This is a genomic window from Pseudomonas sp. NFPP02, assembly GCF_900119355.1.
GTDB lineage: Bacteria > Pseudomonadota > Gammaproteobacteria > Pseudomonadales > Pseudomonadaceae > Aquipseudomonas > Aquipseudomonas paracarnis.
Map to the genome: position 1 here is coordinate 1 of NZ_FPJI01000015.1, position 57,245 is coordinate 57,245.

The window sequence follows — 57,245 nt, forward strand, 5'->3', positions numbered from 1 at the left end:
CCAATGTGGGAGCTGGCTTGCCTGCGAAGACGGCCTGACAGTCAACACAGTTGGACCGTGTACATATCCATTCCTGCGGTAGCGGCCACTTAGGGTTCCGCTTTTACAGCGGCTCACTTTTGAAAAGCGCAAAAGTAAGCAAAACGCTCTTGCCCCACCACTCGGCACCTCGCTTAGGCTCGGTGTGCCCGTAATCCGCCAGTGATTTGGGGGGCCGCCGCCACGCGCCATCCATGGCGCGGGGCGGCTAAACCGGCATCCCTGCCGGTTTACCCCCCAAATCCCTGTCGAATTCCGGCCAGCGTGGTTTAACGGGGCGCCTAAGATCAAGATCAAGAGCGGCTCGCTTCGCATCGTAGTTACCGTCGTCGGCTACAACCTACAGAGTTATGTAGATACCTATGCCTTCATGTGGGAGCGGGCTTGCTCGCGAAAGCGGTGGGTCAGTTTTCACATGTGCTAGCGGATACATCGCCTTCGCGAGCAAGCCCGCTCCCACAAGTAGGTGGCAACTAGCAGACTGACGGTTATTGTCAGAAATTTCCCACAGGAGTACAAATGTACTCCATGACAAACCTGACTCCCCGCCGCACCGCCATCCTGACCTTCATTCGCGAGCGCATCGCGCAACAAGGCCAGCCTCCCAGCCTCGCCGAGATCGCCGAGGCGTTCGGCTTCGCCTCGCGCAGCGTCGCCCGCAAGCATGTGGTGGCGCTGACCGAAGCTGGGTTTATCGAGGTCAACCCCAACCAGGCCCGTGGCATTCGCTTGCTCAATCAACCTGCGCGTCCCGAGTGGCTGGATGTACCGGTGCTCGGCCGTGTGGCGGCCGGTCGGCCGATTGGCGCCGATGCCGAGGTGCACAGCCGCTTGCAACTGGACCCCGCCACTTTCGCCAAAACCCCCGATTACCTGCTGCGGGTGCAGGGCGATTCGATGATTGAAGATGGCATTCTCGATGGCGACCTGGTGGGCGTGCGCCGCAGTGCCGAAGCCTTGAACGGGCAGATTGTGGTGGCGCGCCTGGACGGCGACGTCACTATCAAGCGTTTCGAGCGCAACGGCGACAGGGTTCGCTTGTTGCCGCGCAACCCGGCCTATCAACCCATCGTGGTCGGGCCCGAGCAGGACCTGGCCATCGAAGGCGTGTTCTGCGGCCTGGTGAGGCAAGGCTGATGGGCGCCGTGGTTGCCCTGGACTCGCTGTTCCATGGCGGGCGAGTCTGGAAGGGCCGGCCCGCCGCACCCCCGGCCAGCGTGCACCCCACGGGGCTGGCGGCGCTGGATGCGGTGCTGCCCAGTGGCGGCTGGCCGGAATCGGCCTTGAGTGAAATCCTGATGGCCCAGGACGGGGTGGGCGAGTTGCAACTGGTGCTGCCTACCCTGGCGCGCCTGTCGGCCTTGGGCGAGCGCATTGTGCTGGTGGCGCCGCCCTATACCCCCTATCCCCATGCGTGGCAGAACGCCGGGGTGGATGTGCGCCAGCTGTCCATCATCCGGGCCGAGGAGCGTGACGCGTTGTGGGCGGTGGAGCAATGCCTGCGTTCTGGCAGTTGCGGGGCGGTGTTGTGTTGGCCGCGCAAGGCCGATGATCGTGCCTTGCGGCGTTTGCAGGTGGCGGCCGAAACCGGGCAGACCCTGGCGTTTGCCTGGCGCTCCCTGAGCGAGGCGATCAATGCCTCGCCTGCCGCCCTGCGCCTGGCGGTCGAGGCCAGGCCCGCGCAAGTGCGGGTGCTCAAGTGCCGTGGCGGGCTGGCCCATCCGGCGCCAATTGCCCTGGCGGGGCATTGAGGTTGCCATGCGTTGGGTGTGTATTGTCTTCCCGCAATTGGCGCTGGACGGGGCACAGCGTGTGCACCCCGAACCCGAGCAGCCGCTGGCGCTGCTGGCCGGCACGCCGCAGCGGCGTGTACTGCAAACCGTCAACGCCGCCGCCCGCGCCTTGGGCCTGCGCCCCGGGCAATCGTTGACGGCGGCCCATGCCCTGGTCAAGCACTTTGCCTGTGTGGAATACGACCCGTTGGAGATCGAGCGCCTGCAGCAGTTTCTGGCCGCCTGGGCCTACCGGTTCAGCTCCCAGGTCAGCCTGTATTACCCACGGGCCTTGTTGTTCGAGATCGAATCGAGCCTGGGCCTGTTCGGCCCCTGGCCGCAACTTGAGGCGCGTTTGCGCAAAGAGCTGACCGAACTTGGCTTTCGTCATCGCATCGTCGCTGCGCCCAACCCGGCGGCGGCGCGGATATTGGCAAACGGCTACGACGGCCTGGCCGTGGCCGATGACAGCGCCCTGATGCAGGCCCTGGCGTCGCTGCCTGTCGACCGTGCAGGCCTTGAACCCCAGGCCGCCACCGCCTTGTCGCGCATGGGCCTGCGCAGCCTGGCCCAGGTGCAGGCCTTGCCCCGGCATACCCTGGCGCGACGTTTTGACGCCAGCCTGCTCAAGCACCTCGACGCCCTGAGCGGGCAGCGGCCATTGGCCCTGGATTTTTATCAACCGCCCGACCAGTTCGATGCACGCATCGAGTTGAATTTCGATGTGCAATCCCACCAGGCGCTGTTGTTCCCCTTGCGGCGTTTGACCGGCGACCTGTCCGCTTTCCTGTGCGGCCGCGACAGTGGCGTGCAGCGCTTTGACCTGCACCTGGAACACGCCCAGGCACAAGACAGCGTGATCAAGGTGGGCCTGCTCAGTGCCGAGCGCGAGCCTTCGATGTTGTTCGAACTGGCCCGTGGGCGCCTGGAGCAGGTACAGGTCACCGCGCCGGTGCGAGGGGTGCGCCTGGTGGCCGAGGACTTGCCGGTGTTCGTGCCGCAACGCCAGGACCTGTTCGACGACCGCCCGCAACAAACCCTGCCGTGGGAACAGTTGCGCGAACGCCTGCGTGCACGCCTGGGGGATGAGGCGGTGCAGGGCCTGCGTTTTCAGGCCGACCATCGCCCCGAATGCGCCTGGCAGGCTGCGACCGACCACCAGGCGTGCCCGAGCTTGAACAAGGTCCGCCGCCCAGGCTGGTTATTGCCGCAACCGACCTTGCTGGCCGAACACGGCGTACAGATCCTGATGGGTCCGGAGCGCATTGAATCGGGCTGGTGGGATGGCGCCGATGTCCGCCGCGACTATTACCTGGTCCAGACCCGCGCCGGCCAGCAGGGTTGGGCCTATCGCACGGTGGGGCAAGGCGATGGGCTGTGGTTGCAAGGGTGGTTTGCATGAGCATCCCCTCAGCTGGAGCGCACTTACTGTGGCGAGCAAGCTTGCTTGCGCTGGGGTGCGTAGCGCCCCCAATAAAAGCCGGAGACTGCTGCGCAGTCAGCGGGAGCAAGCTCCCTCGCCACAGCAAGCTCGCTCCTACAACAGGGGGTGGGGGCGCATGAATTATGCCGAGCTGCACTGCCTGTCCAATTTCAGCTTCCAGCGTGGTGCCTCCAGTGCGCTGGAGCTTTTCGAGCGCGCCAAGCGCCAAGGCTACAGCGCCCTGGCGATTACCGATGAATGCACGCTGTCAGGCATCGTGCGTGCCTGGCAAGCCGCCAAAGCCGTGGACTTGCCGTTGATTATCGGCAGCGAAATGCACATCGAAAATGGCCCGAAACTGGTGCTGCTGGTGGAGAACCTGAGCGGTTACCAGCACCTGTGCCGGCTGATCACCCTGGCCCGGCGTCGGGCTGAAAAGGGCAGTTATCGCCTGCTACAGGAAGATTTCGAGCAACCGTTGCCCGGCCTGTTGGCGTTGTGGGTGGCGCAAGACCGCGACACCCAGGCCAGCCTCGACTGGCTGCGCCGCACCTTCGACCAGCGCCTGTGGCTGGCGGTACACCTGCACTGTGGGCAGGACGATGCGCGCCATCTGCAACAGCGCTTGCAACTGGCCCACAGCCTGCAAATCCCTGCCGTGGCCTGCGGCGATGTGCATATGCATGCGCGAGGCCGCCGTGCCCTGCAAGACACCATGACCGCCATCCGTCACCACGTGCCGGTGGCCGAAGCTGGCACGCGCCTGCACCCCAATGGCGAACGCCACCTGCGCAGCCTCGACGCGCTGGCGGCGCTGTACCCCCAGGCCTTGCTGGATGAAACCCTCGCCCTCGCGCGGCGCTGCACCTTCGACCTCGGCCAGTTGCGCTATCACTATCCACGCGAGCTGGTACCCGCGGGGCATGACGCCCAATCCTGGCTGCGCACCCTCACCGAAGAAGGCATCGCCCAGCGCTGGCCCGAAGGCATCGACGACAAGACCTTGCAGCAAATCCATCGTGAACTGCAGCTGATCAGCGAGCTGGGTTACGAAAGCTATTTCCTTACGGTGCATGACATCGTGCGTTTCGCCCGCAGCCGTTCGATCCTGTGCCAGGGCCGTGGTTCGGCGGCTAACTCGGCGGTGTGTTTTGCCCTGGGCATCACCGAAATCAACCCGAGCCTTACCAACCTGCTGTTCGAGCGCTTCCTGTCCAAAGAGCGCAACGAGCCGCCGGACATCGACGTGGATTTTGAGCACGAGCGCCGCGAAGAGGTGCTGCAATACGTGTTCCAGCGCTATGGCCGCACCCGTGCAGCCTTGACGGCGGTAGTCAGCAGTTACCACGCCACGGGCGCGGTACGTGATGTGGCCAAGGCCCTCGGGCTGCCGGCGGACCAGATCAACGCCTTGGCCGATTGCTGCGGGCGCTGGAGCGATGAGGCGCCGCCGTTGGAGCGCCTGCGTGAAAGCGGCTTCGACCCGGACAGCCCACTGCTGCGGCGTGTCTTGACGTTGACCCAGCAACTGATCGGTTTTCCGCGGCACCTGTCCCAGCACCCTGGCGGCTTTGTGATCAGCGAATACCCGCTGGACACCCTGGTGCCGGTGGAAAATGCGGCCATGGCCGAGCGCACCATTATCCAGTGGGACAAAGACGACCTCGACGCCGTCGGTTTGCTCAAGGTGGACATCCTTGCCCTGGGCATGCTCAGCGCGATCCGCCGCTGCTTCGATTTGCTGCGCCGACATCGCCACCGGGACTTGAGCCTGGCCACGATTCCCAAGGAAGACCCGGCCACCTACGCCATGATCAGCAAGGCCGACACCATCGGTGTGTTCCAGATCGAGTCGCGGGCGCAGATGTCGATGTTGCCCCGGCTCAAGCCGCAGACGTTTTATGACCTGGTGATCGAGGTTGCCATTGTGCGGCCTGGGCCGATCCAGGGCGGCATGGTGCATCCGTACTTGCGTCGGCGGAACAATGAAGAGCCCACAACCTATCCCTCGCCCGCACTGGAGGCCGTATTGAAACGCACCCTGGGCATCCCGCTGTTCCAGGAACAGGTGATGCAAATCGCCATGGTCGCCGCCGACTACAGCCCCGGCGAGGCCGACCAGTTGCGCCGCTCCATGGCCGCCTGGAAACGCCACGGCGGCCTAGAGCCCCATCAGCAGCGCCTGCGCACCGGCATGCTGAAGAATGGCTACACCGAAGCCTTTGCCGCGCAGATTTTCGAGCAGATCAAGGGCTTTGGCAGCTATGGTTTCCCGGAGTCCCACGCCGCCAGTTTCGCCTTGCTGACCTATGCCAGTTGCTGGCTCAAATGCCATGAGCCGGCGGCCTTCGCCTGCGCCCTGATCAACAGCTGGCCCATGGGCTTCTACAGCCCGGACCAGATCCTGCAGGACGCCCGGCGCCATCGCTTGCAGATCCGCCCGGTGGATGTGCAGGCCAGCGACTGGGAATGCAGCCTGGAGCCCATCGACGGCCAGCAACCGGCGATTCGCCTGGGCTTGCGCATGATCTCGGGGTTTCGCGAGGACGACGGGCGGCGTATCGAAGCGGCGAGGCAGCAGCGGCGGTTCAACGACATCGCTGACCTGGACGCGCGCGCCGGGCTGGATACGCGTGCCCAGGCGCTGTTGGCGGATGCCGGGGCCTTGCGCGCCCTGGCCGGCAACCGCCATCAGGCGCGCTGGGACGTGGCCGGTGTGCATCAGCAACTGGGCTTGTTTGCCGGCCTGCCGAGCCCCGATGAAACGCGGGTGGCATTACCCGAGCCCACGGTAGGCGAAGATTTGCACGCCGATTACGCCACCCTCGGTACGACCCTGGGGCCCCATCCCCTGGCACTATTGCGCGCCGAGTTACGCCGGCGCCGCTGCCGCAGTTCCCAGGAGTTGCTGACGGTGGAACATGGGCGCAACGTGAGCATCGCCGGGCTGGTCACTGGCCGCCAGCGCCCAGGCACGGCGAGCGGCGTGACCTTTGTCACCCTGGAAGATGAGTTCGGCAACCTCAATGTGGTGGTCTGGCGCGACCTGGCCGAGCGTCAGCGCCAGGCGCTGGTGGGCTCGCGTTTGCTCAAGGTGGACGGCCGTTGGGAGGCGGTAGGTGAGGTGCGGCATTTGATCGCGGGGCGCCTCACCGATTTGACGCCGTTGCTGGATGGAATGGTGGTGCGCAGCCGGGATTTTCATTGAGTTCCAGGGGTTTGTGCATTCCTCTGTGTTCAGGATGAAACCATCCACCGCTGGCGCGCTCCAAAACTTGCGACTGTCTTGTCCCTGCACAGAGCCCAATCATGCAATTTTTATCCAACCCCCATGGCTGTGAAGGCTGGGCCGGCGAAATGGCCCAGCGGATTCGCACGTTCGACTGGTCAAGTACCGACCTTGGCCCCTTGGATCAGTGGTCCACGAGCCTGGCTTGCACCGTGCAAATGATGCTCGCCTCACCCGTGCCGATGGTGATGCTGTGGGGGCGGGCGGGGTACATGATCTACAACGACAGCTATTCGGTATTTGCCGGCGGGCGCCATCCCTACCTCTTGGGCACTCCGGTAGAACTGGGCTGGCCGGAAGTGGCCGAGTTCAATCGGCATGTGGTGGATACGTGCCTGGCGGGCGGTACCTTGTCGTTCAATAACAAGGAGCTGGTGTTATCGCGTCACGGCCAACCGGAAAGCGTATGGCTGGACCTCTATTACAGCCCCGTGGCCGGGGACAACCAACAGCCGGCCGGGGTGCTGGCGATTGTGGTGGAAACCACTGAACTGGTGAAGTCCGAGCGGGTGCGCCAGGAGCTCACCCATAATCTGGAGCAACGCGTAGCCGCTGAAGTGCAGGCGCGGTCTGCCGCAGAAGACCAGTTGCGCCAGTCACAGAAGCTGGAAGCGATTGGCGGCCTGACCGGTGGCGTGGCCCATGACTTCAATAACCTGCTGCAAGTGATCGCCGGCAACCTGCATTTGCTCGCCCGGCATGAGCCGGACAATTGTCAGGTGCAACGTCGCGTCACCGCGGCCATCGCCGCCGTGGAGCGAGGGGCCAAGCTGTCGTCGCAACTGCTGGCCTTTGCCCGTCGCCAGCCCTTGTCTCCGGCGGTGTACAACCCGCAGCGCATCTACGCCGGCCTGGGCGAGCTGTTGCAACGGGCGTTGGGGGAAACCATCCATATCGACGTGCAACTGCCCCAGGACTCCTGGTGCATCAATGTCGACCGCAACCAGCTGGAAAACGCGCTGCTCAACCTGGCGATCAACGCCCGCGATGCCATGCAAGGCGAGGGTGTGATTCGTATCACCGGGGAAAACGTCATCCTCAACCCGGACGATTGCATCGGTAAAAGCATCAAGCCCGGCGAATACGTGCGCCTGGCAGTGGCCGACACCGGCGTGGGCATGTCCGAGGCGACCCTCAAGCGCGCATTCGAACCCTTCTTTACCACCAAGCGCGAAGGCCACGGCACCGGCCTGGGGTTGAGCATGGTGTTCGGTTTTGTGCGCCAAAGTGGCGGGCACGTGGACATGTGGAGCGAGGAGGGCAAGGGCTCGGTGGTGCAGATGTATTTCCCCCACTGCCTGGAGCCTGAATGCCTCGACGACTACAGTGATGCGGACCTGCAAGGCGGCGGCCAGGAAACCATCCTGGTGGTCGAGGACAACGAAGGCGTGCGCCTGACGGTGGTCGAGTTGCTGCAGCAGTCGGGTTATACCGTACTGACCGCCGAGGATGGCGACCGCGCGATGCAAGTGTTGCAGCGCGGCGTGTCGCCGGACCTGATCTTCACCGATGTGGTGATGCCGGGTCGGGTCAAGAGCACCGACCTGGCCACCTGGGCCCGCGCGCAGAACCCGCCGGTGCCGGTGCTGTTTACCTCTGGCCACACCCGCGACATTCTGTCTTCCAATCATCTGCTCAGCGCCGATATCCACCTGCTGAGCAAACCCTACAGTCCCGATGCCCTGACCCAACGCGTGCGCAGGGTGCTAAGCGCAAGACAAGGTTGCCCATGACTTCACAGCGCAACATCCCACCGCTCACCGCCCGGCAAACCGGCTTTGTCAGGGTGCGTGGCGCCCGTGAACATAATTTGCGCAATGTCGATGTGGATATTCCCCGGGACGCCCTGGTGGTGTTTACCGGCGTGTCTGGCTCCGGCAAATCGTCCCTGGCGTTTTCCACGGTGTACGCGGAGGCCCAGCGCCGCTATTTCGAATCGGTGGCGCCCTATGCGCGGCGCTTGATCGACCAGGTCGGCGTGCCGGACGTAGACAGCATCGAAGGCTTGCCGCCTGCCGTGGCCCTGCAACAGCAACGGGGTACACCCAGTGCGCGCTCGTCGGTGGGCAGTGTCACCACCTTGTCGAGCTTGATCCGCATGCTCTATTCCCGCGCCGGCCGCTATCCGAAAGGGCAGGCCATGTTGTATGCCGAGGACTTCTCGCCGAACCTGCCCCAGGGCGCGTGCCCGCAATGCCACGGCCTGGGCCGCGTGTATGAAGTGACCGAAGCGCTGATGGTGCCCGATCCGTCCTTGACCATCCGCCAGCGTGCAGTGGCGTCCTGGCCGTTGGCGTGGCAGGGCCAGAACCTGCGCGACATCCTCGTGACCCTGGGTTATGACGTGGACATCCCGTGGCGCGAGCTGCCGAAAAAGCAGCGCGACTGGATCCTGTTCACCGAAGAAACCCCCACCGTACCGGTGTACGCCGGCTTCACCCCGCAGCAGACCCGCGAGGCGTTGAAACGCAAGTTGGAGCCCAGTTACCAAGGCACCTTCAGCGGCGCTCGGCGCTATATCCTGCACACCTTCGCCAACACCCAAAGCGCGCTGATGAAAAAGCGTGTATCGCAGTTCATGCAAGGCAGTGCCTGCCCATTGTGCGAGGGCAAACGCCTGAACCAGGCGGCGTTGTCGGTGAAGTTTGCCGGGGTGGATATCGGTGAGCTGTCGCAATTGTCCCTGGCGCAATTGGCCGAGTTGCTGCAGCCGGTGGCCGCGGGGCACGACACGATGAAGCTGTCGGTGGAAAAACGCCTGGCGGCCCAGCGCATCGCCCAGGACCTGCTCGAACGGGTCAACACCTTGATCGAACTGGGCCTGGGCTATCTGTCCCTGGAGCGCAGCACGCCGACCCTGTCGTCCGGGGAACTGCAGCGTCTGCGCTTGGCTACCCAATTGGGCTCGCAGTTGTTCGGTGTTATTTATGTGCTCGATGAGCCTTCGGCGGGCCTGCACCCGGCGGATGGCGAAGCATTGTTCACCGCGCTTGATCGTTTGAAGGCCGCGGGCAATTCGCTGTTTGTGGTGGAACATGACCTGGAAACCATGCGCCGCGCCGACTGGCTGATCGACGTGGGCCCGGCTGCCGGCGAACATGGCGGGCAAGTGCTGTACAGCGGGCCGCCCGCAGGGTTGGCGGATGTCGAGGCCTCGCAGACCCGCGAATACCTGTTTGCCTCACCTCGCCCGGCCAATGTGCCAAGCCGCGAGCCGGCCGGTTGGCTGAAGCTCAAAGGCGTGACGCGAAATAACCTGAAAGATTTGAACGTGGATTTCCCGCTGGGCTGTTTCACCGCGGTGACGGGGATTTCCGGCTCGGGCAAATCCAGCCTGGTCAGCCAGGCGCTGCTGGAATTGGTGGGCACGGGCCTGGGGCGTGTGCTGGAAAGCGACGATGAACCGAGCCTGGAAGATGCTGCACCGCAAGCCAGTGGCGGGCGCATCAGCGCCGGGCTCGAGCACATTCAGCGCCTGGTGCAGGTGGACCAGAAGCCCATCGGCCGCACGCCGCGTTCCAACCTGGCGACCTACACCGGGCTGTTCGACAACGTGCGCAAACTGTTTGCCGCCACGCCAGCGGCCAAGAAACGCAATTACGATGCCGGGCAGTTCTCCTTCAACGTCGCCAAGGGCCGTTGCCCGAACTGTGAGGGTGAAGGTTTTGTCAGCGTTGAATTGCTGTTCATGCCCAGCGTGTACGCGCCATGCCCGACCTGTCACGGCGCGCGCTATAACCCCGACACCCTGGCGATCAAATGGCAGGGCTTGAACATCGCCCAGGTGCTGGGGCTGACGGTGGAGCAAGCGGTGCAGGTGTTTGCCGAGCAGCCGGGCATCCTGCGTTCGTTAGTCGTGTTGCGCGATATCGGCCTGGGTTATCTGCGCCTCGGGCAGCCGGCCACCGAGTTGTCTGGCGGTGAGGCACAGCGCATCAAGCTCGCTACCGAGTTGCAACGCAATGCCCGGGGCGCCACCTTGTATGTGCTGGACGAGCCGACCACCGGGTTGCACCCCAGGGACGTCGATCGTTTGCTCAGCCAACTGAACCAGTTGGTGGATGCGGGGCATACGGTGGTTGTGGTGGAGCATGAAATGCGCGTGGTGGCCCAAAGTGACTGGGTGATTGATATCGGGCCGGGAGCAGGGGACTTGGGCGGGAGAGTCGTGGCGTGTGGGGCGCCGCAGAAGGTGGCCAAGAGCAAGACCAGCCGGACTGCGCCGTTTCTTGCTCGGGAGCTGGTCTGACTGGAGGCTGGCCTTTTGTGGGAGCTGGCTTGCCTGCGATGATGGCCCCCAGCCGACCCCTATCTGCCTGATCCAACACGATCCATTTGCATTGTCTGTGGAAGCAGTGTTTGGCTCAGCGGATCGAGTCCAGCATGCGCCCCAACATGGCATCACATCCCGCCAATTGCGCTACGCTCACAAACTCATCCGGCTTATGCCCCTGCTCCATGCTCCCGGGCCCGCATACCACGGTGGGAATGCCTGCCGCATCAAACAGCCCGCCTTCGGTGCCAAACGCTACGGTGCCGAACGCTTGCGAGCCGCAAAACGCCGCAATCAGCTGCGCCGCCTGGCTGTGCTCATCCGTGACCAGCCCCGGGTAGGCCGACAGCTCTGTGAACCGAATGGAGCTCTGCTTGCTGACCGCCTGCATACGCGGCAGTACCTGCTGCATGGCGTACGCTTGCAGTTCTTGAGCGACTTCAGCGGGGTCCGAGGCGGGCAGGGCGCGTACTTCAAAGTCAAAGCGACAATCGGCCGGGACGATGTTCAATGCCTTGCCACCACTGATCAGGCCGGTCTGTACCGTGCTGAAAGGTGGGTTGAAACGTGGGTCCTGGTGCGAACGCAAGCGCTGGCCGATGCGCCCGAGTTCGCAGATCAGATCGGCGGCATGTTCGATCGCATTCACCCCCGAGGGCGCATACGCCGAATGACATGCTTGACCCTGTATGTCGCAGCGCATCGCCAACTTGCCCTTATGACCCAACACCGGTTTGAGTTCGGTCGGTTCGCCGATGATGCACAGCATGGGTTTCACCGGGCGCTGTTCCAGAACAGCGAGCAATGAGCGTACGCCCAGGCATCCGACTTCTTCATCGTAGGACAGGGCGATATGCACCGGCAGGCGCAACGGTGTTTTGACCAGTGCGGGTACCAACGCCAGTACGCACGCGATATACCCCTTCATGTCGGCGGTGCCGCGCCCGAACAGCTTGCCGTCACGCTCGGTCAACGTGAACGGCGGCAGGGTCCAGGGTTGCCCATCCACTGGCACCACGTCGGTATGCCCCGACAGCACGATACCTGGCAGCTCAACCGGGCCGACGCTGGCAAACAGGTTGGCCTTGGTGCGTTGCGCGTTGTAGACCAACTCGCTGGCGATACCAAACCCGGCCAGGTAATCGCGCACAAACTCGATCAACTGAAGGTTGGACTCACGGCTGGTGGTGTCGAAGCCCACCAGCGTTTCCAGCAGGTCGCGGCTGCGGCTCATCGCTCGTCTCCGGCCACGCCGTAGCCGGGGGAGCGGTCGGGGGCGAGGGCGCGATCGATATAGTCCTGTACCTGTGGGCGGTAGGCGTCCCAGAGTTTTTGCAATTCGCCAATCGGCGCTTCGTCGGCCCAATCCACGCGCAAGTTGATGATCGGCCAAGTCAACTCGCCCACCACCACCAGCGCGGCGGAATGCACCGGGCCGGCTTCGCCACCGGCGGCGATGGCGGCATGCATCGCTGCCAGCAACCGGTCTGCGAGCTGGCCTTCGCCCTGTTCAAAGGCCGAGACCATCGCGGTGATGACTTCACGGTCGGCGAGCATATTGCCCGCCGCCACGCATTGCTCGCCCGATACCGCGTGATGGGTACCCAGGGTCTGGCTGCCGCTGAAATGCACGCTACGGCCCAGGTGGTCTATCGCCGTCAGTTGTCGATACTGGCTGTAGCCGTTGCGGGTGAGTGCTTTGTCGACGGCATCGTCTGGGGCCAGGCCCTGTTCCAGCCCGTCGAGCACGTCTGGGCCGAGGGCCGGCAAGGTGATGTTCTGGGTCGATACCGCGCCCACGCCGGGCCGCAGCCATGGGCAGCGAGCGCCTACGGCGATACTTGATGAGCTGATGGCAACGCCCAACTGGCCGGTTTCCGCGCAGCGGCCAACGATTGAAAAGGTCATGGCTAGCCTCCTTACTCTGGGATAACCGCGATCACATCGATTTCCATCAGCCACTGCGGCTGGCCCAGGGCCGAGACCACCAGCCCGGTGGAAATCGGGAATACGCCCTTGAGCCACTTGCCCACTTCCTGATACACCGGCTCGCGGTAGCGTGGGTCGATCAAGTAGGTGGTGGTTTTGACGATGTGGCTGAGGTCGCTGCCGGCTTCTTCGAGCAGTTGCTTGACGTTTTTCATCGCCTGTTCGGCCTGGGCCCGAGGGTCGCCGAGGCCCACCAGGTTGCCATCGAAATCAGTGCCCACCTGGCCGCGTACATACACGGTGTTGCCGGCGCGCACGGCCTGGCACAGGTCGTTATCCAGGCTCTGGTTGGGATAGGTTTCTTTGGTGTTGAACATGCGGATGCGAGTGTGAGTAGGCATCAAAAAACTCCAGGAAAAAGTGATCAGGCGCTGACAGGGGTCTGGCGGGCAACCGGCGCAGCTTCGCGGTACTCGAGGTACTGACGCTGGATAGCGATATGGTCGGCTACGTATTTGGCGTCGTGCCACACCCCCCAGATAAACGACGAGCCACGCCGCGATTGCCATGGCAAACCGAGGAAGTAGATGCCGGCTTCGCTGGATACACCACGTTGGTGTTGCGGCTTGCCGGCGGCGTCGAAAGCGTCCACCTGTAGCCAGCTGTAGTCCACGACAAACCCGGTGGCCCAGATGATCGAGGTGATGCCCGCTTGGGCCAGGTCCAGCGTCAGGATTGGCTGCTTGATGCATTCAGCGTCGGGAAACACGCGACGTGCTTCGGGCTCCAGGGGCAGGTCGAGACCATTGCGTTCGATATACGCGTCGGCCGCGTCCAGCAGGGCCCGGTAGTTCTCATCCCCGCGTGCCAGGTTTTCCACCAGGTTGGGTTGGAACGTCGCCACCGTACCGTCGAAGGCTTGGGTCAGGCCAACCAGGGTCATGCCTTGCTGGGCCAGTTCACGGAAGTCGATGGTCTTGCCGCCGTGGGCGCCGCTCACAGCAATGGTCACGTGTTCACGGCCAGGTTTCATCGCCGCCTGGTCCCACTCGCCCAGAACCCCCAGCCACCAGCAGAAATCCCGGTTGCGATAGGCGCGGGGCGGGCGGTCATGGGCGCCTACCGACAGGTAGACCTGGCGACCGGCGCGCTGCAGTTCATCGGCGATTTGTACGCCGGAAGAACCGGCGCCCACCACTAATACGGCGCCTGCCGGCAGTTGCCCTGGGTTGCGATAGTCGGCGGAATGGATCTGGTGCAGTGCCGTGCCTGTAGGCGCTATGCCTGGAATCACGGGCTTCTGGAATGGCCCGGTGGCGGCGACCACGCGGTTGGCTTCGATCACACCTTCACTGGTGTGCACGGTGAAGCCGGGGCGGCCGATGTTACGTACCACTGACGTCACGTCCACGCCAGTGCGGATCGGCGCATTGAATTTGCGTGCATAGGCTTCAAAGTAATCGGCGACCCGCTCTTTTGGCGCGAAGCCATCGGCAGGGACGTCGTCGAATTCCAGACCGGGGAAGCGGTCATGCCAGGCCGGGCCGTTGGCGACCAACGAGTCCCAGCGCCCGGTGCGCCAGCGTTCGGCGATACGGCTGCGCTCCAGCACCAGGTGCGGCACGCCTTGCTTGCTCAAATGCTCGCTCATGGCCACGCCAGCCTGACCTGCGCCCACCACCAGCGTGTCTATTTTTGTTATTGCTTGAGTCATGTGTCTGTCCTTGCGTAATGCAGTTGGATTCAGCTTGGGCATGACGTCAAGTTAGGGGGCGGGCGGTGATTAATAAAATATTATTAAGTTGGGAATTGAGCATAAATATCGGATGCAGAGGGGGCTGTAGGAGCTAGCTTGCTCGCGAAAAACGTCAACGCTAACGCGTGTTTTCTGAGTCAACGCGGCGCCTGTGGTTTTCTCGCGAGTAAGCTCGCTCCTACAAACAGCTTAGAGCTCTCCGGAGTACTTCACCGCCGCCGCCGCCCGCGACGGTACCTTCAGACTGCGCAGCAGGGACGACACATGAATGCGCACGGTAAACGGCGAGATATCCAGGGCCTTGGCGATTTCCTTGTTGGTCTTGCCCTGGGCAATCAGGCGCAACACTTCCTGCTGGCGGGTGGTAAGGGTATGAGTGTCCAGCGGCAGCAGGCCCGACGGCGCGAACTTGACCAGCACTTCGCCGGCGCGTATCGCCAGCAGCGCCTGGCCGATCTCATCCGGGGCGATGTTCTTGCCGATAAAACCGTCGACGCCCAAGGCCATGACTTGTTCGATCAGCGCAGGGTCGTCGACCATCGACACCACCACCAAGGTGGTGCGTCGCAGTTGCTGGCGCATTTCGGCCAGTTGGCTGATGCAGGTCAGGCCGGGAAAGCGCAAATCGAGGATCAGGGTATCGACCTCGCCCGCCTCGCGCAGCAACGTATTCACCGTGGCCAGGTCGCCGGCCTCTTGCACCTGGGCGTCGGGCAGCAAGCGTTGCACGGTGCGCGCCATGCCTTCGCGAAACATGGGGTGGTCGTCGGCGATGATGATCCGGCCGGTCATGGTGAGCTCCTTCCTGGGGCCAGGTTGTGTCGAGGCATGCTACTTTATTTACCCTCGGTGTAGGAGCGAGCTTGCTCGCGAAGCACGCACCGGCACCGCGTATTCCCAGGTCAACGCGTTATCGTTGACGTTTTTCGCGAGCAAGCTCGCTCCTACAGATGATAGGTCAAGGATATGACGATGAGCCCCGAGACCAACTCCGAACTCGATCAGGCTAATCTGCGCATCGTGGTGGCCAGCATCGCTATCGTTTACATCGGCGTGCTGGGCTTTTTGCCTGGGCAGTCGTTGGACACCTATCTGCCGGTGATCCTGTATATCTTGCTGTTCCTGCTGGCATCCATCGTGTTGCGCCAGGTGATCGCACGCTGGCCTGGGCATTATCCGGCGCGGCGGATCTTCGGCATGATCCACGACTACACGGGCACTTCGTTCGGCCTGGTGATGGGCGGTGAGGCGGCATTGCCGCTGTATGCGGTGATGGTCTGGGTGAACCTGGGCAACGGCATGCGCTACGGTTCGCGCTACCTGGCAATTGCGACGGGGCTGGCGTTGCTGGCGCTGTTGATCGTGTACCAACTCACGCCGCTGTGGCAGGCGCAACCCTTCATGATGCTGATGCTGATGATCACCAGCACAGTGATCCCGGTGTACGCCCATATCCTGTTGGAGCGCACACGCAAGGCTTCCGAGCAAGCCATCGCCGCCAACCTGGAAAAGTCGCGCTTTCTTGCCCAGGCCAGCCATGACCTGCGCCAGCCGATCCACTCCATCGGCCTGTTCACCGCCTGCTTGCGCGAAGCCCGCTTGGGGGAGGACGAACAGCGCCTGGTGGACAATATCGACCGCTCTTTGCTTAACGTGTCGCAATTGTTTCGTTCGATTCTCGACCTTTACACCCTCGACAACGGACGCCTGTTGCCCAAATACCAAGTGATTCACCTGGGTGACTTTCTCGCCGACCTGGTGCGCCAGAACGCCGAGGCTGCGCGCTGGGCTGGAGTGCAGTTGCGCTTGCGCGCCGGCGCTCACTGGGTGCTGGTCGACCCGGCCATGTTGGCAACGATGGTGCAGAACCTGCTTTCCAATTGCTTCAAATACGGCGCGCAACGACCAGTGCTGATCGGTGTGCGTGTTCGCGATAACGGCTTGGTGTTGGAGGTGCACGACCAGGGGCGGGGCATTGCCAGGGAGCATCTGTCAAAGGTCTTCGAAGAGTTTTATCGCGTGCGCCAACTGCGTGACAAGGACGTTGAAGGCGTGGGCCTTGGGCTGTCCATCGTCAAGCGCCTGGGGCAGTTGATGGGGTTGCAGGTGAGCCTGCGTTCGCGGGTGGGCCATGGCACCTCAGTGAGTCTGCATGGCCTGGCCCTGGCCACCGCGCCGCGTCAACCGGCAGTGCGTGACGATGCTCGCCAGGCCGGTCTGCTCAGCGGTCTGAAAGTGTGCCTGGTGGAGGATGACTACAACGTGCTGCTCGCCACCCAAGCTTTGCTCGAGCGCTGGGGGTGCGAGGTGCAGGCCGAGTCCACGGGGCAGGGCTTGGTCAGCGACTGCGACATCATCGTTGCCGACTACGATCTGGGCAACCATGCCACCGGCATTGAATGCATCGACCAGCTACGCGAACAACGCGGCTGGGCGGTGCCAGCGCTGATCCTCACCGGGCACGATGTGGAGAAAATCCAGGCCGCGTTGCATGATCGGCAGATCGCTATCCTCTCCAAACCGGTACGCCCTGCGGAGCTGCGCGGCACCCTGCGTGAGCTCAGTCAGGAAAAAATTACTGCATGAACGGCGTCAACCCATTGCCTTTGGCGCCCTTGGGCATGCAGTAGGCCGCGGGCTTCATCAGGCCGAAGCTGGCAATCGCGAACGCGCCGCCGCTCGCACCGCTGGGCACGGAGCAGTTGTACTCGCCGGAGGCTGTGTTAGCGACGTAGTAGGTGGTCATGGAGTCGCTGCGCACATTGGAAATACGTTTTACCGGCTCGCCCAGATTGGTTTCCGAAAGCTTCTTGAGATGATCTTCGGTGGGTTTGATATTGCTGCAACCGGCGACGCCGATGATCAAGGCGCCCAGCAGGGCAAGACGAGTGACAGGGGAGTGGAGTTTCATGGTGCTTCTTCCTTGGGGTTGTTTTGGTTTTTCCAACGCGCAAAGAACCCGCGCGCATTGAGTGCGCGGTGTGGGTGAGAACGTTGGAAGTGCCGCGGAATATAGCGCCGCCGTGGGGTGGGGTCGATTAGCACAAATGGGCTAGTGGCAGTTTGAGGTCATGGAAGGAGCTTGCGATGCTGGAGATAAAACGTGCCACGCCGGATGACGCCGAGCGTGCGTTCGAGATTCGACGCGAGGCCATTCGCGGCCAATGCATTGGCGCCTACAGCGCTGAGCAAATGGCGCTCTGGACCCGAGGTCACGCCAGCGATGGCTACAGCGTGTTGATGGAAAAACAGTTCTACATGGGCTGGCTGAATGACGAGCCTGTCGCCACCGGTATGCTCGATCTTGCCGACGGTGAAATAGGGGCCTTGTTTGTATTGCCTGCTTACATGGGGCAAGGCCTTGGCAAGGCAATGCTTGCTCATCTGGAAGGCGTGGCACGCCAGCAAGCGATTGAACAGGTTGTGCTGGATGCGACCTTGAATGCGGTAAGTTTTTATAGAGCGTGCGGGTATGTAGGCGATGAGCAGGCGGTGTATCGCTCTCCGTCCGGGTTGGTGCTGGCGTGTGTGCCGATGGTGAAGCGGCTGCGGGTTATGAGCCCCGCTTGAATGCAGCGCGCAATTGCTCGATCACCTGCGCCACCCCTGGCCCGTGAACCTGCGGCGGGGTGAGGCTCTCGCCAAACTCGCGCCATACAAACAGGGTCAGTTCAGCGCCATCGGTCATGGGTTCGAGGGGCGGCGTACCGAAAGCGTACAGCGAGCGGTAGCGTTCGTCCTGCCAGAACGCTCGCTCCACCCAGTCATAGACAGGAATGAAGTGAAAGTGCAGCGGGAAACCCGGCATATGTCCGTAGCGGCTGATATATAGCCACTTCGGCTGGAGCTGGGCTTGCATCACTCGTTGGATGTTGGCGAGCAAACCGCCCATTTCGGCCAGTGCGGCTTCTGGCATGTCAGCGAGGGAGTCAACCGGTACCTTGGCGCCAAGCATCAGGTAGCCCGGCAGCTTCGACGCTAGGTGGTGGTTGAGCTGCCAGTGCTCGGTCTGGTGAAGGATGAAGGCCGGGTCGATGTGCATACGCGCGCGTCCGTGTGGGCGGGAGCGCCAGGATAACAAAACTGCGGGCTTGCTCGCGAAGGCGGCCTGATAGCCGACCAGATGTCAGATCAGACCGCGTACATATCCGTTATTCAGGTAACGGCCACCTAGGGTTCCGCAATGGCGGCGGCTCACTTTGCAAAAGCGGCAAATCAAGCAAAACGCTCTTGCCCCATTACTCGGCACCTCGTTAGCGGGGCCCTATCGCCCTGCTTAGCCGCCGGCCACTGGACTGCGCCAGTCGTCCGAACCGGACGTCCCGGCGACCTCGTGAGTCCAGATGATCTTGCGATAGCTGAAGTGCACGTCCTCCAGATGGGTGAAGTGGGCGTTGTCGGGGTCCTGGCAGTTGGGCATGCGCGATTGGATGTCCACGATGGTCGCGCCTTCCAGTTCAATGGTGAAATAGTGCTCCAAAGTCCCGGAGGAAGAGTTGCGCAGCCATTCCAACCGGCAGGACACTTCTTCGCCGGTAGTCAGGGCGCTGAACAGCAAAGGTGAGGATTTATCGAAAACCTTGCTGATCATCAGCGGTTTGTGCACGCGCTGACCGGTTGGCTGGCCGGATTGCGGGTCGCGAGGAATGATCACCTGGTGGGCAAATGCTTGTACCAGTATCTGGTCCTCATGACCTTCCTGATAAATGCTGCCTACCGAGTCCTGAGTAAATGTGCCTGCCGTAATCAAACCTTGTTTGACACCGGTGATGGAGAGATACGCGGGTGTTGGCATGACGGGTTTCCTTGCCTGATTGAGTAGGTATTGCCGAACAGCAAAAGCGCTGAAGGGGCAGAGGCCTATAACAAGAAGCGTGCCTGAAAGTATGAAAGCCAATGAAATAAAGACCAAGGCGGCTCTGTGTTCGTTTGTTCAGAGCTTATTGTCGAGCGGTAGGTGGATTTCAGCGCTATTAGTTTCACGCCTGCGCGCACTTAGTTGCTCATGCCCTATAAGTTGTAAATGCGCGGCTGTCGGAGATAAAGCGTGGATTTTTCGATGAAGAGGTGCGCAAATAGTTGCGCATTCCTTTATTTGTTGGGTGTGTAGGACGTTTCTTAAGTTCCGTTCCGTTACTTGCTGATTGTTTTTGTCGTGGCTAAGGTTCACTCACTTCGATGAGTTTTGAATGGAAGTTCAAGGGCGTTTCGACAATGGCGTTAAGTCCTCCTATTTACCTCGGACGGATGTGTGCAACTCAAAATGGCTTATTCAGAAGAACTTTATGTTCATTACCGCAAGCTTGCACGGACAGCATGTTGCTCAAGCAGTTTTGTTGGTAGTGACGTGCGTTTTTCGAGCGAGTTTGAAGCGCTGGAGGCCGAGCTTGGCAAAGCCCAGTCTATCCATGTTGCGGGCCAGCCGGATTGGCAGAGGGTCAGCGAAATCAGCGAGCATTTGCTGCGTGATCACTCCAAGGATCTACGCGTCGCCGTCTGGTTGGTCTGGGCCCTGTATCAACGTGATTCATTTGCCGGATTGCTGGCCGGTCTCGGTTTGCTGCGTGACCTGTGTGAACTCCATTGGGAGCAGGTTTACCCTGGCAAGCTACGAACCCGTGCTGCGGCGTTTGGCTGGCTGGTGTCGCGCCTTGAGCAAGCGTTTGCACTCAACCCGTCGCTCAGCGATCAACGGCCTTTATTCCAGGCCCTGTTGGAACACCTGGCATGTCTCGACCAGCTATGGGGCGAACAACTTGGAAGCGATGCACCTTTGCTGCTGCCGATTCGCCGGCAATTGTCGGAGCGCTTGGCGCAGGGTGTATCCGAACCTGGCGGTGTCGCGAACGTCATTGCCCAGGTCAAGCAGACGACCCAGTTGCTGAGTCCCGGGCAACCGATCAACAACGAAAAAGACGCGCACAGACTGCTGCGCACTTTACAGGAGCAGGCCCGCCCGTTATGTGCCTGGTGGTTGCGCCAGGACGCAACCGACCTGCGTGCCTTGCGCCTGGGTCGAACCTTGGCGTGGTTGATGCTCGTCAATTATCCCGACGCCAACAGTGAGCGAGTAACGGCGTTGCGCCCGTTGGTCGCGGACAAGCGCAAGCGCTATCAAGAGCGTCTCAGCCAAGGCCATCACGCCGATCTGTTGCCTGAGCTTGAGGTAAGCCTGGCGGGTGCGTTGTTCTGGTTGGATGGTTTGCGCATGGTCTGGGAGTGCCTGGACGCCTTGCATGCAAACCTGGCCATGACTGAACTGGAGATGCATTTGGCTCTGCTGCTGCAGCGCCTGCCGCACCTGCCTGAATATCGGTTCAACGACGGCACCCCCTTTGCCGACCCTGCGACAGGTGAGTGGATCGCGCTGCATGTGATGCGTCACGTGCACAAGCCCGAGCCCTCCCATGTTGTCGCCGACAGTCACACGCAGCCCTGGGAGACCACATTGCAAGCGGTGATGCCTTGCCTGCGAAAGGACGGCCTCAAGGCAGCAGTGGCCGTACTCAAGCAAGGGCTGCAGGCGGCGTGCGGTGATCGAGCGCGCTTTCATTGGCGCCTGGCGCTGGCCAGGTTGTGCGTGGCGGCTGGCAAGCATGAGCTGGCCAGGCTTCAGCTGGAAGAACTCGACCTTCAATTACAGCGCACAGGTCTGGAAAGTTGGGAGCCGGCGCTGACCTTGCAAGTCGGCAAGCTTCTGTACCGCTGCTATGAGCTGTTGCCACAAACCCAGCCCATATGCGACTGCAAAGACGCACTGCATCGCAGGTTGTGCCATTTCGATCTTGAAGCAGTACTTGAATAGCGCCTCATCAAAAAGGAAAAGCACCATGGCCAAAGACGGTTCGGTAGCCCCCAAGGAACGTATCAATATTACTTTCAAACCCGCTGTCGGTGGGGCCCAGGAAGAAGTCGAGCTGCCGTTGAAGCTGCTGGTGCTGGGAGATTTTTCCCAGCGTGCGGACCATCGCAAACTCGAGGATCGCAAGCCCATCGGTATCGACAAGCACACCTTTGACGAGGTGTTGGCCAAGCAAGCCTTGAGCCTGACGCTGAGCGTACCCAATCGCCTGCAGGATACCGCTGATGTGGAGGAGTTGCCGATCCAGGTGCAGATCAACGTCATGAGGGACTTCAACCCCGCAAACCTGGTCGAGCAGATCCCGGCGTTGCAAAAGCTGATGGCATTGCGTGAAGCCCTGGTGGCGCTCAAGGGGCCGCTGGGGAACACGCCGAACTTTCGCAAGGCTATCGAGCAGGCATTGGCCAATGACGACTCCCGCGCTCGAGTCCTGGCCGAACTGGGGCTGGACAGCCCTCAAGCATTGCCGTTTCAGTAAAGGGACACTGACACCATGAACACGATTGAACACAGCTCGAAACTCGTACAAACCACCGAAACCTGCAGCATCCTCGATAACATCATTGCCCAGACCTTGCTCAGTGCCGACGACGAGGCTTACGGCATCGCCAAGCGCGGCGTGTCGGCGTTCATTGCAGAGCTGGTGAAGCCACATAACTGTGATGAGCCGGTAAAGAAACACCTGGTCGACCGCATGATTGCCGAGATCGATACCAAGCTCAGCCAGCAAATGGATGAAATCCTGCACCATCCGGACTTCCAGGCACTGGAGGCTTCATGGCGAGGCTTGCAGTTGCTGGTCGAGCGCACCAATTTTCGCGAAAACATCAAGATCGAGCTCTTGAATGTCTCGCGCCAGGACCTCCTGGACGACTTCGAAGACTCATCGGAGATCACCCAGTCCGGGCTTTACAAACATGTCTACAGTGCTGAATACGGCCAGTTCGGCGGACAGCCGGTGGGCGCAATCATTGCCAACTACTTTCTCTCGCCCAACGCACCTGATGTGAAGCTGATGCAGTACGCATCCAGCGTCGCCAGCATGGCCCACGCGCCTTTTATCGCCGCTGCCGGGCCCGGGTTCTTCGGTTTGGAAAGTTTCACCGGGCTGCCGGACCTGAAGGATCTGCGAGATCATTTCGAAGGTCCGCAATTTGCCAAGTGGCAAAGTTTCCGGCAGAGCGAAGACGCCCGTTATATCGGCCTTACCGTACCGCGCTTTCTGTTGCGTACCCCGTATGACCCCCTTGAGTATCCAGTCAAGACCTTTGCCTACCAGGAGAATGTGGTTAATAGCCACGAGCATTACTTGTGGGGCAATACCGCGTATGCCTTTGCCACCCGCCTGACCGACAGCTTTGCGCGATTTCGCTGGTGCCCGAACATTATCGGCCCGCAAAGCGGCGGAGCGGTCGAGGACCTCCCGCTGCATCACTTCCAGAGCATGGGCGAGATCGAAACCAAAATCCCTACCGAGGTGCTGGTATCGGACCGACGCGAATACGAGTTGGCACAAGAAGGTTTCATCGCCTTGACCATGCGCAAAGGCAGCGATAACGCGGCGTTCTTTTCCGCCAGCTCCGTGCAGAAGCCAAAATCCTTTGGTATCAGTGAGGAGGGCAGGGCCGCAGAGCTGAATTACCGGCTGGGCACCCAATTGCCTTATATGATGGTAGTCAACCGCTTGGCGCACTACCTCAAAGTGCTGCAGCGCGAGCAGTTGGGCGCATGGAAAGAGCGCACAGACCTGGAGCTGGAACTCAACAAGTGGATTCGCCAGTACGTGGCGGACCAGGAAAATCCTAGTGCCGAGGTACGTGGGCGGCGCCCGTTGCGAGCTGCACGCATTGTCGTCAGTGATGTCGATGGCGAACCTGGCTGGTACCGGGTCAACCTGACTGTGCGCCCGCATTTCAAGTACATGGGGGCAGATTTCACTTTGTCCCTGGTCGGTAAGCTGGATAAAGAATGAGCAGAGGCTACGGCATGCCAGAGCACGGCAGCCTTTTCGAACGCCTCGAATGCGGTGCGTCGCCCCCGGAGGGCGGGGCGGCGTCCATTGCTGCCCATCTGGGGAAAATGCTCAGCACTCGCGCGGGCAGTGTCAAGACATTGCCTGATTATGGGCTGCCGGACCTCAATGACATGCGGCTTAGCTTGCATGAGTCCTTGAGCCAGTCGCGTCTACATATCGAGCGCTTTATCCAGGCCTATGAACCGCGGTTGACGAATGCACGTGTCAGGCTGTTGCCGGGGGCGCGTGAATCCCTGGAGTTGGCGTTTGCCATCGAGGCTGAGCGGGCCATTGACGGCATCCTGCAGCCCGTGGTGTTCCACGCCCGCCTCACGGATGCCGGGCGGGTTGAGGTTTTTACCGATGACGCTTGACCGATATTTTCAAAGCGAACTCAGTGCCCTGCGCCAACTGGGCAGGCGTTTTTCAGAGCGCAATCCCGCCCTGGCGCCGTTTCTCGCCGAGGCTGGCCAGGACCCGGATGTCGAACGCTTGCTGGAGGGTTTTGCCTTTTTGACCGCGCGCCTGCGCCAGAAGCTGGATGACGAACTGCCGGAGTTGACGCATTCGTTGATGCACTTGCTCTGGCCTCATTACATGCGGCCGATACCGGCCTTCAGCATCCTGCAATTCGATCCGTTGAAACGCGCTGGTCCCGGTGTTCGAGTGGGTCGGGACACCGCCGTGGAAAGCGCCACCATCCACGGCGAGCGTTGCCGGTTCCGTACATGTTACGCCACCGATGTCATGCCCCTGCAACTCAGTGGCCTGGAATACCGGAGCCAGGGCGAAGGGGCCCGTCTGGATTTGCACCTGAGCATGAGTGTCGCAGGTAACTTCAGCGAGTTGGCATTTGATTCACTGCGCTTGCACCTGGCCGGAGATCCTTATGTCAGTCAGGGCCTGTATCTGAACCTGTTGCGTCATCTCGATGGGATCTGCCTGCTGTTACTGGATCACGACGGTATGCCGATCATCGCCAGCGATGGCATGCCCGTGATGCTACGGCTTGCTGCTGACCAGGTTCGGCCGGTGGGATTCTCCAAGGAGCAGGCGTTGATTCCTTATCCGCAGAATGCCCTGGGGGGTTATCGACACCTGCAGGAGTACTTTGCTTTTCCCGAGAAGTACCTGTTTGTCGACGTTGAAGGTCTGAGTGTGCTGCACACGCTGTCTCACGAGCTGCTCCGGCAGGCGCATGGCATGGTAATGCGCTTTGAACATCGCACTCACGGCCGTGAACCTCAGCGTCCCACCCTGGACAACATAAAGTTGTATTGCACGCCCATCGTCAACCTGTTCAAGCAGGATGCGATTCCTATTCGCCTGGATGGAAAGCAGGATGAGTACCTCTTGGTGCCCGGGGAATATACGCCGGGTAATGCCAGCGTCTTTTCCGTGGATCAGGTCACTGGGTGGCGCCCCGGTGGCTTGGGCTATCAAACCTACGTGCCGTTCGAGTCGTTTGAGCATGACTGCGACACTGAGCCCCTGGCGGCACCGCCCAGCTACAGCATTCGCCAACGCTCGTCGGTTCAACATGCCGGGCTCGATACCTGGATGGGGTTTGGCAACCGCCGCGAACGGGGCCATGAAACCTTGTCGGTCGAACTGACCTGTACTAATTGCAACCTGCCGCGCCAACTGCGTGCGGGTGATATCAATCTGCCCGGTGAGCAGACGCCGGAGTCGTTGACGTTCCGCAACATCACCGCGCCAACGGCGAGCTTCGCACCACCACTGGACCAAGACTATCTGTGGAAGCTCATCAGCAACATGTCGCTCAACTATTTGTCGTTGACCGATATCAATGCCTTGAAAGTGATTCTGGAGTCCTACGATTTGTCGCGTTATTACGATCGCCAGGCCCTGAAGGTCAGCCAGAAAAGACTGGGCGCCTTGCTCTCCATCCGCCAAGAGCCAGTGGATCGCCTGCACCGCGGGCTGCCCATCCGAGGCGTGCGGATCGATCTGACGGTCGATTCCCAGGGCTTTGTTGGCCAGGGCGACCTGTTTGTATTCGCTTGCGTTCTAAATGAGTTTTTTGCGCTTTATGCCAGCCTCAATTCGTATCACGAGTTGCGGGTCATCAGCACACAAGGAGACGTGTATCTATGGCCATCCCAGATGGGACAGCAACCCCAGCTCTGACTCAACTTTGTCGCGTTATCCGTGAGTTCACGTTGTTTCAGGCGGTTCTGCAGGTTATCGAGCATTTGCGCGAGGCCCATCCGCTTTTAGATGACGACGCGCTGTACGACCAGTTGGAGTTCCAGGCCAACCCTGGTCTCGGGTTTGCCGCGCACGATATTGACCGGGTGGAGTTCTTTATGGAACAGGGCCAATTGCGCGCACGCCTGCGTCTGAATGTGTTGGGGTTATTCGGTGCGGGGTCACCACTGCCCGCGTTTTATGGTGAGCAGGCATTCGCCGAGCGCTCGGGTGGCAACCCGACTCGGGATTTCCTCGACCTGTTCCACCATCGGCTGCACCGGCTGATGCTGCCGATCTGGCGCAAGTACCGCTATCGGGCGTGTTTCCGGGCAGGTGCCAACGATAGGTTTTCCGAGCAGATGTTTGCCTTGATAGGGCTGGGCGCAGCTGCGATACGGGGCGTTTGCCAAGTCGATTGCAAGCGCTTGCTGCCTTACCTTGGCTTGCTGAGTTTACGGGTGCATTCGGCGGCGTTGATCGAGTCGGTCCTGCGTTACTACTTCATGCACGAGGCGTTGTTTCTAGAGCAATGGGTTGCACGTACGGTCGAGGTCTGCCAGACGCAGCGCAATCATCTGGGGCGGGCCAATAGTGCTCTTGGCGATGACCTGGTTCTGGGGCACCGCATCGCTGACCGCAGTGGCAAGTTCAGGGTGCATGTCCGGGCGCTGTGCTGGGAGCGTTTCCACGATTTTCTGCCCACCGGAAGTGCCTACCAACCACTGCGTTCGCTGGTGCGCCTGACCCTGCGGGACCCCTTGGACTACGACCTGAGCCTGATGTTGGCGCAGGGCCAGATCAAGGCCTTGCATATTGGTGAGAACACAGTTTGCCGCCTGGGCTGGACCACTTGGCTGGCGCATGAACAGGCCGATGGCGTGGTCACGCTGACCCACAATTCATCAGGGATTAATGACCATGACTAATGCGGACCTGCAACAACTGATCGGCGCGCTGTCGGCAAGACCGACACAGTGCTGGCCCTGGCGTGTTTCGACGAGTGCAGCCCATGACCGATAACCTGCTTGGTAAAGAGGCCGACCCGCTGGTTTATGTCGACGCGCTGTCTGCCTGTTTCACACGCTTGGGGTTCGAGCGCGATGAACATTCGTTACTTGAAGGATGCGTTACCGGGGCGGCACGGCTGAGCCAGTGTGAGCTCAGCCAATTGTATCTGCTGGACGAAGTGACCGGCCGGCTTGAACTGACCGCTCAACATATGGCCCAGATACCATCGCTCTCCGTTGCGCCTGCGTGTCCCGATCAGTCCCACCAAGGGCTGCTGCACGCAACCTTGAACCAGGGCTCCGTCCTGAGTCTGGAGGATGTGCAAGACAGTGGGTATGACACCCGCTTCCTCCCGGCAATGGCGATACCCTGGCGTGCGCTATTGATCGTGCCGCTGCTCAGCCGATGCAAACGTATGACCGGTGTGCTGGTCTTCGCCCGCCAGCAGTCGGTCCAGTTGCGAGTCTACGCCTCATCCTTGGGGCATTTGGGCAGCTTCGCCTTGAATCAGTTACTCGCACTGCGCGATATCCAGCCCATCGTTGGCACAAAGCGCAGATGCGACAAACCGTTGGCTGGAACATATGGCTTGATTGGCACCAGTGCGGCAATGGAGCAGGCGTGCCGGCTGATCAGTAAAGTGCTGCACACGTCTTATACCGTGCTGCTGCACGGTGAGACCGGCACTGGCAAGGAAGTGGTGGCCCGCGCCATCCATGCCGCCGGGCCGCGCAAGGCCAAGGCCTTTGTCGTGCAGAACTGCGCAGCGTTCCCGGAAGGGTTGCTTGAAAGCGAACTGTTCGGCTACCGAAAAGGCGCGTTCACTGGCGCCGAGCGCAATCACGCGGGGCTGTTCGACGCTGCGCATGGCGGTACGTTGCTGCTGGATGAGATCGGCGATATGCCGCTGTCACTGCAAGCCAAGTTGCTGCGGGTATTGCAGGAGGGCGAGGTTCGCCCACTGGGCGCCAGTGCAGCCCATAAGGTTGATGTCCGCATCATTGCTGCCACCCATCGCGACCTCGCGGCGATGGTTGCCGAGGGGCGCTTTCGCGAGGATCTCTATTATCGGCTTGCTCAGTTCCCCATCACTCTACCGGCCCTGCGCGAGCGAGACGGCGATGTACAGCAACTGGCGCGCTATTTCACGGACAAGGTTTGCGAAGCGCTGAAAAAGTCACCTGTCGATTGGTCGAATACCGCCCTTGATCAACTTTCCAGCCACAGCTTCCCCGGCAACATACGCGAGCTCAAATGCCTGGTGGAGCGCGCCGTGCTGTTGTGTGACGACAGCGTGATCCGACCGGAGCATCTGGCGCTGCCAATGACACTGACGCCAGCCGCTACCGATGAAGCGACCCTGCGCCAGCGCATGGAACGAGTGGAGCGCACGTTTTTGCTCGATTGCCTGCACAAGAATCGCGGTAATCGCACCCGTACGGCACGGGAGCTAGGGGTTGCCCGGCGTACGCTGCTCTACCGTCTTGCCCGCTTGAACATTCCCTTTGGCGATGCCAGGGAAGAACGCTGAATGACGCACCTTATTTTCACTATGGGAGAAAGCCGATGCCTGATCGTCCATGGCACATCGTCGTGCTTGTACTGTTTTTGCTGGGTGGCTGTAACGCCAACTATGTATTCGATGACGCTGAGTACCATCCTGTGGGTGACCCACAGGCGATCACTCGTGGCCGCTGAATGGAGGGTCATGAAGATGCAGCTTGTGTTTGAGATCTGCGCGCCCGAGAGCGAAAAGAACGTGCCCCTGGACCGCAAAGTGTTTGACGTGAGTGGTGGCGTGATCGGCCGCGGCTCGGAATGTGATTGGGTAATACCTGACGCCAGCCGCGTGCTCTCCAGCCACCATGGACTGGTCGCCTACCGCGAGGGCCGCTATTTCCTCACGGATATCAGCCGCAACGGAATCAGGGTGGCAGGGAGTCATGAGCGCCTGCGCAAGGGGCACGCGCGATTGATCAGTGATGGCGAAGTGTTCGAGCTGGGAGCGTTGGCGATACGTGCGCGCTTGCTGGAGCCACCGCAACCTGCTGGCGGCTTGCAGGCCGCCTCGGCAGTAACGATCCCTGAAGACGCCTTCCTCTCGCTGGGCCCTTCGCATCAGTTGGACCTTGATTGCCGTATGCATGCCTTTTCGCAGGATCTGGAGGCATTGAACGAGTCCGCCGATGAGCAGCAAGTGTGGACGGATCGCTACGGGGCTGACCGGGAGCACGTGGTCTTCCCACGTCGGGAAGAACCCGCGGTAGAGGTTGCTACGGTACAGGCGGCGATGACTGTGCCGACTGATGAAGAGTTCTGGCCACAATTTGCAGCAGCCTTGGGCCTGGACCTGAATACGCTCGATCAACCGGGTCGGCAAGCACTGGCGATCAAGGTGGCGCGCTTATTTCGCCTGACGATCGAAGGGTTGCAACAAAGTTTGCGCACCCGTGACGAATTGAATAACGAGTTGGATACAGCGCCGTTCGGCAGCCATGGTGTGGGCCTTAATCCCTTGAAAGCGTGTAGCGACATCGATGCTGCGGTAGCTGCGATGTTGGATATAAGTGCGTTAGGCCAGATGCCCGCTGTACGGGCTATCACCCAGGCTCACCGGGAACTGCAAGCGCATCAGGTCGCAATGTTGGCCGCCTGTCGAAGCACCTTGCGCAACGCCCGTGCGGCCTTTGAGCCCAGCTATCTGTTGGGATGCTTCGAGTCCTCGGGCAAGTCGGTCGGGTTTTTCTCGGATGGTGGGCATTGGCGTGCGTACCAGCGTCATTACCAGCGTCTGGTGGCGCAAGAGCGATTGAATGATCGTCCTTTGGGGGGCGACTTCGCCAAGGCCTATGAGGAGCAGGTGCGCCTGATCTCCAGCCTGCATATTGATTTTCCAGGATAATGCTCATGTACCGAGTCACCCTTGCTTTGCTGTTGCTCATGTTCGGGCTATTGACAGGTTGCAGCGCCGCCTCGCCTTTTTCTAAGCTGACCAAGCTAGACATGGCGCTGACCGCCAGTGAACTCGTCAACCCGGATCTGCATGGCCGCCCCTCGCCAGTTGTGGTGCAGTTGATTGAACTGCGCCAGGGCGTCGCTTTTGAACATGCCGACTTCTTCGGTCTGTATGGCAATGCGCAGCAGACGCTGTCCAAGGACTGGGTAAACAGCGACGAACTTGAATTGCGCCCTGGGGACCGCCTGGGGCTCAAGCTTCGTATCGGACCTGACAGTCGTTTCGTGGGGGTGCTGGCGGCTTATCGAGACCTGCCCAATGTCCAGTGGCGGCTACTGATCCCGCTGACCGTGCAACAACGTAACCGTGCTGATCTGGTATTGGATCAGACCGGTATACGCGTTGCTGGCTCACTCGCCGGCCTGGAGGCGCAGTGACATGCAGGCTCAGAAAGTTATCTGGCAAGAAGGCATGCTGTTGCGGCCACAGCACTTGCAGCACAACGACCGTTATTATCATCAACAACTCACCCAGACGCGCTTGTTGGGCAGTGATACCTGGGGCTTGCTCACGCTGGAACTCAATTTGCAGTACCTCAAGCTGGGCAAGCTGGTGGTCAACCAGGCCAGCGGCGTTTTGCCGGACGGTAGCCTGTTTGAGTTGAGCCCCGGCATGGAACCTCTGGTGTTGCAGGTACCCACCGACACGGGCAGACAAGGCGTTTTCCTGGCGCTCCCGTTGGCCAGTGGCAGTCACCTTGAAGTTCGCCAGCCAGGACAGAGTGATGTGCTGGCACGCTACGTCAGCTGCGAAGTGGAAGTGGGAGATGCCAATGCGGGTGTGGATACGCGTTGCCGGATCAACTGCGCACGTCCCGACTTACGTCTTCTGTTGGGCGAACACTCGCATGACGAGCACTTCGTCAAACTCAAGATCGCCCAGGTACTGGACGCCACCGACGAGGGGGGAGTGAACCTGGATACAACGTTCATCCCTACGTTCATTTTCGTGCAGGAGCATGGGTACGTGGCGTCGTGTCTCAAGGAGGTGATCGGCCTGCTTGTCAGCAGGGGCGATGCCATCGCTGCACGTATTCGTGGCGAGAGCACGACCGCAGGCACACAAATCGCTGACTTCCTGATGCTGCAAGTAATCAATCGTACCGAGCTGGAGCTGCGCCACTGCCTGAGCCAGGCTCGGGTGCGGCCCGAAGCAGTGTTCCGTGCGCTGGTGTCCCTGCTCGGTGAGTTATCAACGTTCGCCAGTGACAGTAAGCGTGCGCAGTTGAACGTTCATTACCAACACGGTGATCAGGGCGCCAGTTTTCGTGGGCTGATGGAGCAGGTGCGCTTGGTGCTGTCTGTGGTGTTGGAGCAACAGGCGATCAAGTTGGCTTTGCAGCCGCGCCAATATGGCGTCCTGGTATGCCCAGTCAGCGAGTTGAAATTGCTTGGTACGGCCACCTTCATTTTGGCGGCCACTGCGCAGTGTGAGGCGCAGGAACTGCGCCAGCGTCTGCCGGCACACCTGAAAGTCGCGCCGGTTGAGCGCATACGTGAATTGGTCAACCTGCACTTGGCCGGTATCAAGGTCACGTCGTTGCCAGTGGCGCCGCGACAGATTCCATTTCACGCCGGCAAGACCTACTTCATGCTCGATATGAGCGCTCGTGATATCGCACAACTGGAGCAGTCAGGTGGTTTCGCTTTCCACGTAGGAGGTGAGTTCACCGGGCTTGAACTTGACTTCTGGGCCATCAGGAATTGAACGCCATGGAAAGTGAATGCACTCAAGATGAAAAAACCGTCTTGCTTGACCGGGAAAGTCATGGGCCTGCCCAAGGACCATTAACGGACTTCCCGTCGCCGCCGCGTTATGAGCAGTTGGAAGATCGGATGATCTACGCCGGCCTCAGGCTCGATACGCAAAGCTTCCAGGTTGGGCTCAACCCTATAGTCGACGCAGCCTGGGCGGTATTGTCCGAGGTTGTAGGGCTCAGGCGCTGCTCTGGCCGTGAAAGTTGGGACACGCTCAACGAGCGGTTGTCGTTGGCTGTCAATCAATTTGAAACCCACGCTTTGCAGGGCGGCGTGGAAAGCAGCCAGATAATATCGGCGCGTTATGTGTTGTGCAGTGTGATTGACGAGGCGGTCTTGATAACTCCGTGGGGGGCGCAGAGCGAGTGGTCGAAAAAGAGCCTGTTGAGCCGCTTTCATAACGAAACCTTCGGGGGCGAAAAAGTTTTCCAACTGCTGGAGCGGCTGTCGCGCGACCCCCTCAAGCACCTGGCGATGCTGGAGCTTTTGTACCTGTGTCTATCTTTGGGGTTCGAGGGCAAATACCGGGTCATGGAGCGGGGCGCGTCACAACTTGAGGCTGTTCGTGATGCCTTGTATCGCCAGATCAGGCATGTACGTGGGGAACCGCTGAAGGCGCCGCTACTGCCTGCCATACAGGGGAAGGACCCGCACAAGCGGATCCGTGTCATTCCCGTCACCTGGTGTGTGGCATTCACCCTGAGCTGTTTGTTGGCTCTGTATACAGGATTTGCCTGGGTACTGAGCAAGGAACGATCGAATGCACTGCAACCCCTTCAATTCTCGGCGTCGGACCTGATTCGTACGCCCTTGTAAACGCTGGAGCAATGAATGAGCGCATTCTTCAAGAGGATGGGCGCCGTGCTGGGCAGGGTTTGGGTTTGGAGCCTTCTGCTGGCGCTTTCCTGTGCGGCACTCGTGTGGTTTTTAGGGCCGCTGTTGGCAGTGGATGACTATCGTATCTGGCAGGGGACGACTGCTCGCCTGCTTACCATCAGCATCGTGTTTTTACTGTGGGGGCTGGTGATAGCGCTTACGGATACTGGTAGTGCTACCAGGCGCCAAAGGCCCCCGCGTGAGCAGCCGTTGAAGTGGGTCGAGGATGAGCGCCGTCAGGTAAGCGTTCGATTCAAAAACGCTGTGCATCTGCTGAAAACATCCAGCCATTATGGCGTGCATAACGCACGGTGGCGCCATGATCTGCCGTGGTACCTGTTGATCGGCGAGCCGGGCAGTGGCAAAACGCAGTTACTGGCTGCCGCCGGCTTGCCGTTGGCGCTCGACCCTGCCCAAGGGCGACCAATGGGCAGTAGCACTCATTGTGAATGGTACTTTGCCGCCGCAGGCATACTCGTCGACACGCCGGGGCGCTACCTTACCCAGCCTGACAGCTCAGTGGATGCCGCAGGTTGGGCAACCCTGCTCAATCTGCTCAGATGGCGGCGCCGAGTGCGTCCGCTGAATGGTGTAGTGGTGACGCTGTCGGTCGACACGTTGTTGAGCATCAACGAGTACGACCTGGATCATCACGCACGCCGTGTGCACTCACGTTTGCAGGAGATTCAGCAGACGTTGCATGTGGATGTGCCGATCTACCTGGTTTTGACCCAGGCCGATCGGTTGTCGGGATTCGCTGAGTTCTTCGACCTGCCCCACGCAGAGAGTGCTGACAGCTTGCTTGGGCAGCACTTGGACGCCCATGTCGAGGATACTGACACTACGCAGGTTCGCCGGGCGGTCGAGCGATTGTTACAGCGCTTGAATAGTGAGCTGATCGGGCGATTGCACCAGGAGCGCAATGTCGAGCGCCGGGGGCTGATGCTGGGATTCCCCCAGCAGGTGGCACGAATAGGTGAACGCGTGAATCTGTTCGCTGAAATGGCGTTTTCCTCTCATCGCTACCAACCCATCAATGGTCTGCGAGGGATTTTCCTGACCTGCGCCGATGGCCGGCACCCGCGATTTGTGCAGGGCCTGTTCAGCCAGGCAATCTTTGCCGAAGCCGACCTCGCTGGCTTGCAGGCCGAGGAACGACAGCGAATCCGTTGGCGCCAGGGGTTGCAAGCGATGGCCGTAGCCTTGGTTATTGGCGGTGTCGGCGGGCTGTGGTGGCACAGTTATGCCGTCAACCATCAACGACTGGCGCAGTTGGCGGCACTGGTAGCTCTCCCGCCGCTTGGCTCGCAAGCCAGCGATGACAGCACGGCGCTGTTGGCGCTGTTGGATGCGCGGCTGGCGGCGACCCGGGTTTTTCCCAGGTCGGCAGATGTGCGCCTGGTCGAGCACGTTGGGCTGTATCAGGGCGAGCTGAGTCGGCCCAGTGTCGAACACGCCTATGAGCAGGCACTGCACCAGCAATTGCTGCGTTGGATAACCGCCCAACTGGACGAGCAGGTATATGCCAGCCTGGGAGATCGGGACCGGCTATTGGACAATCTGCGCGCGTATTTGATGCTCAACTTGCGCGAGCGCCGTGAGACTGCTTGGCTGGCACAACATATGGCGAGCCTCTGGTCGGAGCGTTTTGCCGGGGACATGTCGACACAAAAGCGCCTGAATGATCACTTTGCGCGGCTGCTTGAGCGTCCGTTTGTCGGGCCGCTCAACGAGGAACGGGTGGCTCAGGCTCGCGAAGCACTGAGGGGCGAGTCATTGGCCGACGTGGTGTATCGGGTACTGCGCGAACAAGCCCGCGATCTGGAACCCTTGCGCCTGGCCGAGGGCAATGTATTCGCTGGTATCGCCCCCTCCGTACCGGGTTTCTATACCAAAAGGTATCTGCAGTACTTTGAGACGCAGGGTCCACGGTTGGTTGACACCATTGCCCGGGATAACTGGGTGCTCGGTGAGGGTACCGATCTGGGCCATCAAGATTTGAGTCGGCTGATGGCGCAATTGCAGCAGCGCTATTTCAGTGAATATGCCGATGCCTGGAGCGATGTTCTCGGCCGTATCACGCTGCAAGAGACCGACAGCCTACGCCAGGACGCCGAGCAGCTCATGAGCCTGACTTCGGCCCAGTCCCCTTTGATTCGGTTGTTGCAACAGTTGCGTGAAAACACGCGTTTGCTGCCAGGTCATGAGCTGCTCGATAAAGCAGTGCAACATCCCGCAGACGTGGCCAAGGCGGCGCTGGTGGCTGGGACTGATGCTGCGCGGCGGGCGCTGCAACAAAAATTCGAGCCTTTGCATCAATTGCTGGATGAGCAGAACAACCCCGGAGCAGAGCTGACCCAGGCTTTGCGTCAGTTGGATGAACTGCACTTGCAACTGACGGCATTGAACCGTGACAGCGCACCCGAGCAGGCAGCCTTCCTGCGTGCCCGGCAGCGTATGGAGGGGCAGCAGGATGTGCTGGGTAGCCTGCGTGATGCCGCTGCGCGTCTGCCGCTACCCGTTGCCGGCTGGCTTGAGGGCCTGGCCGACGAGAGTTGGCGGCATTTGCTGGAGCAGGCCTATGTGCACGTCAACCAACGCTATCAGAGCGATGTGCGTAGCCCTTACGCCAAGGCAATTGGACGACGTTACCCGTTCCATGCCAACGCGAGCAATGACGTAGCCCTTCATGATTTTCAGGAGTTCTTCAAGCCACGAGGGGTGATGGCGCGCTTTTATGAGAACTACCTGCGGCCTTTCATCAGTGTCGACGGCACTCGCTACCGATTGCGTGGGCTGGATGGCCAGAGCTTGCCGGTTTCGCGTTCGCTGTTGGAGCAATTGACAAAAACCCAGGCCATACGCCGCGGTTTTTTTACCGAGGACACGGAGGAGTTATCTGTGCGGTTTACCGTGGCGCCCTACAGCCTGGACCCATCGATCAGTCGTGCGATTCTGCGCGTGGGTGACCAGCAATTGGAATATCGCCACGGTCCCATCGTGCCCGTGGCGTTCCGTTGGCCCACCGATGCAGACAATGGGCGCAGCAGTCTCGTCCTGGAGAAAGGCACCGAGCAGCGACCCTTGGGAATCGAGAAGAACACAGGGGCTTGGTCACTGTTCCGGTTTCTGGACCAGCTGCAGAGAGAACCCGCCAGTGGGCAAAATGCTCAGGTTTTCAAGGCAGACCTCGCCGGCCTGCGCGTCAATTACCTGCTGACCAGCCAACGCACGCCTGTCCCGTTTGATGTGGATACGTGGCGCACCTTTCGCTTGCCGGAGCAACTGTGAAGATGGCAGCCCCCTGGCGCAGCGCTGGTCGTACACAGCAGGGGCAGGCGCGGCTGCGCAACGAGGATGCATTCCTGGACGACCCGCGCCGCAGCTGCTGGGCGGTTGCGGACGGCATGGGCGGGTATCGCAACGGGGATGTCGCCAGCCGATGGGTAATCAGGCAGTTGGCAGCCGTGTCGGCTCAGGGCAACCTCGATCAGCGTATCCAGGCCGTTCGCAGTTGTTTGCAGGGCGTCAACCAAGGGTTGAGGCGTGCATGGACAGAACCTGGCGCACCTGCTGACGCGACGATGGGCAGTACCGTAGTTGCACTGCTGCTGGAGAAAGGCCGGGCGGCTTGTCTCTGGGCGGGAGACAGTCGCTGCTATCTATGGCGCGGGCAGAGTCTCTACCAATTGTCGAAGGACCATTCGTTGCTGCAGCGGCTCATGGACGAGCGTCACCTCAGTGCCGCGCAAGCCCAGGCCTACCCCGATGCCAGGGCCTTGACCCGAGCCGTGGGCGCGGGTTCGCGGTTGCACCTTGAGGCATTGGAACTCAGTACCCGCCCAGGGGATGTATTTTTATTATGCAGTGATGGTTTGTATCAGGCCCTCAGCCATGTGGACCTGGGACGAGCGTTGAGTATGCAAACGCCCCAGCAGGCAGTGGAACGGCTATTTGCAGGGGCGTTGCGCAGGCCGGTACATGATGACCTGACCGCGGTTGTCGTGCAGCCTTGAGCGCGTCGCCACAAGCCTTGCGTCTGCTGGTTGGGCGTTATCACCTTGAGCATGTCTTGGGCAGAGGGGGTATGGGCGTTGTGTACCGTGCGCGCGACCTGCTGCACGAGCAATTAGGCGAGCGCTGTTCGAACGTGGCGCTCAAGCTGGTGGACGAATCCATTTCCCAATGTCCCGATGCGCATGTGTTGTTGTACAACGAGTTTGCGTTGACCCGCAGCCTTCGGCACGACCGCGTGGTACGGACGTTCTCGTTCGAAGTCGACACACACAGCCAGGTCGCGTTCTTCACCATGGAGTTGTTGCAGGGGCTGACCCTGGACCGTCTGCTGCTGGAATGCCCTTATGGGTTGCCCTGGCGCGAACTGCAACCCATCGCCGTGCAGTTGCTGGATGCCTTGGTCTACACCCACCAGCAAAACGTGCTGCACGGTGACGTCAAACCATCCAATGTCATGGTGGGCGAGGAGGGCGTGCGCTTGTTCGACTTTGGGCTGGGCCATGCCGCCGGGCAGGCTGGGGTGGGTTTGCCGAGTGTCAGCCGCAGTCGTTTCAATGCCTGGACACCTGCCTACGCAGCCCCGGAACTGTTGGCCGGCGGGGCGTTGACCGCGGCCGCCGACTTGTACGGCGTGGCCTGCATCCTATACGAACTGGCCCATGGCAAGCGCGTTGGCGAACGTTGCGCAATGGACCGGTTGTCCCGGCCTGCGCAGTTGCCCAGGCATTGCTGGGCGGCGTTACAGGCTGCGCTCGCGGTGGACCCGCAGCACCGAAGCATAACGGTCGCCGAGTTGCGCCAAGTCATGGGGCGCAACCGGCCACGCTGGCGCTTGTAGGGAAGAGGTCAAACGGCCAAGCCGTGCAACTGGCAGTACTCCAGCCAGTCCATGCCCGCCATCTGTGCGACTTCTTTATGCACTTCACGGCGCTGGGCTTCGAAGACTTCGGTGGAATCGGCCGTCAGCTTGAGGGTCAATTCCCAGGCGAACAGCTGTTGCTGTTCAGCGTGTGCCTCGAAAGCCTCATGCAGGCGTTCAGCGCGATACTGCGCCAGGGTTTCGCCCCTGGCCTGGGCTACCAGCGGGTTAAGACTGTCCAGCTCGGCAGCGACCTGCGGTTGTTCGCGCAGAAACCTGTCCAGTGCAAGCTGATAAGTATCGTTAGGCGTCGACACAGATAGACACCTTAACGAGAAGGATGAGAGCTGCTCTCGGACGTGCGTGCGTTGAGGTGATGGCGGGCACGCTTGCGCGACCTGCGTCGCATCCAGTTCTGCAACGGCGCCAGCAAGAAAAACATCAGATAGGCGATCAGCACCAGCGTCAGGTCTACCCAGGTTTCAGCCACAGGCCCGGTAAACAATTCAATGACGTTCTTGATCACAAACAGCAACACCACGCTGCACAACCACAGCACAATGGTGACGAATAGAGGACGCATGTTACTTGAGCGCTTGTCTTGCATAGTGAGGTTCTCTCCTTTGGCCTGTTGTCGTTCCAGGCAAGATTCCCTGAGTGCGTACCCATTATCAGACAGGTTGTAACATCGTTTAACACGCACAAACCGTGCGGATGATACCGACTCAGACAGCCTTAGGGGATGATTCAAGTCAGAAAGTTCGATAAATCTGTAGGGATTTAGTCTAGCAGCCAGGCATTCACTGGTAAAAAGCCGGGCTGGGACGGGGATAAAGGCTTTCGCTTCGGCTATCAGGGCGTGTAGCGTTAGCGGTGTTTCCGGCCGCTGATCTTCAGCGGCAGTCGGTGACAGGCAGAGGACGGCCCATGGCGCACACCCTGTTCAAACTTTTCCTGACCCAGCGCCTGGCGGTCCTGGCCAGCACGGAGTCGTTGCGTGCGATTCGTGAGGGGCTGCTGTGGATTCTGCCGTGCCTGTTGGTGTCCGCCGGCTTCCTGATTCTGTCCGAATGTGCCCTGGCGCTGGGGTTCGATCCCCAAGTGGTGAGTTTCCTGGCGGGGTTGCATAAACAGATCAGTTCGGTGATCCCACTGCTGGTCGCGGCCTCCATCGGTTATATGTTGGCGATTCAACACCGTCTGCCACAGCTGCCGGTTGCCTTCCTGTGCCTGGCCCATGTGGTGGTCGCCACCTTCGTGCTGCGTGATTACCCGCGTGCTTCGGCCACGTTCCTGCTGTTTATTGCCATTGCTTCGCCCTTGATCAATGTGCCTGCCATTGCCTGGCTGCACCGCTTTCGCTGGACACGCCTGGTCAACCAAGACCTGGTCGGCCATAACCTCAAGGGCACCATCAACATGGTGATACCCGGCGCACTCACGGCCTTGTCGTTGGTGACGGTGTTGTCGTTGCTGCTGTTGATACCCCATGTGGCGCAAATCCAGGGTCCGCAGGTGCTTGATGCGTTGCAGACGCCTTACGGCAGCGGGTTGTTTGTGACACTGATGAATTCGCTGCTGTGGTTCTTCGGCATTCACGGCGTGTATGCCATGCAGCCGCTATTCGATGCCCTGGACCAGGCCGTGGCGCTCAATGGCGCAGCGTTGGCGGCGGGGGAGCCGGTGCTGTACTTGCTCAATAACGGCTTGCTGGGCAGTTTTGCGTTTATCGGTGGTTCGGGGGCAACCTTATGCCTGCTGCTGGCGATCCTGCTGTTTTCCAAAAGCCAGTCCATGCGCTTGCTGGCGGTAGCGAGTTTGCCGTTGTCGTTATTCAATGTCAGCGAGGTGCTGTTGTTCGGTTTGCCGATCATCCTCAACCCGCGCCTGTTTATACCGTTTCTACTGGTACCGGCGTTCAACGCGATGGTGGCGTTGATGGTGGTACAACTGGGCTGGGTGTCGCCGGCGGTGGCCAGCGTGCCGTTTACCGCCCCGGTGCTGCTCAATGCATACCTCAGCACCCATGGCGACGTGGCGGCGGTGGTGTTGCAGATCGTTCTGCTGGGGGCCGGCACGCTGGTGTATGCGCCCTACGTGAGAGCGATTCATCGCCAGTCCAGCGATGGCGGCACGGTGTATCTCAAATCTTTGGACATGACGTTTCGCGGCCTTGAGGAAAAAGGCCGTCTGCTAGAGTTCGACCCGGTGCTGGCCACCCACCAGACATTGGCCCGCCAGGCCGCTGAGTTGAACCGCATCCAGCAGATCAGCGATTACGAGTTCTATCTTGAGTTTCAACCCCAGGTCTCCACCCGTACCGGTTTATGCACCGGGTGCGAGGCGCTGATGCGCGCCCGGGACAGCCAGGGCACGGTGCATTCGCCGTGGGAGTTCCTGCAATGGCTGGCGCACGCCAGGCTGATGCCGGACGTGGATGTGTGGGTGGCATCCCAGGCCGTGCGCCAGTATCAGAAATGGCAGAAGGTGGGTTTTGAACTGCCGATGACCATCAATATTTCCAGCACCACACTAAAGGATGCCGCCTATGGCGACCGCCTGGTGGAAATTCTTGGCCAGGCCCGTGGGCAAGTTTCAGTGGAAATTACCGAAGACGCGCTGGTCAGCGACATCCCGGCCACCCGCCAGACCATCCAGAAGTTGCAAGCCATGGGGGCCAAGGTCTATCTGGATGATTTTGGCACTGGGTTTTCTGCGTTGAGCTATCTGCACCAGTTTCCTGTGGATTTCATCAAGATCGACCGCAGTTTTGTGGTTGCCCAGCACGACCCTAAAGGCGCCCAGGTGCTCACCGGTATGTTGCGCTTCTGCGAGGCCCTGGACCTGGGCGTGGTAGTGGAAGGGGTCGAGACGGCTGAGCAATTGGCCTTTTTGAGTAACGGGCCTGAGTTGTTTATCCAGGGCTGGTATTTCAGCAGGGCACTGCCTGGGGATCAGTTGCCGCGCTTTGTGCTTGAGCGCAGGGCGTTGGTCTGATGACCGACCCTATCTACCTGGCACCCCGATCCAACTGTGGGCGCTGGCTCGCCGGCGACGACCATAGGTAACTACACAACTTTGGTGCGACGCTGGACCTGTGGCGAGTGAGCTTGCTCCCGTGACGGACTGACAGCCGACGCTGATCTAACTGACGCACCGCGATCTAACTGTGGGAGCTGGCTTGCCTGCGAAGACGGCCTGACAGCCGATACAGTTGGATCGTGTACATATCCATTCTTGCGGTAACGGCTAATTGGGGCTCCGCCCTGACGCCATCACCTCCCATCGCCAAGCCTTGAAAGAATTTTCCTACAGGTGTTGACCTTGCCACTACGGGAACCTTTAGGCTTTTTTCCGAGTATGCCCAACCACAAAAACAAGATTCAGGGGTTATCAATGGATACTGCTACCCTGCAACAACGCTCGGATTCCGATCTGTTCACCACCGCCTCGCGGCTGATGACGAATGCCTTGGAACCCGGCGCCAACTACACCCAGGTCACCCGCGCGCTGGAAGCGCTGCTCGCACTGACTCGACAAGGCCTGGCGGGAGACGCTGGCGCCTACGCGCACTACCAGTCAGCCTTGCTGCAATTGCACATTCCAGGTGACCCGCGCACCGAGCCGACCCGGCGCTGGATGGCCAGCGAGGTCTACCGCGTCGAAGATGAGTTCGCCGCCGACGTGCCGGGCTTCACCGCGTTGCCGGTGGACGAGTTCCGTCAACAGGTCGACGCTGAAATCGCCGCACGTAGCCGGGTCAACCACCCGATGTCGGTACACCTGTTCCAAGGTACGCCGCCGGTGCAGGATGTGCGCTTCTTCCTGGAGCATCACTGGACCCGTTCCTACAACTTCTACAGCCTGCTGGCCGAACTGGCCTTTCGCTTCGAAGCCATCGAGGACGCCTCGGTGTTTTACCGCAACCTGTACGGCGAAGCAGGGGCTGAGACACCGGAGCGTTCGCACCCGGCGATGCTCGCCCATCTGATGGAGTATTTCGATATTCCGCTGGCCATCGACTTTCCCGCGCTGCATCCGCTGGAAAAGGCCTACCTGAATAATCGTATTCGCTGTGTGCGCCACACGGATGTCGCCTGGGGCCTTGCGCTGCTGTATGCGGTGGAGTCTGTCAGTTGCGTCAACCATCGGCGCATCTACGAGCTGTTGCAGCGCCTCGACGTTCCAGAGCAGCCCAGCGAATTCCACCGTTTGCATGGCACCCAGGATGAGATCGACACCGAGGAAATGTGGGCACTGATTGCCAAGTTCGCCAGCGAGGAGGGCTTTCAGCGCACGTTCATGCGCGCACTCAAGCGCCACTTCGAAATCAACAAAGCCTACTTCGACAGCCTGTGGCAGCAGATGCAGGCCCAACGCCTGTCTGCCTGAACGACCTGCGATCCGAAAACAAAAATAATGGAGCACATGATGAGCCCACGTAATTTTTCCCTGCCGCAATTGCAGAATATTCACACGGCCGAAGCCCGTCTGTTGGCGGAAGCCTTGAAGCCGGACGCGACGTTCAATCGCATCGAAATTGCTGCCAATATGCTGCGCGCCCTGTGCGAGACCGGCCAACGTGGCGACGCCGCGAATGCAGCGCAGTGCCAGCAATTGCTGTACATCCTGTCGCTGAGCGATGACGTGGCCACCGCCTCGACCCGGCGCTGGCTGGCCAATGCCGTCTATAGCGTACAAGAGCGTTTCATGCCGTCAGCCGACCTGGCATCACCCTTGTCCGAGGCCGGTTTCCAGCAACGCCTGGAAGAGCAGATTGCCGCGCAGTCGCGGGAAAACCATCCGATGTCGCAGTATGTGTTTGAAGGCAAAGCCTCTCGCGAGCAACTGCAGGTGTTTTTGCGCCATCAATGGTTCCGCACGTACCGCCTGTACCGGGATGCCGCCGACCTGCTGGTCAACCTGACTGATGTGGACGAGGCGGCCGCCCTGGCGCGTTATCTCTACGGCGAGTTGGGCGAAGAAGACGAGCGGCGCTCCCACCCCCGCCTGTTAGCCAAGCTGCTTGCCGCCGTGGGCCTGAATGCCGATTTCGAGGCGCTCTCGACGATGCCCGAGGAAATCGCCTACCTCAACAACCGCGCACGCTGTTTCCGCAACCCCGATGTCGGCTGGGGCCTGGCGGTGTTCTACATCACCGAACTGGTGGTGCCGGGCAACCACGGCAAGCTGTACAACGCCCTGCGCAACGCGGGCTTGAGCCAGGATGACGCGGAGTACTACGAAGTGCATATCAGCCTGGTGCCGCCGCGGGCCAAGCGTGAATGGGCGCTGATCTCACGGCGTATTCCGGACCTCGGGTTTCAGAATGCGTTCCTGACGTCTTTGGCCGAGCACTTCCGGCTGGAGCGGGCTTATTACGATGCAGTCTGGGAAGAAGTACAACGCGTGAAGTAGCCCTCCCTGGACAACCCGAGTAATCCGACATGCCAAGTCATATCACTGAATCCCGTATCCACGGGGGCGCTTACTCGTCCCCGGAATTTGCTGCGATCTTCTCTGATGCCAATCAGGTGCAGAAGTGGCTCGATGTTGAAACAGCGCTGGCGGCGACCCAGGCGCAGATGGGCCTCATCCCCCACGAGGCCGCCCGGGAGATTGCCCGGGTAGCCAGCGTGGAACTGCTGGACCTCGACGCGTTGGGGCGCGAAGGCCTGGAAACCGGGCACATCCTGGTGCCGACCCTGCGCGCATTGCAGGGGTTATGCGCCGATGGGCTGGGCGAATACGTGCATTACGGCGTGACCACCCAGGACATCCTCGACACCGGGCTGATCCTGCAAATCCGCGATGCCTGGGGCCTGGTGGTGCAGCGTTTGCGCGGGATCCGTGGGCATCTGCTCACGCTCGCCCTGCGCCATAAGCACACGCCGATGGTCGCCAGGACCCATGGTCAACACGCTTTGCCCACCACGTTTGGCTACAAGGTGGCGGTGTGGGTCGATGAGATTGATCGACACCTTGAACGCTTTGAAGAAGCCTACGCCCGGGTGATGGTCGGCAACCTGACCGGCGCCGTGGGCACCCTGGCCGGGCTTGGCCCGCAGGGTTTGGAAGTGCAGCGCCGTACCCTGGAAAGCCTCGGCCTGTCGGCACCGTTGAGCAGTTGGCACAGCGCCCGCGACCGCATCCTGGAAGCCGCGTGGTTGCTGGTGCAGGCGTCGGCGACGTTGGGCCGTGTCGCCAATGAGATCTACCACCTGCAGCGCACCGAGATCGACGAAGTGCGCGAGGGGCGGCGAGCCGGGCAAGTGGGAAGTAGCACCATGCCCCACAAGCAAAACCCATCGACGGTGGACCTGATCAGCGCGCTGTCGCGGCTGGTGCGCGCGCAGATGGTTGCGCTGACCGACGCCGCTTTCCAGATGCACGAGCGTGACGGCACCACTTGGCGCATCGAATGGGCGGCCTTACCCGAGCTGTTCATTTACGCCGGTGCGTTGCTCGCTCGTATGGAAGGCTTGCTGCAGGCTGGGCTGCAGGTGCGTGAAGCGCGCATGCGCAGCAACCTGGACTTGCTGGGCGGGCTGATCCTGTCGGAGCGCGTGATGCTTGCGCTGGCGCCTCGGTGTGGCAAGCAGACGGCCCATCATCTGGTGCACGACATCGCCCTGCAGGCCCAGGACGCGGGCGTTTGCTTTCGCGATGCGCTGCTTGGCGACCCTCGGCTGCGCGGTTGTTTCAGCGCGCAAACGCTCGACGACTTGCTTGACCCGACAGCCTACACAGGGCTGGCGGCCGAGATGGTCGATCTGGTGGCAACTAAAGCAAGACCTCGCGCTTCAGGCGATGGCGCTGAGGCGGTGATGGCAACCCAAGGCAATACCAGTCAGTCCCTGTACGCTACGGAGGGTATGTGATGGATGCGCAAACATTGGAAGTGACAGCCCGTGCGTCTTGCACCGCACGTTCGGACCACCCGGGCTTTGATCATGACGGCGAGCAATGCCGCCACGAACACAGCCACATCCTCGATTCGAAAACCCACGGTTCGGGTTATGCCGGCCCGCAGAGCCGCAAGATCTTCTGCAGTCATTGTCGCCTGCAACGTTGGCTGGACGTGGAAGCTGCGCTGGCCATGGCCCAGGCCGATGTCAACATCATCCCGCGCGAGGCGGCCCTGGAGATCGAAAAGGCCGCGTTGCTATCGGGCATCAATGTGCGCCAACTGGCCGAGGGCGTGGCTGCCACTGGGCATTCGCTGATGCCATTGCTGAGCGCCCTGCAAAAAAATTGTAGCCCCAGTGCCCGTGAATACGTGCATTACGGCGCTACCACCCAAGACATCCAGGACACCGCCCAATCCCTGGAGATGCGCGATGTGCTTGATGCGATGGATCAGGCCCTGGAGACTTTGCTGGGCAAGTTGTCGACCCTGGCCGATGCGCACCGTGACTCGCTGATGGTCGCCAGGACCCACTCGATTCCCGCTTTGCCGACCACCTTCGGGCTGAAGGTCGCCGGCTGGATCGATGAGCTGTTGCGCCACCGGCAGCGCTTGGCCGAAGCCCGCCAGCGTGTACTGGTGGTGCAACTGTTCGGCGGGGTCGGCACCATGGCGGCGTTCGGCCCGGACGCCATGCCGATGCTGGATCGTTTTGCCCAGCGCTTGTCGCTGCAAGTGCCCCTGACGGGCTGGCATGTGTCCCGTGACCGCGTTGCGGAGTTCGTCAGCACCCTGGCCATGGTCACCGCCTCGTTGGCCCGCGTAGCCGATGAAATCCGTACGCTCAATCGTTGGGAAATCGCTGAAGTGGAAGTGGGCTGGAGCGACCAGCAGATCGGCAGCAGCACCATGCCGCACAAACGCAACCCCGAAGGCTGCGAGCAGGTGGTGGTGTTGGCACGGCTGGCCAAGGCCCAGGTCATGCTCGCGCTGGACGCGATGATTCTTGAGCATGAGCGCGATTACCGCGGTACGCGGTTGGAGTGGTGCGCGGTCGCGGACGTTTCCCACTATGCACTGATGGCGCTCTCGATTCTGACCGAGACCATCGATGGGCTCACCGTGAATGTGCAGAAGATGGAAGGCACCGCACAGGCCTATGGCGATGCCATCTGCACCGAAGCGGTGGTGTTCGAAATGGCGCGCAAGCTGGGCAAGAGCAGCGCCTACCAGATCATCTTCGAAGTGTCCCAGGCCAGCCAGCGCAATCACGTGTCGATCCGCGAGGCAATCGAGGCCGATGCGCGGGTGCTTGCGGTCATGAATGACGGCGCCCTGGCCCGGCTGTTCGAGCCCCGTACTCACTTGGGCATGTCCGAACGCATCGTTGACAACGTGCTGGCCAAACTCGCCGGCCACTGATCCCTTAACAGATTTGCATATTCATCAAGGAGCGACAGATGTCCAACGTTATGGAAGTTGATAAAGCCAAGGTCCAGCAATTTTCGGCGCGCATCATGGAGGATTACGGCAACACGCTGCGCGGCGCCATGCTCTACATCGGCGACCAGCTCGGTTTGTTCAAGGCTTTGGCCGACGGCCAGGCGGTGACCCTGGAAGAGTTGGCGCACAAGACCGGCTACAACGCACGTTACTTGCGCGAATGGCTGGGCAGCATGGCCACCGGCAATTATGTGACCTACGACGCGCAAACCCGCCGCTACCAAATGCCCGCCGAGTTTGTGCCGGTGCTGGCTGATGAAGATTCGCCGTATTTTGCCGGTGGCATTATCCAACTGAGCGTGCCGTTCGTGAGCATGGCGCCCAAGGTCATCGAGGCCTTCCGCCATGGTGGTGGTTGCGCTGAAGAGGCGTTCCCGCTGGAAACCTGGAAAGGCATGGAGCGCATGACCATGCCCTGGTACAAGCACTACCTGGTCCAGCACTGGATTCCATCCCTGGACGGCGTCGAAGAGAAGCTCAAGACCGGCGGCAGTGTGCTGGATTTCGGCTGTGGTGCGGGCCTGGCGGCGATCACCATGGCCAAGGCCTATCCTGAGGCGCGCATTGTCGGCTGCGACTTCCACCTGCCTTCCATCGAGTTGGCGCGGGCCAACGCCGAGGCGGCTGGTGTGGGTGACCGGGTGCAATTCGAGGTGAACGACTCCGATGCGTTGCGCGGCCAGCAATTCGACTTCGTGACCACCTTTGTGGTGATCCACGATGCCACCGACCCTCAGCAGATGCTCAAGGATTTGCGCGCCGCCACGGCCGAAGACGGTACTTACCTGATGGTGGAGCTCAACCTGTCCGAGGAACTGCACGAGAACATGAACCTGTTCGGGCGCGTCATGTACCCGCAGAGCACCCTCTATTGCATGACCTGTTCGCTGTCCCACGGTGGGGCAGGGCTGGGGGCGTTCATGGGCGAGAAGCGTGCCCGCCAGATGGCTGAGGCAGCCGGGTTCAGCCGCTTTCGTAAAGTGCCTTCGCAGTGGCCACCGATGCCGGCGCTGTTCGAACTCAAGCCTTGATAGGAAGCATCCGCGAGTCGCTTTGCGCAGTAAGGCAATTTAATGGCCCCTTTGTAACAAAATCCTCGCCAAAATCACTTTTATTTTCAGGTGGTTAGGTGAGGATGCAAATGCGCTCTGTGGGAATGATGCTGATTGCCTGCTCCCTGGCCGGCGGCGCGACTGTCGCGCAGGCCAGGGAATTGCGCGAGGGTGACAAGTACATGTGCAGTTGGGGCGCAGGCACGGCCGCCAGGGCCCAGGAGCTAAAGTTATCCGGCGTTTCGCTATACGCGGCCCGGCAGAAGATCCAGACCCTCAAGTTCAGCAAATCGTGGATGCGCATGATGGCCATGGGCATCACCGAGCAGACCTATGACAGCCGCTCAAGGCTCAAGCCCGAGGCGATTCGTCAAAGCTTTTACCAGGATTGCCTGCGCTACAAGGTCGCGCGCAAGTAATCCGTAGCCCGCACCAGCCGTGGGGCCTTTACAAATCCACGACAAACCCCGTGTGAGTATTTGCATACAATTGCGCACTTCTTGATGGAGGCGGGTATGCAAGTGCTGATTCGAACGGCGACACCTGATGACGTCGACACGCTGTGCGCGATTCGCACCTCGGTGGTGCAAAACCACCTGAGCCTCGAACAGATAGCTGGCCTGGGGATTACCCCGCAGGTATTGAGCGATACGTTGCGCGCAGCACCTTGCGGCTGGATCGCGGAAGTGGACGGCCAGGCGGCGGGGTTTTCCATGGTCGACCTGGATGAAGGTGAAGTGTTCGCAATGTTCGTGCTGCCCTCGCACGAGAAGCTTGGGCTGGGCTGTCAACTGATGGCGGTGGCCGAGGCGGCCCTGTTTGAGCACCACGACACGCTCTACCTGGTGACTGATGGGCGTGATGAAATCCGCGCCAATGGGTTCTATCAGCGCCTGGGCTGGTCCGTCGTGGGCCCGGTCGATGGTGATGACGTTCGTTATGAAAAGCGCAGGGCGCCATAAGGCCATGAATGCCCCAGAGCCTCCATCGTCCAACGGCTTGCGCTACCTCGCGGTGGGTGTGCTGGGCATCGCCGTGCTGCTGGGGCTCTATTTCATTCAACTCAACGCCAAGGTCGACCGCCAGCGCGAAGAGGCGGCTGAACGCCTGACGCTGTGTCGTCATCTGGAGGCCGTGGTGGGCGCCACTGCTTCCAGTCGTGAGGCCCTTCAAGAAACATGCAGGCAGTTAAGTGAACAGTTACTTGAAAGCGCTACGCCCGATTAATAACCATTTTTTATACAGGGACTTACTGTCGTTACTTGCACCAAAAAGTAGCACGACTACTGCCTTCTACCTTAAAAAATATGTGGTTATTGAATGACTTACGACGCTTTCAATCCGACGAAAGGATTAAAATAATCTTGTTACATGTTTTTACAATAGCTACTATAGCCGGGCGTTCACCTCCCACGGTTTATGCATTTTTAAATCCCAAGTTTCCATCAGCTACTTGGGATTTTTTTTGCCCGCGATTTAATCTCGGCCTGTCGTTCATTGCCGGTGACGCCCTACTAAAGTGAGGGCTGGCTAACACTTTTGCATTAATTGTCCGGCGGCCGGCAAAACCTTATCTATGCTGCTTGCATCACCTCAATCGGGTAGAACCCAGGGACGGGGGGCTGATCATGATTTCCATCACCGAATTCAACCGCATCATGGCCTCAGGCTTCCTGCCGCTTGCGTGTGAGTGCTGCCTCAATAGTGACGGCTCGCTGCGCATCTGCGTGTTCGAGCCTGCGTCCGGTCGTGTCGACTTGCTGCTGACCCGCGTATCACCCGAAGGCCTGGACAGCATCCGTGCCATCTCCAACCTGATTGGTGAGTTGCGTACCGAGATAAAGGCCGGGCGCCGTGGGTTTGCTGCGGTAGGTTAACGGCCGTCCAGCGCGTCAGAGGCGCCGCAGGAAGGATTTGACGATGTGGCGGGTGGCGTCCGTGGTGTCCAGCTCGTCCAAGGCGCTGTAGGCATACCACTGGCAATCGACAATCTCGTTGCACGGCCGTGCCTCGTCGATATTGATCACCGAGGCCTCAAATACATGGTGGACGGTGTCGCGGGCCTTGAGCTCCTGCAGGTACAGCAAGCCGTCCACATTTAAACCGGTTTCTTCTTCCAGCTCGCGTTCCGCCGCGCCTACCGGGCGCTCGTGCGCTTCTACTTTCCCGCCGGGCAATGCCCATTTAGATCTGGCCTTGCGTACGAAGAGGATATGCCCCTCATGTTCGCAAATGACGGTCGCCCTAATTTTCATCGAATGTGCCCCCGCGCCGGATGAATGTCATAAAAGTGTAATGCAATTGTCATGCTAAGTGGTTATGGCGCGCCAGGGCCTGTATGTGGATACTGCCCGATTGACGAATACGACCGAGGACATTAGATGAAGACCATACGCTGGGGCATGATCGGCTGTGGCAGTGTTACTGAATTGAAGAGTGGACCGGCTTTCTATAAAGCGCCAGGTTCGGCATTGGTCGCGGTGATGGGGCGGCGTGCCGAGGCGGTGCGCGATTATGCGGCGCGCCATGGCATTGCCCGTTGCTATACCGATGCCCAGGCCTTGATCGATGACCCCGAGGTGGATGCGGTCTACATCGCCACTCCGCCCGACAGTCACCTTGAGTACGCCCTGAGAGTGGCCGCGGCGGGCAAACATTGTTGCGTCGAAAAGCCGATGTCGCTGAATGCTGAACAGAGCGCGTTGATGCAGCGCACATTCGAGCGTGCCGGGCTGCATCTGTTTGTCTCCTACTATCGGCGTTCATTGCCACGCTTTCAGCAAGTGCGCACCTGGCTGCAGGAAGGCCGTATCGGTGAGTTGCGCCACCTGACCTGGACCTTGTGCAAACCCGCTGCCGTAACAGACTCCGACGCCACCAATTGGCGCACCGATCCGGCCATTGCCGGTGGCGGTTACTTTGCCGACCTGGCGAGCCATGGGTTCGACCTGTTCCAGTACCTGGCCGGGGACATCGTCGAGGTCTCAGGCTTTTCGGCGCGACAGGCTGGGCGCTACGCGGCAGAAGATGCCGTGACGGCCTGCTGGACATTTGCCAGCGGTGCATTGGGCATGGGCTGCTGGAATTTTGTGGCGGACCGACGCGAAGACCGGGTCGAACTGATCGGCAGTCGCGGTCGTATTCAGTTTTCGGTGTTCGAGGACCAGCCGCTGCGTCTTGAAGGCGAGACCACCGAGGTGTTGGACGTGCCGTGTCACACCCATATTCAATGGCACCACGTCCTGAACATGAACGCGCATATTCGTGGCGAGGCCGAGCATCCGTCGCTGGGCATCGAAGCGCTGAAGACCGATATCATCTTGGACAAGGTGTTACACCGTTACTCCCAGCATCCCTAGGCGTGGCAATAGCGTAAGGCTTTACTCTTTTAAAGGAATACCGGGATGAAATACTGGATGGTGATGTGGCTGCTGATGGCCACCGCGGCAACGGCGGCGCCACGCAGCCAAGGGCAGGCGGGTGAGTTTGATTTCTATGTGCTATCGCTCTCGTGGTCACCCACGTTTTGCCTCACGCACTCAGGCAACGAGCAATGCTCAGGTAAAGGCTACGGCTTTGTGCTGCATGGTTTGTGGCCGCAATACGCACGGGGAGGGTGGCCGGCGTCCTGTACACCGCAGACGCGCTTGAGCGAGGCAGAAATGGACAAGGGCGCGGCGCTGTTTCCCACCCGCACGCTGCTCAAGCATGAGTGGGCCAAGCATGGCACCTGCAGTGGGCTGGAGCCGTTGGAGTATCTGGAGAAGACCGATGTGGCGCTCGGTGCGGTTGCCATTCCGCAGCAACTGCAGCCGTTCAATACGCCGCCGTCATTGCAGGCCAACGAGATCGAGGCGCTGTTTCGCGAGAGCAACCCACGCATGGGCAACCACGGTATGGCGGTGATCTGCAAGGGCAAGGTGCTGTCGGAAGTGCGGGTGTGCCTGACCAAGGATCTCGCGTTCGCCGGTTGCCCGCGCAGTGTGAAGAGCCAGTGTCGGGGGGGCGATATTCGTATTCCCACCCAGCGCTGAGAGGTGCCCTGGATCCCACTATGAAAGCTGGCTTGTTGGGTCGCCGTATCGCTGCGATGGCGACGTGCCAGCCGATGGCTATCTACCTGACGCCCCCGCGATCCAACTGTGGGAGCTGGCTTGCCTGCGAAGACGGCCTCACAGTCGACACAGTTATACCGAGTACATATCCATTCCTGCGGTAACGGCCACTTAGGGTTCCGCCCTGACGGCGTCTCACTTTTGAAAAGCCGGAATGCCGGCCCAGACAAAAGTAAGCAAAACGCTCTTGCCCCACCACGTTACCCACGAATTCAAGCCTGCGTTCGGCCAGCGTGGTTTAACGGGGCGCCTGAGATCAAGATCACAAGCAGATCAAGATCAAGAGCGGCTGGCTCGCTTCGCATCGTGGTTACCTGTGGGCGGCACATTCGACATCTCTGTCGATTGAACGGCCGCCATCGCAGGCAAGCCAGCTCCCACAGTTGATCGCGGGGGCACTAATCAGATCGGCGTCCGTTTCTGAAGTACCCAGGGGCATTTTCTTCAATACCCTCGTGTCCCTGCGCGGTACCGTGATCTAAACCTCGTTTGGGATCACAAAAGGAACTGCAATGAGCTTGATTCTCTCCATGGCCGCCTTTGCCCTGGCCACGTCCATCACGCCGGGACCGGTGAATGTGGTCGCTTTAAGTTCTGGCGCACGTTTTGGTTTCGTCGCCAGCCAGAAACATGTCTTCGGCGCCGCCGTGGGTTTTACCTTGTTATTGGTGTTGATCGGCCTGGGTTTGCATGAAGTATTGGTGCGCTGGCCGATCCTGATTCAATTGATCCGCTGGGGCGGCGTGGCGTTCTTGTTGTATATGGCTTGGAAGCTGGCCGTGGATGATGGCCGGCTGGACGCTGACGGTGCGCACACCGCGCCGTCGATGTTGTATGGCGCGATCATGCAGTGGCTCAACCCGAAAGCCTGGCTGGCGTGTGTGGCAGGCATGGGGTTGTTCGTGGCCGATGGCGATGCGGCGCAGGTGTGGTTGTTTGCCGCGCTTTACCTGGTGATCTGCTACCTGTCGGTGGCGTGCTGGGCGTATGCGGGGACTTTTTTACGCCGCTACTTGAACAATCCCAAAGGTGTGCGCCTGTTCAACCGCTCAATGGCCGCGTTGCTGGTGGCCAGTGTGGGTTATTTGCTGATGGCTTGAGGTTCTCGCGGTATTGCCCCGGCGTGGCCGCGAAGTGTTGTTTGAAGGTGCGCTGGAAGTGTGCCTGGTCGGCAAAGCCCGCGGCCAGGGCGACGTCGGCAATCAGTGCGCCATTGCGCAGTTGGCTGCGGGCGAACTGGATGCGTCGGTTGACCATGAAGGCGTGGGGCGTCAAGCCGTAATAGTGCTTGAATGCGCGGATCAGATAAGACGGCGACAGTTCGGCGGCCTGGCAGATGTCTTCGAGTTTCAAGGCCTGCGTGCAGTGGGCGCGGATGTAGTCGGCGGCGCGTTCCAGTTTGTGGTTGACCTCGCGTACCGGCGTCAGCGAAGGGTTCAGGCGCTGTTGCACCTCGGTGAAGTAACTCACTAGCGCGCTCTGTTTTTGCAGCAGTTCGGCCTGCTCATCCAGCAGTGTCCGGTACAGGTCGAGCAAACCGTGGTACAGCACCGGCTCGCGCGTATGGGGCGTGTCGAATGCTCGGTAGCCCTGGTCGGTACTGAATCCCAGCTGGTATTGCAGGTCGGTCAGCCACGGCGTGTCCAGGTACAGCATGTGGTAGGACCAGGGCTGGTCATGGATGGGGTTGCACGCATGCACATCGCCTGGGTTCATCAGCACCACGGTGCCGGCGCTGATTTCGAAGGTGCGCGCGCCGTAGTGGTAATAGCTGCAGCCGGTGGTGATCGCACCGATGGAAAAATGCTCATGGGCGTGCCGGGTGTAAGTGACCTTGCGCCCGTCGGCGATGGTACGCGCTTCGATGAACGGCAGGCGTTCGTCGCGCCAGAAGCGCGGCGTGTCTGCGGGACGGGCGATTGGGCTGAGCGACATGGCGTTATTTCTCCTGCATTTGCACCCGCGTGCCGTCAGGCCGGCACCAAAAAAGCCGCCTTGAGCAACTGCCGGGTATAGGCATGTTGCGGGTCAGCAAAAATAGCCTGGGCATCGCCTTGCTCCACCACCTGGCCTTGCTTGACCACCATCAACTGGTGACTCAGCGCCTTCACCACTGCCAGGTCATGGCTGATAAACAGGTAGGTCAGGTTGTACTTGGCCTGCAAACCACGCAGCAACTCTACCACCTGGCGCTGTACCGTGCGGTCCAGGGCCGAGGTGGGTTCGTCCAGCAGGATCAGGCGCGGCTTGAGCACCAGCGCTCGGGCGATAGCGATGCGTTGGCGCTGGCCGCCGGAAAATTCATGGGGGTAGCGATGCCGGGATTCGGGGTCCAGGCCCACTTCCTTGAGCGCCGCGATAATCGCCGCTTCCTGTTCGGCGGGCGTGCCCATCTTGTGGATACGCAGGCCTTCGCCAACGATCTCGCTGACGCACATGCGCGGGCTCAGGCTGCCGAACGGGTCCTGGAACACCACCTGCATTTCCCGGCGCAACGGGCGCACCTGCTGTTGGCTGAGGCGGTCCAGTTGCTGGCCTTCGAAGCGAATCCCGCCCTGGCTGCCGATCAGGCGCAAAATTGCCAGGCCCAAGGTGGACTTGCCCGAGCCACTTTCGCCAACGATGCCCAGGGTTTGGCCCTGGGGCAGGCTGAAGTTGATGCCGTCCACAGCCTTGACGTAATCGACGGTATTGCGCAAAAAGCCTTTCTTGATCGGAAACCAGACTTTCAGGTCGTCCACTTCCAGCAGCGGAGGGCCGACATCATTGTTGGCTGGCCCACCGCTGGGCTCCGCCGCGAGCAACTCCTGGGTATAGGGATGCTGGGGCGACTGGAACAGTGTCTCGCAATCGGCCTGTTCAACGATGCAACCTTGCTGCATCACACACACACGGTGGGCGATGCGCCGTACCAGGTTGAGGTCATGGCTGATCAGCAGCAGCGCCATGCCCAGCCGCGCCTGCAGCTCCTTGAGCAATTCCAGGATCTTCAACTGCACGGTGACATCCAGCGCCGTGGTCGGCTCGTCGGCAATCAACAACTCCGGCTCGTTGGCCAGGGCCATGGCGATCATCACCCGCTGGCGCTGGCCGCCGGACAGCTCGTGGGGCAACGCCTTGAGGCGTTTGTGTGGCTCGGGGATACCCACCAGCTCCAGCAATTCCAACGTGCGCTGGGTGGCGACCTTGCCGGTCAGGCCCTTGTGCAGGCCGAGCACTTCGTTGATCTGCTTTTCGATGGAATGCAGCGGGTTCAACGAGGTCATCGGCTCCTGGAAGATCATCGCAATGCGGTTGCCGCGTATATGCCGCAGGGTTTTCTCTTTGAGCGTCAGCAGGTCTTGCCCTGAATACTCGATAGTGCCAGACGGATGCCTGGCCAACGGGTAGGGCAGCAGGCGCAGGATCGAATGGGCGGTGACCGATTTGCCTGAACCGCTTTCGCCCACCAGCGCCAGAGTTTCGCCGCGCTTGATGTCGAAACTGACGTGGTTGACCACCCGGTGGTGATGCTCGCCGGTGACGAACTCGACACTGAGGTCGCGGATTTCGATCAGGTTGTCCGGATTCATCTCATTTCCTCGGGTCGAACGCATCGCGAGCGGACTCGCCGATAAACACCAGCAGGCTCAACATGATCGCCAGCACCGCAAAGGCACTCATGCCCAGCCACGGCGCTTGCAAGTTGGATTTGCCCTGCGCCACCAGCTCACCCAGCGACGGCGAACCTGCCGGCAGCCCGAAGCCTAGAAAGTCCAGGGCGGTGAGGGTGCCAATGGCACCGGTGAGAATGAAGGGCAGGAAGGTCATGGTCGAGACCATCGCATTGGGCAGGATGTGACGGAACATGATCGCACCGTTCTGCATGCCCAGCGCCCGCGCCGCGCGCACGTATTCCAGGTTGCGCCCGCGCAGGAACTCGGCGCGCACCACATCCACCAGGCTCATCCAGGAAAACAGCAGCATGATCCCCAGCAGCCACCAGAAGTTGGGTTGCACGAAGCTGGCCAGGATGATCAGCAGGTAAAGCACCGGCAAGCCGGACCAGATCTCCAGGAAACGTTGCCCGGCCAGGTCGACCCAGCCGCCATAAAAGCCCTGCAAGGCGCCGGCAATCACGCCGATGATCGAGCTGAGTATGGTCAGGGTCAGGGCGAAGAGCACCGATACACGAAAGCCGTAGATCACCCGCGCGAGCACATCGCGCCCCTGGTCATCGGTGCCCAGCAGGTTGACCGAGGACGGCGGCGCCGGGGCCGGGACTTTCAGGTCGTAATTGATGCTCTGGTAGCTGAACGGAATCGGCGCCCACAAGGTCCAGGCGTCCTTGGCCTTGAGCAGTTCCTGGATGTACGGGCTCTTGTAGTTGGCTTCCAGCGGGAATTCACCGCCGAAGGTAGTCTCCGGGTAGCGCTTGAGCGCCGGGAAGTACCAGCCGCCGTCGAAGTGCACCGCCAGGGGCTTGTCGTTGGCGATCAACTCGGCGCCCAGGCTCAGCACGAACAGCACCAGGAACAGCCACAGCGACCACCAGCCACGCTTGTTGGCCTTGAACCGCTCGAACCGGCGGCGATTGAGGGGGGACAGGTTCATCTCAATGCTCCCGGCTGGCAAAGTCGATACGTGGATCGACCAGGGTGTAGGTGAGGTCGCCGATCAGTTTCACGATCAGCCCCAGCAGGGTGAAGATAAACAGCGTGCCGAACACCACCGGGTAGTCACGGTTGATCGCCGCTTCAAAGCTCATCAGGCCCAGGCCGTCGAGGGAGAAGATCACCTCCACCAGCAACGAGCCGGTAAAGAAGATGCCAATGAAGGCCGAAGGGAAACCGGCGATCACCAGCAGCATGGCGTTGCGGAACACGTGGCCATACAGCACGCGGCGATTGGTCAGGCCCTTGGCCTTGGCGGTGACCACGTACTGCTTGTTGATCTCGTCGAGAAAGCTGTTCTTGGTCAGCAGGGTCATGGTCGCGAAGTTGCCGATCACCAGGGCGGTGACGGGCAGCGCCAGGTGCCAGAAGTAATCGAGGATCTTGCCGCCCCAACTCAACTCCTCGAAGTTGTTGGAGGTGAGCCCGCGCAAGGGGAACCAGTCGAAATAACTGCCACCGGCAAACACCACGATCAGCAGAATCGCAAACAGGAACGCCGGTATCGCGTAGCCGACGATGATCGCCGAGCTGGTCCACACATCGAAATGGCTGCCGTGGCGCGTGGCCTTGGCGATCCCCAGGGGGATGGACACCAGGTACATGATCAAGGTGCTCCACAACCCGAGGGAAATGGACACCGGCATCTTCTCCTTGATCAGGTCGATGACCTTGGCGTCTCGGAAAAAGCTGTCACCGAAGTCCAGCTGGGCGTAGTTCTTGACCATGATCCACAAGCGTTCCGGCGCCGACTTGTCGAAGCCGTACATCTTTTCGATTTCCTTGATCAGCGCCGGGTCCAGGCCCTGGGCGCCACGGTAGCTGGAACCGGCCACCGCGACTTCGGCGCCGCCGCCAGCAATGCGGCTGGTGGCGCCGTCGAAGCCTTCGAGCTTGGCGATCATCTGCTCCACCGGGCCGCCGGGAGCGGCCTGGATGATGACAAAGTTGATCAACAAGATCCCGAACAGCGTGGGAATGATCAGCAACAGGCGGCGAACAATATAGGCCAGCATTTAATCGCCTCCGCTCGCCGCATCGGCGCGTGTGTCCAGGGGTACGGCAGGTGTGACGTCGGGTTTGCTCCACCAGGTCGCGGTGCCGACGTCGTAGCGTGGCGAGACCTTGGGGTGGCCCAGGTGGTCCCAGTACGCGACGCGAAAGGTCTTGATGTGCCAGTTGGGAATCACGTAGTAACCAAACTGCAGCACACGATCCAGCGCCCTGGCGTGGGCGATCAGGCTTTGCCGCGAACCGGCGTCGATCAGCTCTTCCACCAACTGGTCGACCGCGGGGTCCTTGAGGCCCATGTAGTTGCGGCTGCCGGGCTTGTCGGCGCTGGAGGATTTCCAGAACTCGCGCTGCTCGTTACCCGGCGAGGTGGATTGCGGGAAGCTGCCCACCAGCATGTCGAAGTCGCGCGAGCGCAGGCGGTTGACGAACTGTGAGACGTCCACGCGACGAATCACCAGGTCGATGCCCAGGTCTGCCAGGTTGCGCTTGAACGGCAGCAGGATGCGCTCGAACTCGGTCTGGGCCAGCAAAAACTCTATGTTCACTGGCTTGCCGGCGCTGTCGACCATTTTGTCGTCAACAATCTTCCAGCCCGCTTCCTGCAGAAGTTGGTAGGCCTCGCGTTGCTGGGTGCGGATCATGCCGCTGCCGTCGGTGTGGGACGGTTCGAATGCCTGGGTGAAGACTTCGCCAGGGATCTTGTCGCGCAGCGGCTCGAGAATCGCCAGCTCGTCCGGACCGGGTAGGCCGGTGGCGGCCATTTCCGAGTTTTCGAAATAGCTGCGGGTACGGGTGTAGGCACCGTTGAACAGCTGTTTGTTGCTCCATTCGAAATCCAGCAGCAGGCTGATGGCCTTGCGCACCCGCACGTCCTGGAACATCGGCTTGCGCATGTTGA

Annotated in this window: 52 protein-coding genes (1 of these 52 running past the window's edge); 36 read left to right on the forward strand and 16 right to left on the reverse strand. The window is 60.6% G+C overall.

The genetic code is table 11. The features are described from left to right. Positions 1-558: 558 nt before the first annotated feature. From lexA to uvrA, 6 genes are all read left to right on the forward strand, one after another. A complete protein-coding gene (lexA, locus tag BT204_RS22785; protein WP_072448369.1) occupies positions 559-1,176 on the forward strand; it encodes a transcriptional repressor LexA in 618 nt (205 codons plus the stop codon). Then, on the forward strand, positions 1,176-1,790 hold the full coding sequence (gene imuA / locus BT204_RS22790; protein WP_072448371.1) for a translesion DNA synthesis-associated protein ImuA: 615 nt from the start codon (positions 1,176-1,178) through the stop codon (positions 1,788-1,790). The genes lexA and imuA overlap by 1 nt, the downstream gene beginning before the upstream one ends. A 7-nt stretch (positions 1,791-1,797) precedes the next feature. Next, a complete protein-coding gene (locus tag BT204_RS22795) occupies positions 1,798-3,213 on the forward strand; it encodes a Y-family DNA polymerase (protein ID WP_057974863.1) in 1,416 nt (471 codons plus the stop codon). Between the two features lie 157 nt (positions 3,214-3,370). Continuing rightward, positions 3,371-6,442 carry an error-prone DNA polymerase gene (locus BT204_RS22800; protein ID WP_057974862.1) on the forward strand — a complete coding sequence of 1,024 codons (3,072 nt, stop codon included), beginning with the start codon at positions 3,371-3,373 and terminating at the stop codon, positions 6,440-6,442. A gap of 101 nt (positions 6,443-6,543) precedes the next feature. Then, positions 6,544-8,256, forward strand: coding sequence for an ATP-binding protein (locus BT204_RS22805; protein ID WP_054917134.1), 1,713 nt, complete (start codon positions 6,544-6,546; stop codon positions 8,254-8,256). Beyond that, on the forward strand, positions 8,253-10,772 hold the full coding sequence (uvrA, locus tag BT204_RS22810; protein WP_054898518.1) for an excinuclease ABC subunit UvrA: 2,520 nt from the start codon (positions 8,253-8,255) through the stop codon (positions 10,770-10,772). Before BT204_RS22805 ends, uvrA begins: the two co-directional genes overlap by 4 nt. Positions 10,773-10,887: 115 nt before the next feature. On the opposite strand, the gene argE is transcribed toward uvrA, so the two are convergent. The 5 genes from argE to BT204_RS22835 form a co-directional block, all read right to left on the reverse strand. Continuing rightward, positions 10,888-12,030, reverse strand: a complete 1,143-nt coding sequence (argE, locus tag BT204_RS22815) for an acetylornithine deacetylase (protein ID WP_054917132.1) — start codon at positions 12,028-12,030, stop codon at positions 10,888-10,890. Next, complete coding sequence (locus tag BT204_RS22820) at positions 12,027-12,704, reverse strand: DUF1028 domain-containing protein (protein WP_054898520.1); 678 nt, start codon at positions 12,702-12,704, stop codon at positions 12,027-12,029. Before BT204_RS22820 ends, argE begins: the two co-directional genes overlap by 4 nt. 11 nt (positions 12,705-12,715) lie before the next feature. Continuing rightward, positions 12,716-13,126 (reverse strand): RidA family protein, encoded by a 411-nt coding sequence (locus tag BT204_RS22825; RefSeq protein WP_014718154.1) that lies wholly within the window; start codon positions 13,124-13,126, stop codon positions 12,716-12,718. Positions 13,127-13,149: 23 nt separating this feature from the next. Then, positions 13,150-14,439, reverse strand: coding sequence for a flavin-containing monooxygenase (locus tag BT204_RS22830; RefSeq protein WP_057974860.1), 1,290 nt, complete (start codon positions 14,437-14,439; stop codon positions 13,150-13,152). A 231-nt stretch (positions 14,440-14,670) separates the two neighbouring features. After that, on the reverse strand, positions 14,671-15,273 hold the full coding sequence (locus BT204_RS22835; RefSeq protein ID WP_054898522.1) for a LuxR C-terminal-related transcriptional regulator: 603 nt from the start codon (positions 15,271-15,273) through the stop codon (positions 14,671-14,673). A gap of 180 nt (positions 15,274-15,453) precedes the next feature. On the opposite strand from BT204_RS22835, the gene BT204_RS22840 reads away from it, so the two are divergent. Beyond that, positions 15,454-17,067, forward strand: a complete 1,614-nt coding sequence (locus BT204_RS22840) for an ATP-binding response regulator (protein ID WP_072448373.1) — start codon at positions 15,454-15,456, stop codon at positions 17,065-17,067. Here the strand turns inward: BT204_RS22840 and BT204_RS22845 are convergent. Beyond that, positions 17,057-17,392: a hypothetical protein gene (locus BT204_RS22845; RefSeq protein WP_044273082.1), complete on the reverse strand. Its 336-nt coding sequence runs from the start codon at positions 17,390-17,392 to the stop codon at positions 17,057-17,059. The genes BT204_RS22840 and BT204_RS22845 overlap by 11 nt on opposite strands. Positions 17,393-17,568: 176 nt before the next feature. On the opposite strand from BT204_RS22845, the gene BT204_RS22850 reads away from it, so the two are divergent. After that, complete coding sequence (locus BT204_RS22850; RefSeq protein WP_072448375.1) at positions 17,569-18,051, forward strand: GNAT family N-acetyltransferase; 483 nt, start codon at positions 17,569-17,571, stop codon at positions 18,049-18,051. On the opposite strand, the gene BT204_RS22855 is transcribed toward BT204_RS22850, so the two are convergent. Both BT204_RS22855 and BT204_RS22860 read right to left on the reverse strand, forming a co-directional pair. Next, a complete protein-coding gene (locus BT204_RS22855; RefSeq protein WP_072448377.1) occupies positions 18,035-18,523 on the reverse strand; it encodes an HIT family protein in 489 nt (162 codons plus the stop codon). The genes BT204_RS22850 and BT204_RS22855 overlap by 17 nt on opposite strands. A gap of 234 nt (positions 18,524-18,757) precedes the next feature. Further along, the gene (locus tag BT204_RS22860; protein WP_034126109.1) at positions 18,758-19,276 is read right to left on the reverse strand and encodes an Hcp family type VI secretion system effector; all 519 of its coding nucleotides are present in this window, start codon (positions 19,274-19,276) and stop codon (positions 18,758-18,760) included. A gap of 468 nt (positions 19,277-19,744) precedes the next feature. Between BT204_RS22860 and tssA the strand changes: the two genes are divergently transcribed. The 15 genes from tssA (at position 19,745) to BT204_RS22935 (ending at position 37,083) form a co-directional block, all read left to right on the forward strand. Further along, positions 19,745-21,286 (forward strand): type VI secretion system protein TssA, encoded by a 1,542-nt coding sequence (tssA, locus tag BT204_RS22865; protein ID WP_057974858.1) that lies wholly within the window; start codon positions 19,745-19,747, stop codon positions 21,284-21,286. A gap of 25 nt (positions 21,287-21,311) precedes the next feature. Continuing rightward, positions 21,312-21,821, forward strand: coding sequence for a type VI secretion system contractile sheath small subunit (gene tssB / locus BT204_RS22870; RefSeq protein ID WP_054898526.1), 510 nt, complete (start codon positions 21,312-21,314; stop codon positions 21,819-21,821). 15 nt (positions 21,822-21,836) lie between these two features. Then, entirely contained in the window at positions 21,837-23,315 is a 1,479-nt protein-coding gene (gene tssC, locus BT204_RS22875) for a type VI secretion system contractile sheath large subunit (RefSeq protein WP_054898527.1), read from the forward strand. A gap of 14 nt (positions 23,316-23,329) precedes the next feature. Then, the gene (gene tssE, locus BT204_RS22880; protein ID WP_054898539.1) at positions 23,330-23,731 is read left to right on the forward strand and encodes a type VI secretion system baseplate subunit TssE; all 402 of its coding nucleotides are present in this window, start codon (positions 23,330-23,332) and stop codon (positions 23,729-23,731) included. Then, positions 23,721-25,508, forward strand: a complete 1,788-nt coding sequence (gene tssF / locus BT204_RS22885; protein WP_054898528.1) for a type VI secretion system baseplate subunit TssF — start codon at positions 23,721-23,723, stop codon at positions 25,506-25,508. Before tssE ends, tssF begins: the two co-directional genes overlap by 11 nt. After that, the gene (tssG, locus tag BT204_RS22890; protein WP_054898529.1) at positions 25,472-26,497 is read left to right on the forward strand and encodes a type VI secretion system baseplate subunit TssG; all 1,026 of its coding nucleotides are present in this window, start codon (positions 25,472-25,474) and stop codon (positions 26,495-26,497) included. Before tssF ends, tssG begins: the two co-directional genes overlap by 37 nt. Positions 26,498-26,580: 83 nt before the next feature. Beyond that, positions 26,581-28,110, forward strand: a complete 1,530-nt coding sequence (locus BT204_RS22895; RefSeq protein ID WP_072448379.1) for a sigma-54-dependent Fis family transcriptional regulator — start codon at positions 26,581-26,583, stop codon at positions 28,108-28,110. 35 nt (positions 28,111-28,145) lie between these two features. Then, entirely contained in the window at positions 28,146-28,277 is a 132-nt protein-coding gene (locus tag BT204_RS22900; protein WP_034126102.1) for a hypothetical protein, read from the forward strand. Between the two features lie 10 nt (positions 28,278-28,287). Then, complete coding sequence (gene tagH / locus BT204_RS22905; RefSeq protein ID WP_072448381.1) at positions 28,288-29,481, forward strand: type VI secretion system-associated FHA domain protein TagH; 1,194 nt, start codon at positions 28,288-28,290, stop codon at positions 29,479-29,481. A gap of 5 nt (positions 29,482-29,486) precedes the next feature. Continuing rightward, positions 29,487-29,972 carry a type VI secretion system lipoprotein TssJ gene (tssJ, locus tag BT204_RS22910; protein ID WP_034126100.1) on the forward strand — a complete coding sequence of 162 codons (486 nt, stop codon included), beginning with the start codon at positions 29,487-29,489 and terminating at the stop codon, positions 29,970-29,972. Position 29,973: 1 nt separating this feature from the next. Continuing rightward, complete coding sequence (tssK, locus tag BT204_RS22915) at positions 29,974-31,302, forward strand: type VI secretion system baseplate subunit TssK (RefSeq protein ID WP_072448383.1); 1,329 nt, start codon at positions 29,974-29,976, stop codon at positions 31,300-31,302. A gap of 5 nt (positions 31,303-31,307) precedes the next feature. After that, positions 31,308-32,168 carry a type IVB secretion system protein IcmH/DotU gene (gene icmH, locus BT204_RS22920; RefSeq protein WP_054898533.1) on the forward strand — a complete coding sequence of 287 codons (861 nt, stop codon included), beginning with the start codon at positions 31,308-31,310 and terminating at the stop codon, positions 32,166-32,168. Between the two features lie 15 nt (positions 32,169-32,183). Beyond that, on the forward strand, positions 32,184-35,519 hold the full coding sequence (gene tssM / locus BT204_RS22925; protein ID WP_072448384.1) for a type VI secretion system membrane subunit TssM: 3,336 nt from the start codon (positions 32,184-32,186) through the stop codon (positions 35,517-35,519). 2 nt (positions 35,520-35,521) lie between these two features. After that, positions 35,522-36,244, forward strand: coding sequence for a PP2C family protein-serine/threonine phosphatase (locus BT204_RS22930; protein WP_057974850.1), 723 nt, complete (start codon positions 35,522-35,524; stop codon positions 36,242-36,244). Next, positions 36,241-37,083, forward strand: a complete 843-nt coding sequence (locus BT204_RS22935) for a serine/threonine-protein kinase (protein ID WP_072448386.1) — start codon at positions 36,241-36,243, stop codon at positions 37,081-37,083. Before BT204_RS22930 ends, BT204_RS22935 begins: the two co-directional genes overlap by 4 nt. An 8-nt stretch (positions 37,084-37,091) precedes the next feature. Here BT204_RS22935 and BT204_RS22940 read toward each other — a convergent pair whose 3' ends face one another. Both BT204_RS22940 and BT204_RS22945 read right to left on the reverse strand, forming a co-directional pair. Then, the gene (locus BT204_RS22940) at positions 37,092-37,421 is read right to left on the reverse strand and encodes a DUF6388 family protein (protein WP_054898536.1); all 330 of its coding nucleotides are present in this window, start codon (positions 37,419-37,421) and stop codon (positions 37,092-37,094) included. Positions 37,422-37,432: 11 nt separating this feature from the next. Further along, complete coding sequence (locus BT204_RS22945) at positions 37,433-37,687, reverse strand: hypothetical protein (RefSeq protein ID WP_236280173.1); 255 nt, start codon at positions 37,685-37,687, stop codon at positions 37,433-37,435. A 344-nt stretch (positions 37,688-38,031) separates the two neighbouring features. Here BT204_RS22945 and BT204_RS22950 point away from each other — a divergent pair, with 344 nt between their 5' ends. The 10 genes from BT204_RS22950 (at position 38,032) to BT204_RS22995 (ending at position 48,443) form a co-directional block, all read left to right on the forward strand. After that, positions 38,032-40,101, forward strand: coding sequence for an EAL domain-containing protein (locus BT204_RS22950; RefSeq protein WP_057974849.1), 2,070 nt, complete (start codon positions 38,032-38,034; stop codon positions 40,099-40,101). Positions 40,102-40,464: 363 nt separating this feature from the next. Continuing rightward, positions 40,465-41,496 carry an HOASN domain-containing protein gene (locus tag BT204_RS22955; protein WP_172415482.1) on the forward strand — a complete coding sequence of 344 codons (1,032 nt, stop codon included), beginning with the start codon at positions 40,465-40,467 and terminating at the stop codon, positions 41,494-41,496. Positions 41,497-41,535: 39 nt separating this feature from the next. Beyond that, entirely contained in the window at positions 41,536-42,522 is a 987-nt protein-coding gene (locus BT204_RS22960; RefSeq protein WP_060764836.1) for an HOASN domain-containing protein, read from the forward strand. A gap of 29 nt (positions 42,523-42,551) precedes the next feature. After that, entirely contained in the window at positions 42,552-43,985 is a 1,434-nt protein-coding gene (gene purB, locus BT204_RS22965) for an adenylosuccinate lyase (protein ID WP_054920866.1), read from the forward strand. After that, a complete protein-coding gene (locus BT204_RS22970) occupies positions 43,985-45,433 on the forward strand; it encodes a class-II fumarase/aspartase family protein (protein ID WP_072448391.1) in 1,449 nt (482 codons plus the stop codon). Before purB ends, BT204_RS22970 begins: the two co-directional genes overlap by 1 nt. Before the next feature lie 38 nt (positions 45,434-45,471). After that, positions 45,472-46,545 (forward strand): class I SAM-dependent methyltransferase, encoded by a 1,074-nt coding sequence (locus tag BT204_RS22975; RefSeq protein ID WP_014718237.1) that lies wholly within the window; start codon positions 45,472-45,474, stop codon positions 46,543-46,545. Between the two features lie 110 nt (positions 46,546-46,655). Continuing rightward, positions 46,656-46,985 (forward strand): hypothetical protein, encoded by a 330-nt coding sequence (locus BT204_RS22980; protein WP_003191756.1) that lies wholly within the window; start codon positions 46,656-46,658, stop codon positions 46,983-46,985. A 96-nt stretch (positions 46,986-47,081) separates the two neighbouring features. After that, positions 47,082-47,528 (forward strand): GNAT family N-acetyltransferase, encoded by a 447-nt coding sequence (locus BT204_RS22985; protein WP_072448393.1) that lies wholly within the window; start codon positions 47,082-47,084, stop codon positions 47,526-47,528. A gap of 4 nt (positions 47,529-47,532) precedes the next feature. After that, entirely contained in the window at positions 47,533-47,793 is a 261-nt protein-coding gene (locus BT204_RS22990) for a hypothetical protein (protein WP_072448395.1), read from the forward strand. 401 nt (positions 47,794-48,194) lie between these two features. Beyond that, a complete protein-coding gene (locus tag BT204_RS22995; RefSeq protein WP_072448397.1) occupies positions 48,195-48,443 on the forward strand; it encodes a DUF1652 domain-containing protein in 249 nt (82 codons plus the stop codon). Positions 48,444-48,458: 15 nt separating this feature from the next. On the opposite strand, the gene BT204_RS23000 is transcribed toward BT204_RS22995, so the two are convergent. Continuing rightward, positions 48,459-48,821, reverse strand: a complete 363-nt coding sequence (locus BT204_RS23000) for an NUDIX hydrolase (RefSeq protein WP_072448399.1) — start codon at positions 48,819-48,821, stop codon at positions 48,459-48,461. A gap of 126 nt (positions 48,822-48,947) precedes the next feature. Here BT204_RS23000 and BT204_RS23005 point away from each other — a divergent pair, with 126 nt between their 5' ends. From BT204_RS23005 to BT204_RS23015, 3 genes are all read left to right on the forward strand, one after another. After that, positions 48,948-49,925, forward strand: a complete 978-nt coding sequence (locus BT204_RS23005; RefSeq protein WP_054920858.1) for a Gfo/Idh/MocA family protein — start codon at positions 48,948-48,950, stop codon at positions 49,923-49,925. A gap of 45 nt (positions 49,926-49,970) precedes the next feature. Next, the gene (locus BT204_RS23010; RefSeq protein ID WP_072448400.1) at positions 49,971-50,600 is read left to right on the forward strand and encodes a ribonuclease T2 family protein; all 630 of its coding nucleotides are present in this window, start codon (positions 49,971-49,973) and stop codon (positions 50,598-50,600) included. Positions 50,601-51,193: 593 nt separating this feature from the next. Then, positions 51,194-51,781: a LysE family translocator gene (locus tag BT204_RS23015; RefSeq protein WP_054897493.1), complete on the forward strand. Its 588-nt coding sequence runs from the start codon at positions 51,194-51,196 to the stop codon at positions 51,779-51,781. On the opposite strand, the gene BT204_RS23020 is transcribed toward BT204_RS23015, so the two are convergent. The 5 genes in view from BT204_RS23020 to BT204_RS23040 are tightly spaced (at most 35 nt apart) and all read right to left on the reverse strand, a layout consistent with a single transcriptional unit that may run on beyond the window. Further along, a complete protein-coding gene (locus BT204_RS23020; protein WP_072448402.1) occupies positions 51,723-52,616 on the reverse strand; it encodes an AraC family transcriptional regulator in 894 nt (297 codons plus the stop codon). The genes BT204_RS23015 and BT204_RS23020 overlap by 59 nt on opposite strands. Positions 52,617-52,651: 35 nt before the next feature. Beyond that, the gene (locus BT204_RS23025) at positions 52,652-54,253 is read right to left on the reverse strand and encodes an ABC transporter ATP-binding protein (protein WP_014718252.1); all 1,602 of its coding nucleotides are present in this window, start codon (positions 54,251-54,253) and stop codon (positions 52,652-52,654) included. 1 nt (position 54,254) lies between these two features. Beyond that, entirely contained in the window at positions 54,255-55,274 is a 1,020-nt protein-coding gene (locus BT204_RS23030; protein ID WP_003190688.1) for an ABC transporter permease, read from the reverse strand. A 1-nt stretch (position 55,275) separates the two neighbouring features. After that, positions 55,276-56,349 (reverse strand): microcin C ABC transporter permease YejB, encoded by a 1,074-nt coding sequence (locus BT204_RS23035; RefSeq protein ID WP_034126078.1) that lies wholly within the window; start codon positions 56,347-56,349, stop codon positions 55,276-55,278. Next, positions 56,350-57,245, reverse strand: partial view of an extracellular solute-binding protein gene (locus BT204_RS23040; protein WP_072448404.1) — the 3' portion only. It continues 937 nt past the right edge of the window; 896 of the gene's 1,833 nt are visible here — the last part of the coding sequence; the start codon falls outside the window, past its right edge — the gene reads right to left on this strand; it ends in the stop codon at positions 56,350-56,352.

What these genes read in the sequence shown, in the direction of transcription:
- lexA (WP_072448369.1), top strand. Translation starts at nt 559, where the DNA reads ATGTACTCCATGACAAACCTGACTCCCCGCCGCACCGCCATCCTGACC.
- imuA (WP_072448371.1), top strand. Translation starts at nt 1,176, where the DNA reads ATGGGCGCCGTGGTTGCCCTGGACTCGCTGTTCCATGGCGGGCGAGTC.
- BT204_RS22795 (WP_057974863.1), top strand. Translation starts at nt 1,798, where the DNA reads ATGCGTTGGGTGTGTATTGTCTTCCCGCAATTGGCGCTGGACGGGGCA.
- BT204_RS22800 (WP_057974862.1), top strand. Translation starts at nt 3,371, where the DNA reads ATGAATTATGCCGAGCTGCACTGCCTGTCCAATTTCAGCTTCCAGCGT.
- BT204_RS22805 (WP_054917134.1), top strand. Translation starts at nt 6,544, where the DNA reads ATGCAATTTTTATCCAACCCCCATGGCTGTGAAGGCTGGGCCGGCGAA.
- uvrA (WP_054898518.1), top strand. Translation starts at nt 8,253, where the DNA reads ATGACTTCACAGCGCAACATCCCACCGCTCACCGCCCGGCAAACCGGC.
- argE (WP_054917132.1), bottom strand. Translation starts at nt 12,030, where the DNA reads ATGAGCCGCAGCCGCGACCTGCTGGAAACGCTGGTGGGCTTCGACACC.
- BT204_RS22820 (WP_054898520.1), bottom strand. Translation starts at nt 12,704, where the DNA reads ATGACCTTTTCAATCGTTGGCCGCTGCGCGGAAACCGGCCAGTTGGGC.
- BT204_RS22825 (WP_014718154.1), bottom strand. Translation starts at nt 13,126, where the DNA reads ATGCCTACTCACACTCGCATCCGCATGTTCAACACCAAAGAAACCTAT.
- BT204_RS22830 (WP_057974860.1), bottom strand. Translation starts at nt 14,439, where the DNA reads ATGACTCAAGCAATAACAAAAATAGACACGCTGGTGGTGGGCGCAGGT.
- BT204_RS22835 (WP_054898522.1), bottom strand. Translation starts at nt 15,273, where the DNA reads ATGACCGGCCGGATCATCATCGCCGACGACCACCCCATGTTTCGCGAA.
- BT204_RS22840 (WP_072448373.1), top strand. Translation starts at nt 15,454, where the DNA reads ATGAGCCCCGAGACCAACTCCGAACTCGATCAGGCTAATCTGCGCATC.
- BT204_RS22845 (WP_044273082.1), bottom strand. Translation starts at nt 17,392, where the DNA reads ATGAAACTCCACTCCCCTGTCACTCGTCTTGCCCTGCTGGGCGCCTTG.
- BT204_RS22850 (WP_072448375.1), top strand. Translation starts at nt 17,569, where the DNA reads ATGCTGGAGATAAAACGTGCCACGCCGGATGACGCCGAGCGTGCGTTC.
- BT204_RS22855 (WP_072448377.1), bottom strand. Translation starts at nt 18,523, where the DNA reads ATGCACATCGACCCGGCCTTCATCCTTCACCAGACCGAGCACTGGCAG.
- BT204_RS22860 (WP_034126109.1), bottom strand. Translation starts at nt 19,276, where the DNA reads ATGCCAACACCCGCGTATCTCTCCATCACCGGTGTCAAACAAGGTTTG.
- tssA (WP_057974858.1), top strand. Translation starts at nt 19,745, where the DNA reads ATGGCTTATTCAGAAGAACTTTATGTTCATTACCGCAAGCTTGCACGG.
- tssB (WP_054898526.1), top strand. Translation starts at nt 21,312, where the DNA reads ATGGCCAAAGACGGTTCGGTAGCCCCCAAGGAACGTATCAATATTACT.
- tssC (WP_054898527.1), top strand. Translation starts at nt 21,837, where the DNA reads ATGAACACGATTGAACACAGCTCGAAACTCGTACAAACCACCGAAACC.
- tssE (WP_054898539.1), top strand. Translation starts at nt 23,330, where the DNA reads ATGCCAGAGCACGGCAGCCTTTTCGAACGCCTCGAATGCGGTGCGTCG.
- tssF (WP_054898528.1), top strand. Translation starts at nt 23,721, where the DNA reads ATGACGCTTGACCGATATTTTCAAAGCGAACTCAGTGCCCTGCGCCAA.
- tssG (WP_054898529.1), top strand. Translation starts at nt 25,472, where the DNA reads ATGGCCATCCCAGATGGGACAGCAACCCCAGCTCTGACTCAACTTTGT.
- BT204_RS22895 (WP_072448379.1), top strand. Translation starts at nt 26,581, where the DNA reads ATGACCGATAACCTGCTTGGTAAAGAGGCCGACCCGCTGGTTTATGTC.
- BT204_RS22900 (WP_034126102.1), top strand. Translation starts at nt 28,146, where the DNA reads ATGCCTGATCGTCCATGGCACATCGTCGTGCTTGTACTGTTTTTGCTG.
- tagH (WP_072448381.1), top strand. Translation starts at nt 28,288, where the DNA reads ATGAAGATGCAGCTTGTGTTTGAGATCTGCGCGCCCGAGAGCGAAAAG.
- tssJ (WP_034126100.1), top strand. Translation starts at nt 29,487, where the DNA reads ATGTACCGAGTCACCCTTGCTTTGCTGTTGCTCATGTTCGGGCTATTG.
- tssK (WP_072448383.1), top strand. Translation starts at nt 29,974, where the DNA reads ATGCAGGCTCAGAAAGTTATCTGGCAAGAAGGCATGCTGTTGCGGCCA.
- icmH (WP_054898533.1), top strand. Translation starts at nt 31,308, where the DNA reads ATGGAAAGTGAATGCACTCAAGATGAAAAAACCGTCTTGCTTGACCGG.
- tssM (WP_072448384.1), top strand. Translation starts at nt 32,184, where the DNA reads ATGAGCGCATTCTTCAAGAGGATGGGCGCCGTGCTGGGCAGGGTTTGG.
- BT204_RS22930 (WP_057974850.1), top strand. Translation starts at nt 35,522, where the DNA reads ATGGCAGCCCCCTGGCGCAGCGCTGGTCGTACACAGCAGGGGCAGGCG.
- BT204_RS22945 (WP_236280173.1), bottom strand. Translation starts at nt 37,687, where the DNA reads ATGCGTCCTCTATTCGTCACCATTGTGCTGTGGTTGTGCAGCGTGGTG.
- BT204_RS22950 (WP_057974849.1), top strand. Translation starts at nt 38,032, where the DNA reads ATGGCGCACACCCTGTTCAAACTTTTCCTGACCCAGCGCCTGGCGGTC.
- BT204_RS22955 (WP_172415482.1), top strand. Translation starts at nt 40,465, where the DNA reads ATGCCCAACCACAAAAACAAGATTCAGGGGTTATCAATGGATACTGCT.
- BT204_RS22960 (WP_060764836.1), top strand. Translation starts at nt 41,536, where the DNA reads ATGAGCCCACGTAATTTTTCCCTGCCGCAATTGCAGAATATTCACACG.
- purB (WP_054920866.1), top strand. Translation starts at nt 42,552, where the DNA reads ATGCCAAGTCATATCACTGAATCCCGTATCCACGGGGGCGCTTACTCG.
- BT204_RS22970 (WP_072448391.1), top strand. Translation starts at nt 43,985, where the DNA reads ATGGATGCGCAAACATTGGAAGTGACAGCCCGTGCGTCTTGCACCGCA.
- BT204_RS22975 (WP_014718237.1), top strand. Translation starts at nt 45,472, where the DNA reads ATGTCCAACGTTATGGAAGTTGATAAAGCCAAGGTCCAGCAATTTTCG.
- BT204_RS22980 (WP_003191756.1), top strand. Translation starts at nt 46,656, where the DNA reads ATGCGCTCTGTGGGAATGATGCTGATTGCCTGCTCCCTGGCCGGCGGC.
- BT204_RS22985 (WP_072448393.1), top strand. Translation starts at nt 47,082, where the DNA reads ATGCAAGTGCTGATTCGAACGGCGACACCTGATGACGTCGACACGCTG.
- BT204_RS22990 (WP_072448395.1), top strand. Translation starts at nt 47,533, where the DNA reads ATGAATGCCCCAGAGCCTCCATCGTCCAACGGCTTGCGCTACCTCGCG.
- BT204_RS22995 (WP_072448397.1), top strand. Translation starts at nt 48,195, where the DNA reads ATGATTTCCATCACCGAATTCAACCGCATCATGGCCTCAGGCTTCCTG.
- BT204_RS23000 (WP_072448399.1), bottom strand. Translation starts at nt 48,821, where the DNA reads ATGAAAATTAGGGCGACCGTCATTTGCGAACATGAGGGGCATATCCTC.
- BT204_RS23005 (WP_054920858.1), top strand. Translation starts at nt 48,948, where the DNA reads ATGAAGACCATACGCTGGGGCATGATCGGCTGTGGCAGTGTTACTGAA.
- BT204_RS23010 (WP_072448400.1), top strand. Translation starts at nt 49,971, where the DNA reads ATGAAATACTGGATGGTGATGTGGCTGCTGATGGCCACCGCGGCAACG.
- BT204_RS23015 (WP_054897493.1), top strand. Translation starts at nt 51,194, where the DNA reads ATGAGCTTGATTCTCTCCATGGCCGCCTTTGCCCTGGCCACGTCCATC.
- BT204_RS23020 (WP_072448402.1), bottom strand. Translation starts at nt 52,616, where the DNA reads ATGTCGCTCAGCCCAATCGCCCGTCCCGCAGACACGCCGCGCTTCTGG.
- BT204_RS23025 (WP_014718252.1), bottom strand. Translation starts at nt 54,253, where the DNA reads ATGAATCCGGACAACCTGATCGAAATCCGCGACCTCAGTGTCGAGTTC.
- BT204_RS23030 (WP_003190688.1), bottom strand. Translation starts at nt 55,274, where the DNA reads ATGAACCTGTCCCCCCTCAATCGCCGCCGGTTCGAGCGGTTCAAGGCC.
- BT204_RS23035 (WP_034126078.1), bottom strand. Translation starts at nt 56,349, where the DNA reads ATGCTGGCCTATATTGTTCGCCGCCTGTTGCTGATCATTCCCACGCTG.